General features: G+C 46.4%; 53 protein-coding genes (1 of these 53 running past the window's edge). 31 read left to right on the top strand and 22 right to left on the bottom strand.

Annotated features, from left to right (window positions below):
- A protein-coding gene (locus QUA47_RS13825) for an ester cyclase (RefSeq protein ID WP_333431156.1) crosses the window boundary here: on the top strand, positions 1-103 show its end. Its footprint begins 305 nt before the window's first position; only the last 103 of its 408 coding nucleotides appear in the window; its start codon lies off the left edge, out of view; its stop codon occupies positions 101-103.
- Positions 104-260: 157 nt separating this feature from the next.
- Here QUA47_RS13825 and QUA47_RS13820 read toward each other — a convergent pair whose 3' ends face one another.
- From QUA47_RS13820 to QUA47_RS13800, 5 genes are all read right to left on the bottom strand, one after another.
- Entirely contained in the window at positions 261-1,376 is a 1,116-nt protein-coding gene (locus QUA47_RS13820) for an SDR family NAD(P)-dependent oxidoreductase (RefSeq protein WP_333431155.1), read from the bottom strand.
- Positions 1,377-1,943: 567 nt separating this feature from the next.
- Entirely contained in the window at positions 1,944-2,981 is a 1,038-nt protein-coding gene (locus QUA47_RS13815) for a hemerythrin domain-containing protein (RefSeq protein WP_333287812.1), read from the bottom strand.
- 165 nt (positions 2,982-3,146) lie between these two features.
- A complete protein-coding gene (locus QUA47_RS13810; protein ID WP_190655907.1) occupies positions 3,147-3,386 on the bottom strand; it encodes a hypothetical protein in 240 nt (79 codons plus the stop codon).
- A gap of 242 nt (positions 3,387-3,628) precedes the next feature.
- Positions 3,629-4,168: a vitamin K epoxide reductase family protein gene (locus QUA47_RS13805; RefSeq protein WP_333431154.1), complete on the bottom strand. Its 540-nt coding sequence runs from the start codon at positions 4,166-4,168 to the stop codon at positions 3,629-3,631.
- A 553-nt stretch (positions 4,169-4,721) separates the two neighbouring features.
- Positions 4,722-4,988, bottom strand: a complete 267-nt coding sequence (locus QUA47_RS13800; protein WP_333431153.1) for a hypothetical protein — start codon at positions 4,986-4,988, stop codon at positions 4,722-4,724.
- A gap of 585 nt (positions 4,989-5,573) precedes the next feature.
- Here QUA47_RS13800 and phaA point away from each other — a divergent pair.
- The 13 genes from phaA (at position 5,574) to QUA47_RS13730 (ending at position 18,311) form a co-directional block, all read left to right on the top strand.
- Positions 5,574-6,764 carry an acetyl-CoA acetyltransferase PhaA gene (phaA, locus tag QUA47_RS13795; RefSeq protein ID WP_333431152.1) on the top strand — a complete coding sequence of 397 codons (1,191 nt, stop codon included), beginning with the start codon at positions 5,574-5,576 and terminating at the stop codon, positions 6,762-6,764.
- A 103-nt stretch (positions 6,765-6,867) separates the two neighbouring features.
- Entirely contained in the window at positions 6,868-7,590 is a 723-nt protein-coding gene (gene phaB / locus QUA47_RS13790) for an acetoacetyl-CoA reductase PhaB (protein ID WP_333431151.1), read from the top strand.
- A 67-nt stretch (positions 7,591-7,657) separates the two neighbouring features.
- Positions 7,658-8,512: an alpha/beta fold hydrolase gene (locus QUA47_RS13785; RefSeq protein WP_333431150.1), complete on the top strand. Its 855-nt coding sequence runs from the start codon at positions 7,658-7,660 to the stop codon at positions 8,510-8,512.
- Between the two features lie 290 nt (positions 8,513-8,802).
- Positions 8,803-9,846 (top strand): hemerythrin domain-containing protein, encoded by a 1,044-nt coding sequence (locus QUA47_RS13780; protein ID WP_333431149.1) that lies wholly within the window; start codon positions 8,803-8,805, stop codon positions 9,844-9,846.
- A 104-nt stretch (positions 9,847-9,950) separates the two neighbouring features.
- Complete coding sequence (locus QUA47_RS13775) at positions 9,951-10,346, top strand: hypothetical protein (protein ID WP_006634073.1); 396 nt, start codon at positions 9,951-9,953, stop codon at positions 10,344-10,346.
- 278 nt (positions 10,347-10,624) lie between these two features.
- Entirely contained in the window at positions 10,625-10,777 is a 153-nt protein-coding gene (locus QUA47_RS13765; RefSeq protein ID WP_333431169.1) for a hypothetical protein, read from the top strand.
- Positions 10,778-11,246: 469 nt separating this feature from the next.
- On the top strand, positions 11,247-11,528 hold the full coding sequence (locus tag QUA47_RS13760; protein WP_333431148.1) for a hypothetical protein: 282 nt from the start codon (positions 11,247-11,249) through the stop codon (positions 11,526-11,528).
- A gap of 185 nt (positions 11,529-11,713) precedes the next feature.
- Positions 11,714-12,034 carry a hypothetical protein gene (locus QUA47_RS13755; protein WP_333431147.1) on the top strand — a complete coding sequence of 107 codons (321 nt, stop codon included), beginning with the start codon at positions 11,714-11,716 and terminating at the stop codon, positions 12,032-12,034.
- 84 nt (positions 12,035-12,118) lie between these two features.
- A complete protein-coding gene (locus tag QUA47_RS13750) occupies positions 12,119-13,126 on the top strand; it encodes an SDR family oxidoreductase (RefSeq protein WP_333431146.1) in 1,008 nt (335 codons plus the stop codon).
- A gap of 452 nt (positions 13,127-13,578) precedes the next feature.
- Positions 13,579-14,346, top strand: coding sequence for a poly(R)-hydroxyalkanoic acid synthase subunit PhaE (locus tag QUA47_RS13745; protein WP_333431144.1), 768 nt, complete (start codon positions 13,579-13,581; stop codon positions 14,344-14,346).
- 10 nt (positions 14,347-14,356) lie between these two features.
- Positions 14,357-14,749, top strand: a complete 393-nt coding sequence (locus QUA47_RS13740; protein WP_333431143.1) for a hypothetical protein — start codon at positions 14,357-14,359, stop codon at positions 14,747-14,749.
- 28 nt (positions 14,750-14,777) lie between these two features.
- Positions 14,778-15,830, top strand: a complete 1,053-nt coding sequence (gene phaC / locus QUA47_RS13735; RefSeq protein ID WP_333431141.1) for a class III poly(R)-hydroxyalkanoic acid synthase subunit PhaC — start codon at positions 14,778-14,780, stop codon at positions 15,828-15,830.
- Between the two features lie 309 nt (positions 15,831-16,139).
- Positions 16,140-18,311, top strand: coding sequence for a P-loop NTPase fold protein (locus QUA47_RS13730; RefSeq protein ID WP_333431140.1), 2,172 nt, complete (start codon positions 16,140-16,142; stop codon positions 18,309-18,311).
- A 146-nt stretch (positions 18,312-18,457) separates the two neighbouring features.
- Here the strand turns inward: QUA47_RS13730 and QUA47_RS13725 are convergent, their stop codons facing one another.
- Both QUA47_RS13725 and QUA47_RS13720 read right to left on the bottom strand, forming a co-directional pair.
- The gene (locus tag QUA47_RS13725) at positions 18,458-19,939 is read right to left on the bottom strand and encodes an MFS transporter (protein WP_333431139.1); all 1,482 of its coding nucleotides are present in this window, start codon (positions 19,937-19,939) and stop codon (positions 18,458-18,460) included.
- 253 nt (positions 19,940-20,192) lie between these two features.
- On the bottom strand, positions 20,193-21,725 hold the full coding sequence (locus tag QUA47_RS13720) for an MFS transporter (RefSeq protein WP_333431138.1): 1,533 nt from the start codon (positions 21,723-21,725) through the stop codon (positions 20,193-20,195).
- An 828-nt stretch (positions 21,726-22,553) separates the two neighbouring features.
- On the opposite strand from QUA47_RS13720, the gene QUA47_RS13715 reads away from it, so the two are divergent.
- Together QUA47_RS13715 and QUA47_RS13710 are read left to right on the top strand one after the other, a co-directional pair.
- On the top strand, positions 22,554-23,087 hold the full coding sequence (locus tag QUA47_RS13715) for an HAD hydrolase-like protein (protein ID WP_333431137.1): 534 nt from the start codon (positions 22,554-22,556) through the stop codon (positions 23,085-23,087).
- 17 nt (positions 23,088-23,104) lie between these two features.
- Positions 23,105-23,350 carry a hypothetical protein gene (locus QUA47_RS13710; protein WP_333431136.1) on the top strand — a complete coding sequence of 82 codons (246 nt, stop codon included), beginning with the start codon at positions 23,105-23,107 and terminating at the stop codon, positions 23,348-23,350.
- Positions 23,351-23,581: 231 nt separating this feature from the next.
- Here the strand turns inward: QUA47_RS13710 and QUA47_RS13705 are convergent, their stop codons facing one another.
- From QUA47_RS13705 to QUA47_RS13695, 3 genes are all read right to left on the bottom strand, one after another.
- Positions 23,582-23,839, bottom strand: a complete 258-nt coding sequence (locus tag QUA47_RS13705) for a DnaJ C-terminal domain-containing protein (protein WP_333431135.1) — start codon at positions 23,837-23,839, stop codon at positions 23,582-23,584.
- A 624-nt stretch (positions 23,840-24,463) separates the two neighbouring features.
- Positions 24,464-25,498 carry a histidine kinase gene (locus tag QUA47_RS13700; RefSeq protein ID WP_333431134.1) on the bottom strand — a complete coding sequence of 345 codons (1,035 nt, stop codon included), beginning with the start codon at positions 25,496-25,498 and terminating at the stop codon, positions 24,464-24,466.
- 539 nt (positions 25,499-26,037) lie between these two features.
- Complete coding sequence (locus QUA47_RS13695; RefSeq protein ID WP_333431133.1) at positions 26,038-27,459, bottom strand: S-layer homology domain-containing protein; 1,422 nt, start codon at positions 27,457-27,459, stop codon at positions 26,038-26,040.
- 69 nt (positions 27,460-27,528) lie between these two features.
- Between QUA47_RS13695 and QUA47_RS13690 the strand changes: the two genes are divergently transcribed.
- The 4 genes from QUA47_RS13690 to QUA47_RS13675 all read left to right on the top strand — a co-directional run bounded on the left by QUA47_RS13690 (position 27,529) and on the right by QUA47_RS13675 (position 33,219).
- Positions 27,529-28,083, top strand: a complete 555-nt coding sequence (locus tag QUA47_RS13690) for a hypothetical protein (protein ID WP_333431132.1) — start codon at positions 27,529-27,531, stop codon at positions 28,081-28,083.
- 480 nt (positions 28,084-28,563) lie between these two features.
- Entirely contained in the window at positions 28,564-29,046 is a 483-nt protein-coding gene (locus QUA47_RS13685) for a BON domain-containing protein (RefSeq protein ID WP_333213726.1), read from the top strand.
- 398 nt (positions 29,047-29,444) lie between these two features.
- A complete protein-coding gene (locus QUA47_RS13680) occupies positions 29,445-30,665 on the top strand; it encodes a histidine kinase (RefSeq protein ID WP_333407467.1) in 1,221 nt (406 codons plus the stop codon).
- Between the two features lie 1,492 nt (positions 30,666-32,157).
- Positions 32,158-33,219: a pentapeptide repeat-containing protein gene (locus QUA47_RS13675; RefSeq protein WP_190655884.1), complete on the top strand. Its 1,062-nt coding sequence runs from the start codon at positions 32,158-32,160 to the stop codon at positions 33,217-33,219.
- A gap of 172 nt (positions 33,220-33,391) precedes the next feature.
- Here QUA47_RS13675 and QUA47_RS13670 read toward each other — a convergent pair whose 3' ends face one another.
- Together QUA47_RS13670 and QUA47_RS13665 are read right to left on the bottom strand one after the other, a co-directional pair.
- Positions 33,392-38,668, bottom strand: a complete 5,277-nt coding sequence (locus QUA47_RS13670; RefSeq protein ID WP_333431131.1) for an ATP-binding protein — start codon at positions 38,666-38,668, stop codon at positions 33,392-33,394.
- Positions 38,669-38,737: 69 nt separating this feature from the next.
- Complete coding sequence (locus QUA47_RS13665) at positions 38,738-38,887, bottom strand: hypothetical protein (RefSeq protein ID WP_333213734.1); 150 nt, start codon at positions 38,885-38,887, stop codon at positions 38,738-38,740.
- Between the two features lie 322 nt (positions 38,888-39,209).
- On the opposite strand from QUA47_RS13665, the gene speD reads away from it, so the two are divergent.
- The gene (speD, locus tag QUA47_RS13660; protein WP_006633984.1) at positions 39,210-39,632 is read left to right on the top strand and encodes an adenosylmethionine decarboxylase; all 423 of its coding nucleotides are present in this window, start codon (positions 39,210-39,212) and stop codon (positions 39,630-39,632) included.
- Positions 39,633-39,716: 84 nt separating this feature from the next.
- Here the strand turns inward: speD and QUA47_RS13655 are convergent, their stop codons facing one another.
- Complete coding sequence (locus QUA47_RS13655) at positions 39,717-40,313, bottom strand: hypothetical protein (RefSeq protein ID WP_333287845.1); 597 nt, start codon at positions 40,311-40,313, stop codon at positions 39,717-39,719.
- 148 nt (positions 40,314-40,461) lie between these two features.
- Here QUA47_RS13655 and queF point away from each other — a divergent pair, with 148 nt between their 5' ends.
- A complete protein-coding gene (queF, locus tag QUA47_RS13650; protein ID WP_006633986.1) occupies positions 40,462-40,881 on the top strand; it encodes a preQ(1) synthase in 420 nt (139 codons plus the stop codon).
- 451 nt (positions 40,882-41,332) lie between these two features.
- Here queF and QUA47_RS13645 read toward each other — a convergent pair whose 3' ends face one another.
- From QUA47_RS13645 to QUA47_RS13630, 4 genes are all read right to left on the bottom strand, one after another.
- On the bottom strand, positions 41,333-42,745 hold the full coding sequence (locus tag QUA47_RS13645) for a cytochrome c biogenesis protein (RefSeq protein ID WP_333431130.1): 1,413 nt from the start codon (positions 42,743-42,745) through the stop codon (positions 41,333-41,335).
- A gap of 277 nt (positions 42,746-43,022) precedes the next feature.
- Positions 43,023-43,754: a cytochrome c biogenesis protein CcdA gene (locus tag QUA47_RS13640; RefSeq protein WP_445251798.1), complete on the bottom strand. Its 732-nt coding sequence runs from the start codon at positions 43,752-43,754 to the stop codon at positions 43,023-43,025.
- Positions 43,755-44,131: 377 nt separating this feature from the next.
- The gene (locus QUA47_RS13635; protein WP_333431129.1) at positions 44,132-44,275 is read right to left on the bottom strand and encodes a hypothetical protein; all 144 of its coding nucleotides are present in this window, start codon (positions 44,273-44,275) and stop codon (positions 44,132-44,134) included.
- A 113-nt stretch (positions 44,276-44,388) separates the two neighbouring features.
- A complete protein-coding gene (locus tag QUA47_RS13630) occupies positions 44,389-45,105 on the bottom strand; it encodes a pentapeptide repeat-containing protein (protein WP_333287848.1) in 717 nt (238 codons plus the stop codon).
- A 551-nt stretch (positions 45,106-45,656) separates the two neighbouring features.
- Here QUA47_RS13630 and QUA47_RS13625 point away from each other — a divergent pair.
- Positions 45,657-46,409 carry a tetratricopeptide repeat protein gene (locus tag QUA47_RS13625; protein ID WP_333407472.1) on the top strand — a complete coding sequence of 251 codons (753 nt, stop codon included), beginning with the start codon at positions 45,657-45,659 and terminating at the stop codon, positions 46,407-46,409.
- 109 nt (positions 46,410-46,518) lie between these two features.
- On the opposite strand, the gene QUA47_RS13620 is transcribed toward QUA47_RS13625, so the two are convergent.
- On the bottom strand, positions 46,519-47,856 hold the full coding sequence (locus QUA47_RS13620; RefSeq protein ID WP_333431128.1) for a peptidylprolyl isomerase: 1,338 nt from the start codon (positions 47,854-47,856) through the stop codon (positions 46,519-46,521).
- Between the two features lie 122 nt (positions 47,857-47,978).
- On the opposite strand from QUA47_RS13620, the gene QUA47_RS13615 reads away from it, so the two are divergent.
- The 6 genes from QUA47_RS13615 to QUA47_RS13590 all read left to right on the top strand — a co-directional run bounded on the left by QUA47_RS13615 (position 47,979) and on the right by QUA47_RS13590 (position 53,552).
- On the top strand, positions 47,979-48,527 hold the full coding sequence (locus QUA47_RS13615; RefSeq protein ID WP_445243811.1) for a peroxiredoxin: 549 nt from the start codon (positions 47,979-47,981) through the stop codon (positions 48,525-48,527).
- 99 nt (positions 48,528-48,626) lie between these two features.
- Positions 48,627-48,995: a hypothetical protein gene (locus QUA47_RS13610; protein WP_333431127.1), complete on the top strand. Its 369-nt coding sequence runs from the start codon at positions 48,627-48,629 to the stop codon at positions 48,993-48,995.
- Between the two features lie 682 nt (positions 48,996-49,677).
- Positions 49,678-49,827, top strand: coding sequence for a hypothetical protein (locus QUA47_RS13605; RefSeq protein WP_333431126.1), 150 nt, complete (start codon positions 49,678-49,680; stop codon positions 49,825-49,827).
- 381 nt (positions 49,828-50,208) lie between these two features.
- Positions 50,209-50,670, top strand: a complete 462-nt coding sequence (locus QUA47_RS13600) for an MHYT domain-containing protein (protein ID WP_333431125.1) — start codon at positions 50,209-50,211, stop codon at positions 50,668-50,670.
- Positions 50,671-50,674: 4 nt separating this feature from the next.
- Positions 50,675-52,303, top strand: a complete 1,629-nt coding sequence (locus QUA47_RS13595) for a SpoIIE family protein phosphatase (protein WP_333431124.1) — start codon at positions 50,675-50,677, stop codon at positions 52,301-52,303.
- Between the two features lie 754 nt (positions 52,304-53,057).
- The gene (locus QUA47_RS13590; protein WP_333431123.1) at positions 53,058-53,552 is read left to right on the top strand and encodes a bestrophin family ion channel; all 495 of its coding nucleotides are present in this window, start codon (positions 53,058-53,060) and stop codon (positions 53,550-53,552) included.
- 202 nt (positions 53,553-53,754) lie between these two features.
- Here the strand turns inward: QUA47_RS13590 and QUA47_RS13585 are convergent, their stop codons facing one another.
- Entirely contained in the window at positions 53,755-54,093 is a 339-nt protein-coding gene (locus tag QUA47_RS13585) for a phosphate-starvation-inducible PsiE family protein (RefSeq protein ID WP_333431122.1), read from the bottom strand.
- A 570-nt stretch (positions 54,094-54,663) separates the two neighbouring features.
- On the opposite strand from QUA47_RS13585, the gene QUA47_RS13580 reads away from it, so the two are divergent.
- Positions 54,664-55,266: a superoxide dismutase gene (locus QUA47_RS13580; RefSeq protein ID WP_333285911.1), complete on the top strand. Its 603-nt coding sequence runs from the start codon at positions 54,664-54,666 to the stop codon at positions 55,264-55,266.
- Positions 55,267-55,519: 253 nt separating this feature from the next.
- Positions 55,520-55,813, top strand: coding sequence for an ATP-dependent Clp protease adapter ClpS (gene clpS / locus QUA47_RS13575; protein ID WP_006633998.1), 294 nt, complete (start codon positions 55,520-55,522; stop codon positions 55,811-55,813).
- 89 nt (positions 55,814-55,902) lie between these two features.
- On the opposite strand, the gene QUA47_RS13570 is transcribed toward clpS, so the two are convergent.
- Genes QUA47_RS13570 through QUA47_RS13560 form a run of 3 tightly spaced genes read right to left on the bottom strand, consistent with a single transcriptional unit; the run spans position 55,903 to position 57,554 of the window.
- Entirely contained in the window at positions 55,903-56,151 is a 249-nt protein-coding gene (locus QUA47_RS13570) for a hypothetical protein (protein WP_333431121.1), read from the bottom strand.
- Positions 56,152-56,180: 29 nt separating this feature from the next.
- A complete protein-coding gene (locus QUA47_RS13565) occupies positions 56,181-56,384 on the bottom strand; it encodes a hypothetical protein (protein WP_333285907.1) in 204 nt (67 codons plus the stop codon).
- A 51-nt stretch (positions 56,385-56,435) separates the two neighbouring features.
- Positions 56,436-57,554 (bottom strand): tocopherol cyclase family protein, encoded by a 1,119-nt coding sequence (locus tag QUA47_RS13560; RefSeq protein WP_333431120.1) that lies wholly within the window; start codon positions 57,552-57,554, stop codon positions 56,436-56,438.
- Positions 57,555-57,671 lie beyond the last annotated feature (117 nt).

Here is a 57,671-nt window from a genome sequence, read left to right as displayed (position 1 = left end):
GGCGATGGAATGGTTCACTCTGCTTGATGGGAAGATTCAGCGCCGTTGGGGTGCTCGTGATGCTGCATCCCAAGCCCGCCAACTCGGTATGAACCTTGGATAATGAACTTCATCTAATACTGTTTATGGTAACGATCGCGAAAACAAGCAGTCAAAGCGATGCAGAAGCTGGCAGTATTCGGTGGAACAGGGATTATTGGGCGTGGCATCACTGAATATCTTGATACTCAGGATGATTGGCAAGGCATTGGCGTTGCCCGTCACCCATCCTCACCGTCGGACAAAGACGATCCGTAGGTCGATCGCTCAGCAATTCGATCGCCATCCGGTTGCTCTTGGCTCCCCATCTCATTATTTTGCCGTGCGGCTTTGTCACTCAAAAAAGTTAACAGCGAAGGCGATAAAGATGAGTGGCTGTCTTTTCCAAAAGCGCGTTCAGTACCAATGCCACCTGTTCCAGGTAACAACCGATTTAACCAACCGATCGCAGTGGTAGAAAGCCCTGGAAAAAGAGCATAGAGTCTGGCACTAAACCAAGTCCAAAGTGGCACAATTACCTCTGCATCACCCCGTCGAAATCCCGCAATCGTCTCACGAGCAACCTTTTCGGCACTCGTCGAGATTAAAGGCAAGGAATCAGCAATGCTGAACCAGGTAAACTCCTTGCGGTGCTGACCTTTGAACATAGCGTGGTCTATCACGCCCGTGCGGATGAAACCGGGACATACCGTTGTGACAGCAATCCCGTCCTTTGCCAGTTCTGTCCGCATCCCTTCCGACAAACCGGTTAAGGCAAATTTGCTGGCGCAATACGCCAACATATGCGGAGAAACTACCTTGCCGCCGATGGAAGAGATATTAACGATGCGTCCAGCCTGTCGTTGACGCATTTCCGGGAAAACCGCATAAGTAGTGTATAGCGGTGCCCAGAAATGCAGCTTCATCAAATCGTCATAGTCCTCGATCGTCAATACGTCCATTGGCCCCACAAGGTCGGTGCCTGCGTTGTTAATGAGGATGTCGATCTGACCGAAGCGATCGCGCACCTGCTGCACCATCTGGTCAACCTGGGAGCGATCGGTGACATCACAGGGAACAGTCAGCACCTCTCCACCGCACTGCTCCAGCTCGACACGCGCCCTTTCGAGTTCTGCGCGATCGCGGGCACAAATTGCCAAACGCGCTCCTTGCTGCACCAACTGGCGTGCCATAACCAAACCAAGTCCGCGAGAACCACCCGTAAGCAGCACCGTCTTGCCTGTGAGATCGTATTGACGTTCGCGCCACGATCGCACCACCCAAAGCACGACGAGCAAAGCGCCCACGCCAACTGCCAAAAGAATAAGAGGATTCTGATAATCTATATAGAAATTCATGATTAAAACTCAAATGCTGATGTATTGTGAAGCGCAGTCTACCTTATTACCTGAACCTGATCTAGCAATCCTAAATCATTTGTGAATTTCTTACTCCCTTCCCTTACTAAGGGGAGGGTTGGGGTGGGGTAAAAAATTTACGACTCCTGCAAGGATTGCTATACTAAAACCTTAAACTTCTGCTCTCCTCTGACTAAGAGGTTGTCATATTTGAGCTAATGCTGTGTCTAATATAGCAATCCTAAATCATTTGTGAATTTCTTACTCCCTCCCCTTGGTAAGGGGAGGGCTGGGGTGGGGTAAAAAATTTATGGCTAAAATTAGCAATACCTATCTACCTCTTCGCTTTAAGTTGTTAGCCATACTTTTTTATTCTAAACAGAAGCTGCCCTCAAGGGAGAACTTCTGTTTAGAAGCTGCTGTTATGGCGATCGCCACCTACTAGAGTGCGGGAGCTAAAAAGCTATTCTCTTATTGCACAATCAGTTCCCCCCTCAATAAAAAGCCATCGAGCTACTTACCGGCGAATGCTTTGTCTTGTAATGAGAGGGTTGGCTGTTATTGCAATTAGGTTGCCATTTCTTGCTGAATCCTGCTCTTGGCAGCTTTAAACTCGGTTGCCATTTGCTCTTTTTGCTCGTCGCTGCAATTGTTGTCAATCGCCGAGAACATGGTAGATTCTTCTTGGCGAATGTGGTCGCCAACCGCCTCCATCAGGTCTTTAATTTTCGATCTAAACTCGTCGGCATTAGTGGGGTCCATAGCCTTAATTTCATCGAGCATCTGCTTCATTTGCGCTTGCTCATCGTACAGTTCTTGAGTGTTGTCATCACCGTAGAACGAGCGAACTTTGGGATAGACGACTTCTTCTTCAGCTTGAGCGTGTACCAACAAATCTTTGTAGAGTTGTCCGAAATACTCTTGGAGCTTTTGAGGATCTTTAGTAGCTCCGATTTCGGTGAAGATAGTATTCGTCTTGTTGTGATCCAGCCGGATGAGGGTCTGGATGTTCATATCTTGTTTGTCACTGTTTTGGGTGGCTATGCTGCCAAATACACCCGACAATGCAGCAACTCCATCTTGCACCCGGGCCCAGAGTCCCTGGTCGGCGTCTTTACCAGTCATTTCGCGGACACCCACCAATTCGAGCATTCCTTTGAGTTGTTCTTGGTGAGCGCGACTTTCAAAATTGACGGTATTCAAAGGGCCAATTGCCACTTCAATATCAGCTCCCACCTTCTGAGCGGCTTTGTGAATAATGATTCCACTCATGGCTTGAGCATGCTTCATCAGTTCGTGGTGAAGGAGTTTCTGATAATACGTAAACTCCTCGCCTGACATCATCTTCTCAAACTGCGGAATAAATATCTTGGTCGCAGCACTAGGTTCAGCTTGAATGCCGTATTGAACGATCACCGTCTCTATAATGCCCAGGTTTTTCTGGTCATCTTCAAGCATATTCTGGAGACGCTTGCGAACATCGTCATCAGGGCAGGCATCTATTAGCTTTTGATCGTTGGAGATAATTAAATTTTGAAAGGCTTTCAAGTCTGCCAATCTTTCGCCGATCGCAGCCCGTTTTGTATCGTCTAACGTTGTAACCATGTTTAGTTATCCTCGGTTAAATAATCTGATTGATACTGTTGTTATCCTGTTTACCAGGCGATTTTTGCTCGGCTTTATTTGCAAATAAGGCAGTGTCTCGACCAGGTTATCTGCTGAGCTACCTTTCACCTGCATCACAAATTTGCGCGATTTTCAAGAATCTGTTTAACGGGAGTCAGTCCCTTGATTTGGACTTCCAACAACCTTGGGAGCCGCTCCAGGAGCTTCAGGTTCACTACCGGGACTAACGTCAGTACCGGACTGTTGGCCGGTCATGCGATATCTCTCATCAAGTGGAGTTTCACCCTCTTCTGTGGTCGGTATACTTGTTTGGGTTCCAGGATTATCTTGAGGGTCATATTTTGCATCATCTTGCCGAGTATCTGGAGGATTCTGTGATGTCATGATTTGCACTTGTTTTTGACCTTACTCTACAAGGCTATCATTCAGTTTCAAGTAGGTGTTCTATCCTTAGACATGACTCGTTCTACCACTAATTCTAGAGGAAGTCTTGATGGAGAAAAATTGGACAAAATATGTATGTTGCACAAAATATGTATGGGCAATCATTCTCCATCGGGCTTAACATTTGCTGTACGCCCAACACCGCTGTAGAAAATCATCCGTACTTTTCCCCGCTGTATCGATTACCGTGTGTTGCCCTGTGCTTCGGTGTCCCGATCGCGGCGTCCCAGCAGGGTGCCAACAGCGGTAAGAACCTCCGGCACTGCGAGTACAATGGAGGCGATCGAGCAAACCGTCGCAACTTGGCAGTATTCACAAAACGCCTTGTTCTCGCTCCATTCCTCACGAGCTAACTCGACATTGGTCACTCCGTCCAAGACGAGCTTGATACCCATTGCAATGGGTAGCAAAGGGTTGCGCCTAGCGCGGTCTAGACCACCAGCAGCAGCTACCCAAGCAGTGAGGGCATAATTAGCCACCATTATTGGCCGGTCGGGTGAGTTGAATTTGTTGTAAGCGTAATTAGAAGCATCAACGCGGTCTGCATCGAAAAGCTTTTGTCCTGGCGGATCGGGTAGGTGATTAACGATCCCAGTCTGGTAGAGTGTGACGGCTTGTCCCATCGAACCCCCAAGCATAGATAAGCCGATAATCCATCGCCGACGGGTCATGTGAGGGTTCTTTCCTTGACGCAGCTCCTCACTCAGTTGTTTTGCGTCCATAAAGCGCAATCCTCAATAATAATAATGTATGCGTTAACGGTCAAATCAGCGATACACGAAGCGGTTCACCAAAAACGAATAGGATACGCACTAGGAACCCAATTCAACGACGCGATCGTCCTGCGCTGAGAGTGTATAGATTTCCAATCATTTTATGGATTCAGTTTGATGCGTACCACTTACCTAAGAGGTACTTTAAATAAAGCGCTGTATTTCAAGCTCTTGTATACAAAAGCTTGAACTCGGTTAATATTAATAAGTCCTTTCTTTAGGTAGACCCTCAGACCAAGTAATAGCATTAAAGTTTAAGAGAGGGCTTTTTAGTGAATTAAACCTTTTTATGGGGAAAACGAATAAGAAATTTTTTCTGAGTAAAAACGGTTTCATCTTTAAAAAGCTCCCCAAGAGGTTATCTTAGGGAGCTTTGTTAGTCCTTCTAGCAGGTTTGTAAAGTCGATGGTTTCCTAATTACTTTCCCAACACCCGGTAAAAGATCAGAAATCACTCTCTAGGTAAAGTCATGCGACTCTAATCCTCAGTAGGCTTTTGTAATTTACGACCTGCCAAGCATTTTGAAATAGCTTTCCCAAAATTGCTTCTGGGCTTCGATTGACTGACGAGCTACCATAGCCTGAAATTCCAGAGAACTCGTGACCACCTGTTCCTGAAATTTCAGCGTGTTAGCGACACTATCGCGGACGTTGGGCATATTGGAACTTGGCATATGTGGCATCATGGATGTCCAGCTAGTAAAAATCCCTGTCTGCAATTCGCTTAACTGTCTTAGGTATTGTTGGAGGTTACTATTCCAATCCATCATGTTTCTCCTTTGATTGGGGTATTAAATACTGATTGTCTTGTCTGCAAACAATCAAGTTGATAATCAATTATAGCCTGTATAGTCTGCAAGGGATAATAACCATGTTTTTTAAGCGCACTTGTAAATAAGATTTGTATGATAAGCAAGCTGTAATCACTACCTAACAAGCCTTACAGCTTGTCAAAAAATACATTTCAACGCCTATGCAACCTGGGCAATAAGGTTGAGTTAGTTCCATCAAAGCCTAACTACTGATGATTGTGCCGATTTTCGATTTTCGATTTTCGATTTTCGATGGGGAGGAGAAGATGCTTCCGGATTCAGGCGTGGGGATAATCCAAAATCCCCAAATCCTGAAATCAGTAATCCAAAATCTGCAAGATCCCGGCTTCATCTCCGGAGCTTTAGTCAAAGGAACAATGCAAAATCTAAAATCCCAAATCCCAAAGTGTTTGGCTTGAGATTGAGCTTGGAGAAATGACGAAAACTTCCTGATACTACTACTGACGGAATCCGCTTCCACAAGCATCCCGCTTGAACTTGGTAGCGCTTAATAACGCGAGAATTAAAAGATAGTGAGGATGTATGCAAGAAGCCTATATTGTCTCAGCATTACGCACGCCGCTCGGTCGGTTTGGAGGTGTCTTTACGGACTTTTCCCCAGTGGATTTAGGGGCACACGCCATGCGAGCCGCCTTGGAGCAAGCCGGAGTATCGGGTGACGCTTTAGACCTGTACATTTTTGGCAACGTACTTAGGGCAGGTCACGGACAGTTATTGCCCCGTCAGGCAGCTTTCAAAGCCGGAATACCGGATACAGTGAACGGGTATGCCGTAGACATGGTGTGTTCGTCGGGAATGATGAGCGTGATGAACGCCGTCACAGCTATCCGCGCTCAAGAAGCCGAAATCGTACTGGCGGGCGGCATGGAAGCTATGTCTCAGACTGGATTTTTCTTATCCCACCGAGCCAGATGGGGGTACAAATTACTGCTAGGTTCGCCAGAGCAACTCACGGATATTTTGCTCCACGACGGACTCACCGACGCCACCACCTCCGAAACAATGGGAGAGCAAGCTGAACGGCTGGCAGCAGCTTACCAGATCACGCGCCCTGAGTTGGACGAAGTTGCCTTCTATTCACAAGCTAGGGCAGCGATTGCAACCGAGCAAGGTTTCTTCAAGAAGGAGATCGTACCCATTGAGATCAAAGGGAAGAAAGGTCCGCAAATCGTGGATAAAGATGAGGGAATCCGCCCCGAAACCACGTTAGAGAGCCTTGCCAAACTCAAGCCTGCTTTTGGAGAAAATGGAGTATTCACTGCGGGCAACAGCAGTCAGATATCGGATGGAGCAGCAGCGCTAGTCTTAGCAAGCAAAACGGCCGTGGAACACTACGGACTTAAACCAATAGCACGGGTAATTGGAGGAGCGTCGATAGGTGGGGAAGCTTGGCGATTCCCCGAAGTTCCCATCCTGGCAGTCAACAAGCTTTTAGACAAGCTCAAGATGAGAATCTACGATTTCGATGTGTTCGAGAACAATGAGGCGTTCGCTTTAAGCAGCGTGCTGTTCAACCGGACGCTGGGCGTTCCTTACGAAAAGCTCAACGTCTATGGGGGAGCGATCGCTTTGGGGCATCCCATCGGGGCTTCTGGGGCGCGAATCATCGTCACGCTGCTCAACGCCTTGCAGGAGCGAAATGGGCAGCTAGGACTGGCATCTGTGTGTCATGGCACTGGCGGCGGTACTGCGATCGCAATTGAGCGGCTTTGACAAGGAAAAAGGCGAAAGGAATAGGGAAAAATTGTTTTCTTGTTCCTTTTGCCTTTCTCCTTTCACCTTTTTCTTTTTCCTCCATACAGTGGAAGAGTGGCTTATGACATCTTTGGGACTGGAAGATAAAGTCGTTTTAGTAACGGGCGGTAATCGAGGGATAGGAGCGGCGATCGTTAGTCTGTTGCAGGAGTTGGGAACTCAGGTAGCTTACACCTACCGCAGCAGTAGTGAGGATCAGCATGGGGCTTTGGCAATCCAAGCCGATGTGACTGACAAGGCAGCGATGGAGGCAGTGGCACAACAGGTTGAACAAAAACTAGGGTCAATTTACGGGATTGTGGCGAATGCTGGGATTACCCGAGACAACTTCTTTCCCAAACTAGCGATAGAAGACTGGGACGCGGTAATCGACACAAACTTAAAGGGAGTCTACAACACACTGATGCCCGTTATCCCCAAGATGTACGAGCGGGGAGAAGGCTCTGTTGTCTGCATCAGCTCGATTTCGGGTGAGCGGGGAAACCTCGGTCAAACTAACTACGCCGCATCCAAGGCGGCTGTAATTGGTTTAACCAAGTCCCTAGCTAGAGAGGCAGCTCGGTACGGGGTACGGGTCAACGCTGTGTCACCGGGATTTATTGAGACTGATATGGTTAAGTCGGTTCCAGACAAAGTGAAAGAGCGTATTGTGTCTGAGATTCCGCTGCGTCGCTTCGGCAAGCCTGAAGAGGTTGCTTGGGCAATTGCGTTCCTGCTCTCGCCGATCGCCAGCAGCTATGTCACGGGCGAAGTTCTCCGAGTCAACGGTGCTCATCACACTTGACGGCAATGGCGATCGGCACAGGGTTGAAAATTCAGAGTAATAAAATTAGATAAAATTGGAGCCAAGCATGAAAACAGCGATTGAAGAGCGGCGAATCAATGTCCGCGGTTTAACCACCCGCTACTTTTCGGCGGGTAATGATGGCTTACCGTTAGTGCTGTTACATGGAGATAGTGCCAGCGCTCTTGATTGGTCTTGGGTGCTTCCCAAACTCGCAGCTACGCATCAGGTGTACGCGCCAGATTTTCCAGGTTTTGGCGAGAGTGCTAAACCCAACCGCGAGTATTCACTAGAGTTTTTCAAACAGTTCCTAAGCGATTTTCTGGACGCGCTTGGAATTGAGCGGGCGGTGCTAGTGGGCAACTCGCTAGGTGGGCAGGTTTCCCTGCGCTTTGCGCTGTCCCATCCGGAACAAGTGGCGGCTTTGGTACTGGTAGACAGTTCCGGGCTAGGTAACGCGGTCACTCCGGCTTTGTCCCAGTTAACTGTGCCTTTGTACGGGGAGACTGCGATCGCCTGGTGCCAAACGCCTCTTGGCGCGAAGCAGCGGTCTTTGTTACGGACCTCGCTGCTTTTTGCCCACCCCTCAAAGGTTCCCGATGTGTGGCTGGAGGAGCAGGAGCGAATGGCGCAAATGCCTGGTTTTCTTAAAGCCACCGTGTCCTCGCTGCGTGCCCAGCTTAATGTATTTGGACAGCACCAGGTATTGCTCGACTCTCTACCGCAGTTGCAGATGCCCACTCTTGTCGTTTGGGGTAATGATGACCTGGTTTTGCCCAAAAGCCACGGTCAAGATGCCGTCAGTCGCCTAAAGCAAGGACAACTCGCGTTGATACCCGACTGCGGTCACCTACCCCATGTCGAGCGTCCCGAACTCTTTACTGAGGAGTTAAGTAAGTTTCTCGCTGGAGTTGGGTTTTAGCAGCCCCGCAATGTTTGAGCGGGAACTCAAGACCTCACTTTCGGATGGTATTCTTCCGCCCCTTGTCGGAAGTAGCCAACTATACAACCTTAATTGATGGCCTATTTCTGAACCGAGCGAGAACTCATCCAGAGGGAACAATTTCTGGGATGCCCGGACGCAACTGCGCTCGTGTTTTCCAAAAGCAGCAACATCCACTGCGACAGAGATTAGCTGATGTTGGAAATTCTCTCAAATCTACGGCAAAGTCTGTCTCCAATATCCAGTAAAGCAGTAAAGGAGCAATGAAAATGGTATCGACTATTGATGACACCAAGCGCCTTGCGATCGCCACAAAGCTGGCAGATATGAAAGCGCTACAAAATCTGCTGATTAGCAACGAGGAGAAATTCATTCAGGATTGTACTGATGATGAGATTCGCAAGCGGCTACAGGATATGCTCGAAGACGATCGCAAAAACCTGGGCATTCTCGATACTGCGATCGTTCAGTACGGTGTCCAGAGCGAGCTTAAGGAAACAACCCAGAAGCTCGTAGAGCAAGTTGAGAAACTAATCGAAGGCTCAGAGCTAACTTTGTTTGAAAAAGTATTTGAGCAAGAATTGCTCAAGCACAAGCAGACGATGACTGGGCTGCTAATTCACAAAGCTGCTCAAGTTGTTGGTGCGGATATTGAAGCTGCGATCGCTCCTTTAAATGCAGTTAACTTTGAAAACTGCGCTCATCAAGAGCAACTCAAAGGAATTCTGGAAATTCTAGGCGTTCGCGAATTGACAGGACAAGAGCCATACCAAGGATTGTGGGGACGGGTTCAAGATGCTGTCGCCGCCTTATCAGGCGTGGCGGGTAGTGTGATAACGCGCACCGATGATGAGATGAGTATCCGCGACCTCCTCCGCATGGATCATACTAAAGCCGATACCTTATTCGCGGAAATTTTAGGTGCTGACGAACCTCAAAAAATTGCAGAGTATTTTGGACAACTCTACAAAGATATAAAAGTTCACGGTACAGCCGAAGAACAAGTTCTCTACCCGGCAATTCGTCCGTATTACGAACACACGCAGGAAATATACGAGCAAACCGATGACGTGATGGAGATGTTAGATGAAATTAAGCCTTTAGAGCCAGCTTCATCTGAGTTTAAAGCCAAAATTGAGCAGTTAAGAACTGCGACGAGAAATCACATAAATCAAGAAGAAAAAGATATATTCACCCTAATCAGAGACAACTTCAGCCACGAGCAGCAGAAGCAAATGGCTACCGAGTTCAAAACCGTTAAAAGCCAACTACAAGAGCAAATGGCTGATTCCACTAGCGTAACAGCAAACTAATCAAAGACGAAGTGAAGAGCTAAGCAAAACTTAGCTAAGTTTTGACATTTCTAACCCTCAAGTGAAACTTTTCATCAAAAATCATTTTGGGACTTTGTGTAATTATGAACAATCCAATGACGTGGAAGTACATATTTCAACTCAAGGCTGCGATCAATTGGATCGAATCTCTGGCTTTGTTGTTTGCCGACCGATGGATTCGCGAGTTTCTTGGTGAGAAACCCCTCACCAATCCTGAGTATTTACAACTGTTTGTCGTGTTGGTATTTGTTATCGGAATTGGCTATTGGTGGGTCAGTCAGGACATCTCCCGCAATCGCGAAATTGTAAAACTTGGAATTTACGCGCAATGTTCCGTCTTCGTTGTGCTAGCTTATCAAACTTTGGTAGGCAATGTTCACCCATTTTATCTAATCCCGGGTGTGATTGACCTTATCTTTGCCATTCTCTTCGGCCTGTTTCTCTACTCCTATGCTCGGACTAAACCGACTTTTGAGTGACCATATATAACCCTTAACAAGAAACTTTGTATTGGATCTTAGAGAGGAGTGAATGTTAGAGACAAACCTTTAGCTTCGTTTGGTAAAGATAAGCCTATTAAGTTTTGAAATTCGGTTATAAGCTTTTTGTAATTGGTGTCGGGTCTGGAGGATTTCCCACTTCCTAACCGGCGGCTAGTTATGGTGTTCGTGTCGCGATCGCAGAACAGGATTCACTAGGCGGTACTTGTGTCCTCCGAGGCTGTATTCCTGAAAAACTGGCCTTGCATAATAGACGGATGAACTGTATTCACGCTTCTATCCAACAACGCGCGGCAAAAATGGCGATCGGCGCGGCAAACACAACTACTTTTGGCGTGACTGTGGTAAACAATTTATTTAATTCTATTCTACTAAATGATATCGAACCTCCATTAAAAAGCAATGCTTGATAATGTATGTCAACGGCAATGGTTTTCGGCTGAAGGGGTAAGAAAAGAGCTAGGAGGTAGAGCGGATAAGGGTTCCGCCCTTATAACTCGCTGATAAAAGCGGCTTTTATGGGGGGATTTACTGGTTAATTCTGCGGTGCATTGGTGATATTGTTCCAAGTTTTTTACCCAGTTTTCTCCACCTAAGCCCACCCCAAATGTACTGCGTCTTCGATAGATTCTCCCGGCTTCTTTGGGACGACAGACATATTTTTGTCCCTGATGTCTGTTGATTTCATCCCCTTGCAGGGTTGACTTTAAATAAGCTAGAGACATCACCAAAATCATTGAGTTCAATCGGTTTCCTCTTAATCCAGTGCCTTCTAGATTATAGCCCCCACTTTTACAGTCTCGGAACATTGTTGACACTATCCTCTACGCGGCTTGTCACCCAACCCGTGACATTATCGCTGGAGGGGCAGGGCGGGCGATGGATCTAATTCAGCGGCTCTCACCCCAATTAATGGATACCTTGCTGCTGCAATTCGGAGCGGGCTTTAAGCTGCAGAAAACCAGCGAACCGAAGTCCGAAGATGCTCCAGATAATTTATTTGAGCCGATCGCAGGCTTCGATCGCGTTGAGGGAGATTTTAGCAAGCAATCACGGGCGAATAGCTATTCCACCTGGCTGGAAACCCATCCCACGGCAAAGTGGGGTGCGATCGCCGTTACAGCGCTGGGAGCCTTCGGGTTCGCCCTGCTGGCAGTGTAAGCCTTCAATTTGAATAGACTTATTGCAGAAGTGGGAACTTCTTAACAGGGAACAGGAAACAGAAGTGCCTATCCCAAACATTTGCAACAGCTCTAATCTTTCTTGAGGGGAAAAGGCTCATTCATAAGACAAACTCAATCCCGAACAAGCGAGCCCGGGGTTGCCGGCGCGCCAGCTTGGACGAGATGGCGACCACTTCTTATCCTGTTTGGCATAACTCTCTCGATCGGCTGAGTGTAGGCTACGGGATTAATGCCATTAATAAAGATTGGGCAACACCCCTTCTCCAAACCGATGAGGGACAAAAACAGCTATCGCCTGAAAATCGGGCGGTTGCCGTTACCGAGGACTTGCTAAAACTGGGGCGTAAGGCGTTTTACTCGGAAACCTTTGGGAATGAAGTCTTTCAAAAGGATGCGGTTGGTGCTCTTGATAGCCCAATTAACCCTGTTACCCTTCAGAATTCTTCAACAAAATTGACCCCACGCCCGGTGAACCCGGTTTAAACCAAACTATCAGGATGTCCGGTTAAAAGAATCACCAAGAATCGGATCACTGATAAATAAAACTGATTTAGAGGATGAAAAATAATGCAATTGAAGCCAATCAATCAGCAAGTTGTTGCCGTCGTTGGAGCTTCCAGCGGCATCGGACGCGACACCGCTCTTCAGTTTGCCAAGCGAGGGGCCAAGTTAGTTGTCTCCGCTCGCAGTGAGTCGAAGCTAGCCTCCCTAGTGGATGAGATTCGGGGCTTCGGTGGTGAGGTAACGGCTGTAGTTGCCGATGTGTCGGTGTTCGAGCAGGTCAAAGCGATCGCAGACCGTACCGTCGAAGTGTATGGGCGACTCGATACGTGGGTGCACGTCCCTGCTGTCGGCATTTTTGCCACATTCGACAACACCACACCCGAAGAGTTTAAGCGCGTTATTGATGTGACCTTAATGGGGCAGGTATACGGTGCAATGGCGGCGCTACCCCATCTCAAGCGTGAGGGACGGGGGGCGCTGATCCACATCTCTTCAATGGAAGGTGTGCGAAGTCTCCCTTACCAAAGTGCATACTCCGCCGCCAAGCACGGCATTGAGGGATTCATCGAAGCTATGCGCCTGGAGTTGCAACATGAGAACATACCTGTCAGCGTGACGAGCGTGAAACCAGCGGTCATTAATACACCCTTCTGGAACAATGGGCTCACCAAGCTAGGCGTAAAGCCAGGAGGGATACCGCCCTACTACGACCCCAGGTTGGTAGCTGACGCCATCCTCTACGTTGCTGAACACCCAACTCGTGACTTCTTGGTTGGGGATTCGGCTAGAGCTCTAGCTGCGTTACAGCGGCTTTCACCCGAAGTGGCAGATGCCTTGTTGCTGCTCATCGGCTTCCAGGCTCAACGCAGCAACGAGCCGAAGTCTCCAGACGATCGGAACAACCTTTACGAGCCTGTCCTAAACGATACCAGAGTTGATGGAGACTATGGCAATTTAGTGATACCGAGCGTTACTGACTGGCTGGCTAAGAATCCCGCTCTCCAGTGGGGTGCGGCTGGTGTGATGGCTTTAGCTTTGCTGGCAACACAAGGCTTCAACAAGGAAGAGTGAATTGAGGATGAAATCAGCAACGCCCGTACATCAACAAATGTGAGTTAGAAAGTGTTGCCTCATCAAATAGTTAGGTAGATTTGAACGTTTCTGGGAGGGTAGCTAATCAAAAATTAGCTTGATCTGTTTTATACTCAGGGTTTTATTGATGGACGAGGGAACTAACTTATCGATCTGCCATCTACAGCACTGTTGTAGAAGTGGTAGATCGATGGTATCCCTCATCTAAAACTTATTAAAACTGTGGTCACTTTCAACTAATGCCATTTCAAGCGCGAGTATTTGTTTGTTAGCAGTGTGGCTAGAGTTGTAATAGAGGCTTGAACGGGGCTATTAATTTAGCTTTAGTCTCACAAGAAAAAGTAAGGATGCGTCGTTCTGAATAGACGCCTGGCCAGTAGAAGGAGCCGACTCCCTACCCTGAAGCAAGAAGTAATTTTTAAGTGTACAAGATGTCGATCTTGTCCCTTTCATATCAATATTATGTAGCAGATGTAAATATGTGGGAAAGCTGGTTCGATTTCATCAAGTCTGCAACAACTCCCGCAACACCTGCTGCGGTCAAGGCTACTCAAAATCAAGCCGAGTTGTGGGAGATTTACCTGAAGGGGCTGCAAAAGTTGACTCAGCTTTGGGCAGAATCACTACAGCAGTCACTAGAGAGCGGAACCGGAGGAGTAGGGGGTTACGCTGAAGCATTGATTGAGCTCAGCAGCCTCTACTGGAATATGTATGAAAAGACATTTGGTAGCGTTCTGCAAAGCCCAAACTTGGGGTACGCTCGTGAGTTCAACAACAAACTGCTTAAAAGTTTTGATGCCGGGATCAACTTTTCTAAGGCAAATTTTGACTATCAGATATTGCTACTTGATGTCTGGCTGAAAGCTTCTGAGGAGCTGATGCGAGAGTTAGCCTCTTCTGAAGAAAAGGGCGAAACGGTTCAGAACTGGCAGCAGTTACTCCAAGTTTGGAGTAGCGTATTTGACGGAGTATTTCTACAAAGGTTCCGTGCAGAAGATGCTCTTGAAGTTAGAGGAAATTTTTTGAACTCCGCCATGATATACAGGCTTTACCAGCAACAGCTCACGGAAGTGTTTCTGAAGATGTATGACCTGCCAACTAGGAGTGAAGGAGACGAGATTCACCACAGCATTTACGAGCTGCGTAAGGAAGTTAAAAGCCTTAAAAAAACCTTGGCAGAATCTCAGCTAAAAAGTTGAAGTATAAACTATGAAAAATTCGATGGCGTGGAAGTACGTATTTTTGGGCAAGGCTGTAATAAATGGGGCTGAATCTGTCGGGTTACTGTTTGGCGACCAATGGATTCGCCAGTTGCTTAATCTGAAACCTCTCGCCAATCCCGAGTATTTACATATGTTTATTGTGTTGATATTCATTTTCGGGATTGGCTATTGGTGGGTGGGTAACGACCTTTCCCGCCAGGATATCGTGAAACTTGGAATCTGCGCCCAATCCTCAGTTCTCCCCGTGCTGGCTTATCACACGGCGATCGGCAATCTTCACCCACTCTATTTAGTTCCGGGTGCGATCGACCTTGTGTTTTCGATTCTCTTCGGCCTGTTTCTCTACTCCTACAATGAGGCTAAGCCAGCTCTGGAGTGACTATTCGCAAGGAATTCAGAATATCAATATGGTAACGAGAGAGCTAACCCAAAAACTGGTCAAGAGCGTCGAGATTTTCACCCGCCTGCGGGAGGAAGATATTCAAGTCGGGGTGACTCCCAAGGAAGAAGTTTACCGGGAAGATAAGGTACTGCTGTACCACTTCTCGCCGAAAGTTGAGCATTCGCTGAATATTCCCATCCTCATCGTTTACGCCCTGGTTAATCGTCCCTACATAGTCGATTTACAGGAGGGGCGATCGCTCGTTGCGAATTTGCTAGAGCTTGGTTTGGATGTTTACCTGATTGACTGGGGCTATCCGAGTCGCGGCGATCGCTGGTTAACTCTTGACGACTACATTAATGGCTATATCAACAACTGTGTGGATGTGGTACGCGATCGTCACAACTTAGAACAAATCAACCTGTTAGGCATTTGTCAGGGGGGAACCTTCAGCCTTTGCTACAGTTCCCTTTACCCAGAGAAGGTAAAAAACCTGATTACTATGGTCACCCCCGTCGATTTTCACATCAATGAGGGACTCCTCAATGTTTGGGGTGGAAGCACTCTGGGGTCAAAGGCTGTAGATATCGATTTAATCGTGGATACTCTAGGGAACATTCCCGGCGACTTCCTGAATTGGGAGTTCTTGATGCTGAAGCCTTTTCAGTTAGGAGTTCAGAAGTATATTGACCTTCTGGACAACATCGATTGTGAAAGCAAACTAATCAATTTTCTCCGGATGGAAAAGTGGATTTTTGATAGTCCCGACCAAGCTGGAGAGGCTTACCGACAGTTCATGAAGGATTTCTATCAGGGAAACAAACTGATTCAAGGTCAGGTCGAGATTGGCAACAAGCGAGTGGATCTGGGAAACATCCGCATCCCGATTTTGAACATTTACGCCGAGCAAGATCATCTCGTTCCTCCAGCCTCTTCCTTAGCTCTTAAGACATACATTGCTAGCGAAGACTACACCTTGCGCTCCTTCCCAGTGGGGCACATCGGGATGTACGTCAGCAGTAAAGTGCAGCGAGACCTTCCTCCAACTATTGTCGATTGGCTTAAGATGCGGGCGTAGAAAATGGATGCTGGTGTTCTGCCTCACCACGATGCTTCGTTTGCTGCGATCGCCCACTTAGGCGCGTGTAAACGAATGCTTCATTTTGGCAACCCTGTCCCTTCTACACAACCTAGCTTAACGTTAATATCCATCTAACAGTAGACAAGAAAAGAGCTTCCTTGATGGTACTCTATGAGCATCTATAAAGATAAGCAATCGCATAATTAGGACGTAATTTAACACCCCAAACTCAGCACGCCAGTGGGGTGTTAATTAACACGAACGTTGAACGGCAAGATTACCTTAGCTAACAAGTAGAGAGACTGTATGGCTCAAAAAAAGAACGATTCAGAGATCTTGCCGGAGGATTTTAGTGACCCATCCGCGGATAACGCCTTAATCGAGCCGAAACAAGACCGATTAGGATATGCACCCTTCGCCAAACATCTTGCAGACAGTATTTGCCAAATGAACTTTCCTGAAGGGTTCGTTATAGCGGTTTACGGTTCCTCAGGTTTTGGCAAATCGACACTATTGAACTTTTTAACGTACTATCTCAAGCAAAAGCCAGAGACCGAGCAACCTATTATTGTCCCTTTTAATCCCTGGTTATTTTCTGGGGGCGAAGACATCACAAGGCGCTTTATTGGTCAATTACAGACTGTTTTGAGCCAATTTAAAGCTATCCCCAAAGGCTTCCTAGGTCGAATAACCAATCTGGCTAAAGCAGTTTCTGAAATTCCTATTCCTTACGCTCAAGCTAGTAAGGCACTTGTAAAATTATTTGACGATAAAGAAAAGGAGACTTCCGACTTAAAAGAAGAAGTCGAAGATACATTAGAAAAGCAGCATCCGCGAATCGTAGTAACCATTGACGATATTGACCGACTCTCCGCTGAAGAGATTAGTCAATTATTTTATCTTATTAAATCAATTCCAAACTTTACTAATGTTGTCTATTTGCTCGTTTTCGATCAAGAAGTTGTCATCAAAACCCTCGCAGACAAACAACCTTTACCTGGAGACACCTACCTCAATCAGATTGTTCAAGCTTCTTTTGAGTTACCTCTTCCAGATAAAACCTCACTCCGCAAGCTACTTTTTGAAAAACTCAATGGCATACTAGCTGATGTACCAAAGCCACTACTCAATCAAAATCGCTGGGGCAATGTTTATTTACAAGGGATAGACCACTTTATTACCAACCCTCGCGACATTACTCGTCTGACTAACATCTTAACCGTGACATACCCAGCGGTCAAAAGTGAAGTGAATCCTGTCGATCTTATTGCTATGGAGTCCCTGCAAGCCTTTCGCCCAACGATCTATGACATAATCCGCAAAAATCCTAAATTCTTTGCGGGAAATGTCGAGGCGGAGGGTTCTCTACTTCCGACTTTGGACGAGCTCAAAGATTTTCATTATTCGTGGCTGGCTCAGTTTGAAGATGAAGATAAAGAACCAATCAAACGGCTGCTATTGCACCTTTTTCCTAAATTACAAGGTGTTTGGTATAATACCTATCCCCCTGCCCAGGACGAGTCAATATGGGCCAAGCAATTACGTATTTGCAGCTTAGATATATTTCCCAACTACTTCGGTTTAGTCTTAACACAAGATGAATTCTCGGATGCTGAGATTAAAACAATTTTTGCGTTGGCAAAAGATGCAAAAGCATTTGGGAATAATCTTGTAGAACTCGTTCATCAAAAACGCTCTGATGGCACGACGCAAGTTCGGGCATTTCTTGAACGGCTGGAGGATTACCCTGAAAAAGAAATTCCTACCGATTGCATTCCTTCAATTGTGAAAGCTTTGTTTGATGTCGGCGACCAGCTTTTGCCTCCGGAAGACGAACCGCATGGAATGTTTGATTTTGGCAATGACATTAGAATTGAACGCCTGATCTCACAACTGTTGCATCGGATTGACGAACAAGCACGGTTTGAAACCTTGAAAGAGGCAATATCAAACGGTAACGCCTTATCCATAATTGTGCGCGAAGTAGCAGCTTTGGGTCAGGAACAAGGTAAATATGGAGCAGAGGAATATATCCCTGCAGAGGAATGGCTCCAGAGTGTAGAACACCTTAAAGAACTTGAAGAAATAGCCTTGAAGCGGCTGCGAGATGCTGCCCAACAAAACTCCCTACTGCAATCCCCAAAGCTATCTGAAAATTTACACTATTGGCAAAGTTGGGCAGGAGGAGAGGAAGTCAAGCAATGGGTTGAAAAGATTATTGATAATGAGGAAGGGCTAGTTAATTTCTTGGAGAAGTTGCTGCAAAAAGATTTTAGTGAGGATGGGTCGAACGAAACTCAAAAAACTGGCTACAAACTTGACCTTAACTGGCTCGAACCCTATCTCGAACCATCCCCTATCGTTGAGCGAATGAGGAGTCTCGGTGAAACGAGCGAGTTAACAGAAGCTCGGAAAAATGCGATCGCCCAATTTATCCAAGAATATGAGATGCACCAGCAGGGACAAGGCTCGGATTAGGCAAGGATTTAGGCGGTCGAATAGCAGTGCTAGAGCCTCGATCCGGTAATCAAAATGGTGTGGAGGGTATGACGCAACTGACTGGCGACGAACGTTAGAAACTCATCGTTCAGGGAAGCAACCAGGGCTAGGCCATAAATTTATTGCTATTCCTTTGCTTCAATCAGCTTGGTTGGCTGCCTGACTGGGAATAGGGCGCGAATTAGCTGACTCACAGGCACAGAGCGCTGCTCGTGAACAAACACCAAGGGCAGCAGGGCCAACACCCGCAGGACGGCTGAGAGAGCAAACGCCATTGGCAAACCACCAAAATGAGCCAGACTCGCGACATAGCTACCCACAGTGATTCCGATCGCCCCAGTGATTCCAGGAACCGCCGCCGCAATAGCAAAATAAATCGACTGATTGCGTAGCGGTGTCACCGACATCATCAGATTGCCACTGCACAGGTCAATCGCTGCCCAAGTCCCCCCGGCCACTATATGCAACAAGGGGAACCACACCCAAAGGAAAAATGGAGTAGTTCCAGCTTCTAGCCACAGTAGAGGCGTCAAAGCCACCAAGACTCCCACAGTTATCATCACGGGGCGATTACCAATCCGGTCAGCCAGTCTGCCCCAGAACATCAGCATCAGCAAGTTAGCACCAGCTCCCAAGCTGTTATAGAGCGTTACCACACTGACATCTAGGTGGAGATCCCCCAGTAAGTAGAGGTTAAAGAAGGGAGCGCTCATGTTAACCGCAAAGCTCCAGAAGCCTGCGTAAAGAAGAAACCTCAAAAAATTGGCATCCTTGAAGAAGCTAAAAACTGTCTCCCAAGGTGACAGGTGGTCTGTATCCGAATCGGTGACCTGTAAAAGCTTTGGATTCACATCAGTCATCCAGAAGTGAAAGCCCAGACTGATTATCCCCAGCACGATTCCCAGAACCAACACCGCACCGAAGCCAGAGAGCGAGCCACCGGGCCACTTCGATACTGCTAGACCCAGAAGCGGCACAGCGATGAGATTGGTTAAGGTCACAACACTATTGCGAAAGCCAAAATACCGCCCCCGCAATCGGTCGGGTACTAACACAGCCATCCAGCTAAAAAAGGAAGCACGGCCCAAAGCTTCCATGATATTAGTCACCCAGATAATTGCCAGTGTCAACAGCACCAACTGGTCTCCACCCATACGAGATGAGCTGACCAACCAAATCCCTGGCACAACCAGCAACCACAGCAGCCGCGACGAGCCAAAAATCAACAGGGAATACCAATTGCGGCTGTTCATGCGGTCTCCCAGATAGGCTCCCAGCGGTTGCAGCAAATTGGTTAGCTGAGGAATTGAGGCGAGCAGACCAATTTCCACTGTACTGGCACCGAGATCCAGCAAGAAATTACTAAGCAAGGCGCCGCCAATGATACTGGAAAAGACTGTGGCGAAGCCTCCTTCGGTAGTTAATGCCTTGAGGCTTGTCCGAATATCTCGCTTGGAAATTTTTTGAGGCGGGTTTGGAGGAAATACCGTCTCTGATAATGCCCTATTCTCTTGTTCGACTTTTAATACTAAATCTTTCTCGGTGTGTTGAAAATCTTCAACTATTACTCCTTGGAAGTTTAGTAATCCTGTCAGTAGAGGATTCATGAGGGTTCTTGGTAATATCCGCTACATTAACATATGATAAGCAGAAAACCAATGCTCATTTCATTTTTTGCCACATCCCCACTAGGATAGATCTGTTTAAAAGCTTTTGTATAAGCAGTTATACTTAATTATAGTTAAATTTTCAGAAATGGTACCAGGCGGCTCTTGTCCCCGCAGTAGTTCATTGCAATGAACTATGAATAAAAATCCCTCCCCGTTCAGGGGGAGGGTTCGTCAATTCGCCATCTCAAGACTAAGTGGATGAGCTTGCAGGTGGACCTTCATCCTCAAGTTCTTCTATTAATGGTAATGCTTTCAAAGTGGTGCGTCCTGCTTGAATAGCCGCTGCTTGACGCTTGAGTGTTGGGATCAGGACTCGCATTAGCTCACTCACACGCACAGAGCGCTGCTCGTGAACCAACACCAATGGCAGGAGGGCAAACACCCGCAGGACGGCTGAGAGAGCAAACACCGTTGGCAAGCCTCCAAAATCAGTCAGAGTCGCGACATAGCCACCAACGGTGATTCCGATCGCCCCAGTGATTCCAGGAACCGCCGCCGCAACAGCAAAATAAATCGACTGATTGCGTAGCGGCGTCACCGACATCATCAGATTGCCACTGCACAGGTCAATCGCTGCCCAAGTCGCGCCGCCCACTATATGCAAGAAGGGGAACCAAGCCCAAAGGAAAAATGGAGTAGTTCCAGCTTCTAGCCACAGCAGAGGCGTCAGAGCCACCAAGATTCCGACAGTTATCATCAGCGGGCGATTGCCAATCCGGTCAGCCAATTTGCCCCAGAACATTAGCATCAGTAAGTTAGCGCCAGCTCCCAAGCTGTTATAGAGCGTTACCACGCTGACATCTAGGTTGAGGTCCCCCAGCAAGTAGAGGTTAAAGAAGGGAGCGCTGATGTTAACCGCAAAGCTCCACAAGCCAGAGTAAAGCAGAAACCTCAAAAAATTGGCATCCTTGAAGAAGCTAAAAACTTTCTTCAAGGGCGAGCCGTGGTCTGTATCCGAATCGGCGGCGTGTACTAGCTGCGGGTTGACATCGGTTATCGAGAACTGAAAGATCAGACTGAGTATTGCGAACACAACTCCCACAACCAAGACCACACCGAAGCCAGAGAGCGAACCACCCGGCCACTTCGATACCGCTAGACCCAGCACCGGCACGCCTATGAGATTGGTTAAGGTCACCACACTATTGCGAAAGCCAAAATACCGCCCCCGCAATCGGTCTGGTACTAACACAGCCATCCAGCTAAGAAAGGAAGCACGGCCCAAAGCTTCCATGAAATTACTCAGGCAGATAATTGCCAATGTCAACAGCACCAACTGGCGCGGCTGCATACGAGATGAGCTGACCAACCAAATCCCAGGCACAATCAGCAACCACGGCAGCCGCGACGAGCCGAAAATCACCAGGGAATACCAGTGGCGGCTCTTGATGCGGTCTCCCAGATAGGCTCCCAGCGGTTGCAGCAAATTGGTTACCTGCGGAATTGAGGCGAGCAGACCAATTTCCACTGTACTGGCACCGAGATCCAGCAAGAAATTACTAAGCAACGCACCGCCAATAATACTGTAAAACACCGTAGCAAACGCACCTTCGGTAGTTAATGCCTTGAGGCTTTTCCGAATATCTCGCTTGGGAATTTTAAGATGCGGGTTTGTAGTAACTACTGTCTCTGATAATGCCTTATTGTCTGGGATTTCCTCAATGGCCAGAGGGACCAGAGGACTCGTTTCTACTAAAATGCTATCTTCGTGGGGAGTGAGCATATTATCTAGGCAATATTTAAAGAGTTAATCGGAACTACATTACTGCTTTGCTCTGAGTGCCTTTCTAAAGACAAATGTCCTAAAAAATGCTTTATTTAAATCCTGTAATGGCAACCCCTTACCTGCTGAGCGTTAATTAGTAAACGCCATAAAGTATTTCAGAAATATAACCACAACCTGTCCCAAATAGTCAGGTTTTCTTGACAGAATTCATATAAAAATACTCTCTATTCTAGTATAGTATAACTTTAACAATTTGACAAGAATGTTTATAAATAATAACAATTGTTGTTTGTAAACAAATTTTAAGCTTTTAGTTACAATATTTACTTAAATTATTTTAGAGTTAATCATTAAAGGTTATTTCTCAAGATAGATTTCTTTCTAAACTCTAAGGAGGATGCAGATATGCTACCTCTAAGGTATCTGCAGTTAGAAGTTGAGTTCGTAGATTTCAACTCGACCAAACTTTCCTAGAGTGACTTCATCTTCAAGCGGAAGAATTTTTAATGAGGATTTTAAGGAGTAGGCTCGATTGAAGCCAATAAATTACAGGTGGTTGCCGTTGTTGGGCTTGGAGGGGCATCGGACTTGAGGTAATCATCAACTTGGTTTCAGGAAGGAGGGGCAAAAGGAAGGGGTTGTCTCTGCTAGCAGTGAAGTGGGGCTAAATTCTTTGGTGGGCGAGATTTGTATCTCAGGCGGTGAGGCAACCCCTTTCGTTTCAAGATAGGTCGATCGCCCTAGCAGTACATTCCATTAGCTAGAGGAGAGGAAATGGATCGCAGCTTAGGATGTTTAATAAAACAGGGAATTTTCTAGGGAACGATGAGCTTATTACTAATAGATATGGATGGTACGCTCCGTGAACCGCTCAGCGGAAAACAATACTTCCAACATCCCAAAGATCAACGCATTATTGAAGGTGCCCAGATTGCCATTGGCGCTTACAAAGACGATTGGATTATTGCCGGCATCACCAACCAAGGTGGAGTTGCCGCAGGTCATAAGTCTATGCAAGAGTGCATCCAGGAACAGCAATACACACTTGAGTTATTCCCAGAGTTGAGAGAAATCTACTTCTGCCCAGACTTTGAGGGTAAAAAGTGTTTCCGCGTCACCGATCACAATGTTTATAACCACAGCCAAACTAAGTGGTCTGGACAGTACCGCAAACCGCGATCGGGTATGTTGCAACTAGCAATGGTCAGACACAAACACACCCCGCAAAATTCGCTGTATGTGGGCGATCGCCCCGAAGATGAACAAGCGGCGCAACGAGCAGGTATACCCTTTCAATGGGCATGGGACTGGATCGAGCAACATCAAGAGGCGATCGTCCCCAACCTTACAGAAGTATAGTAATCGATAGGATAGTCATGGAACGAGAGATTACAGATAGCAACCGCATTACCTGGGTATGTATTCAAGCCTATTCTGGGATTTCCCACAATGCAGAAAACCAGGATGCGGCTCAGGTTAAAGGACAAGAAGATAGGTACTGGGTAGTCTGTACGCCTAGTGGTGGCGCAAAGTCAGTGCGGCTCAAGCTTCAGGGCGAATGGGAAAAATCCTACTCTGATGAGATGTTGCTCAATGAAATTCAAGCACAGCAGGGGGTATGACCACAGCAAAATCAAGTGGTCTGGACAATACCGCAAACCGCGATCGGGTATGCTGCAACTAGCAATGTCCGAGACAAACACACCCCGCAAAATTCGCTCTATGTGGGCGCAAAAAAAGTAGTCATTGTAAGACTATTTTTGCATCCTAGAATAAGTGCCAAGGAGCGCAGATAAAATAATTTCCAGCCGTAAGCATGAGAACCCTTTCTCTACTTGGCGAAAGTATTTTAGTTACACGCTAGCTTGAGCACTCGATGAACTCTGGATGCCGTCAGGCGTTGGTACTTTTATTTGAGAACCCAATACAGATTCATCAGGTCTAATCGGAATTTCACTGATAATATCATCACCTTGAAACCGGAAAAATGGATGGGGCAGTAGCTCGATAGTCAGGTATAAATCTCCCCGAGCTTGCGAGAAGGGACTGGGACGACGCTTACCTTTGACACGGATGCGGCTTCCGGGTTTAGGCCCTGGTGGAATTCGCACATTAATCGTTAATAGGCGTGGTTGTGTCAGGGGAGAGTATGACTCCGGGTCTACCAGTTACGTGCCGTATTTTTAACAGTTTTTGCAGACCGCCAGCACTATATTGTTTTAACCATCTATTTACAGTAATTCTCTTTACACCTCGCAGGTTCACTACATCTGTAAAGCTTTGGTTATATCCAGCCTTTAACCAATCTCGGTGTCTAAATTTGTGGTCGATTAATTATAGTTCACGGGCCTGCGACAAAAGTATTTTTAACTCCTCTGGGGTTAAATCACTTTTTTCTTGGTAGTTTACGTGCATAAAATATTTCTCAAACTCTCAGCGTCCTTGTAGTATTATTTTGGGGAACAGAAATTAAAATTCATTTATTTACCTAATTTTTTTTCTGCCGACCTACTTAGATGTATATAGCCATCCTAAATCATTTGTGAATTTCTTACTCCCTCCCCTTGATAAGGGGAGGGTTGGGGTGGGGTCAAAAATTTACGACTCCTGCAAGGATTGCTATATACAGCGAGCCGGATGCTCGCATTCCTTCCTCTAAAAGTAAAATTCACTGAACAAACACAGCAACAACCCGGTTTATCAAAGAAACCGGGTTGCTAAACACAGAGCTTGGTTTAAATCTGTTCTTCCCCTTGATTAAAATGCTGAATTCCTTGATTTTCCTCTAGGCTACCAATAGCCTCTTTGGGAATATTGAGGATGCCTGTAAACGAATTTTGGCTTACTTTCAAAGCTTGTTCCTTATTTTTGTAATCCGCTAGTTCGCGCTGTAAATTGTCAATTTTCTGTTGAAAGCCAGCGGATTGTCGGAGCATTTGTTGTTCTGAAAAATCCAGCAATTGAATTAAATTAGCAACTTGATGTTCCAGTAATTGGGTTTCGGCAAAATCGTTATTAGTAACACAATTTTTCGGACTTCCTGAATACTCAAAAACACTTTGTTTGTCGGGGATGGACAATGCTGTTTTTACACTAAGTGCCAAATCTTTAAACATTTCAGCCGTGCTTGGGGGAATTTTAACTTTCAGGAACATCACTACCGCAAACAAACTTCCTGACGGCAGAAGTCCCCCAAATCCCAAGACAGACTTGACTTGGTAGGGGATAATTAAGGAATTTTGCTCAGGAATAAAGGGGCTGCCTTTTGCTTCTGATACGTGAAAAATATTTAATACTGCGGGTTCTAATTGCAGGAACCTTTCTCGCTCAATTCCGAGGAATGTAGGAATATCTAAACCAAACTGCCGGATTATTTCCGAAATCGCCGGCATTTGAGCCACTAATTTGGTGCTAACTAATGGAATAGCTGTATGTTCTGCTGCTGTGTGCCGAGAATTCCACTGCGGTTGTGTGCCGGCTGCTGCTAGCAGAGTCCAACATTTCATGTCGGCAACGGGGGAATTGCCCTTCATCAAGCGGCGGGCGGATTGTTGCAATGAGTCTTCTAATTCCCCGTAGGGATGAGTTTTGAACAAACGCACTAAGGCACAGGTATTTTCTCCAGTTTGCGAATCGCAAAAATGTCGGTAAATATAGTTAACAATCTTCTGGCTGCTGGCTTCCATACTAGCAGTATTTCTACCTAAGTGGCGCAGGACTAAGCTGCATTTAGCCATGTCTTGCGGGGTAAATAAGGTAATATCGTACATTAAAAAATGCTCTCCAAGAGCTCAAACACTCTTGTTCATTTATCGTTAAGGCCGCTACGGCATCCGGAATCCTACTGAGAGTTTTGAACAAAGTGTTAGTTAAAATATTTATAAAATTGGCCCGCCAAATGCAGCAGTTGTATGGCTGGATACAGAAATTAAGATTAAAGAAAAAAAATCTATCCCCTAGGATAGGCCACAAGGACAGAAAAGCCGATGTTTAATTTGTAAAAGGGTTTTTTACGAAAACTCCCCCAGAGGAGTTAAAGAAACGGGGTTTTTCACCGGATATGCCTCGCGTTTTACATGGCATTTTCGTAGATAAAAGTCGGTTTCTGGGTAAGCCATATTCACCGAAATCCTAGAAACTCAAGCTGCAATTTTTGTGGCGGGCGATCGCAGGCCGAGGTATCAAAAATTGGTACAATTTCGTCAGTCTTGGACGCAGAAACCGGGTTTGCTTACAGAGAAAAAACCCGGTTTCTGGGGTATTGGTAAGTAGATGCTGTGTTCAAAACTTTTAACCACCCCAAACAACTCTACTCAGCAGGTTGAGACTTTGCTTCCAGGGCATCTTTAGCAGACAATCCCTGATCTTGAACGCCAAAATACCACAAACTAGCAGCAGCTTCGGCACGAGTCACTGATTTCTTCGGCTGAAACAGAGTAGTAAAACCAAAAACGCGGCGAATATTCGCCAAATCTCCATTGTTAAAATCAGCTAAAACTGCCCGCGATGCCTGGGAATCAATCTTAGAAGCATCTTGAAAACCCCACTTTTCTTTCACTCCGTCAATGTTAGCTGTGGGCAAAACTTGACGAGTATCTAAAGGTACTTTCCAAAGAATCATTGTTTCGCGAGTTAAAGGGGCATCCGGGCGAAATTTCACATCTTTAGTTTCTCCCGAAAGCGAACTCGGAATTACACCGGCTTCTGCTAAACCTTGAATTGCTGAAAAATCCGGGTCAGTTTTGGGTATGTCAGAAAATGCTGGTTCGCTAGAGTCTACTGCTAATCTAATTTGTTTGGCTTGACGGCTAGCATAAATCTGATTGTTAGCTGCTACTAACCAGCGGGCGTATTCGCGGCGAGTGACAATTTTGTTGGGTTTGGGCAAAGTGCTGGCTGTTTCTAAATTAGCACTTTCTGTCGTTAGCGAAGCCCTCGGAGAGGATCGCACTTTCAACGCTTCCAACTGACTTAAATCTGCCACATACTGCCGCAACTGTTGAGGAATTTCGGTGTCTAGTTGGCTAACTTGTGCTGATTTTGGCGAGGCGGATGGCGTTGGAGTAGTTCCCTCTGAATTAGATGGAGTTGGTGAAGCGGTTGGAGATGCGCTAGACTCGGAATTGTTAGGTTGGGGACTGGCGGCAATCTCGGGGCTTTCTTTGCTGTAGTCGATCGCAAATTCTGTAGAACCTCCTACTTTCTGAGTAGGAGAAAGCGACACAGTTACCCGTAAATTATCTCGCGTTGCTACCAAAGAACCTTGTCCCTCGGCGGTGGGGCGGCTGACTATTTCCCAGTTGCGACGCCCAAACTCTGTCGAGTAAAAGTTCTGAACCGAATTAACAGGATCTGTGCTTTCCCAGCGCAGCCGCACATTTTTTTGCGACGGATCGGTTGGCCCGCCAACTTCGATTAACTCAGCATTAGGATAGAGTGGAATCTCTGTCGGGAAATCGGGAGGAAGTTTGGCGCTAGAGTTTGTCTCAATTGCTGTTGCCGGTGGCGGGGAAGAGAAAACCACTGGATTTTGTTTTAATTTCGGATCGGCGGCTAAAGATTCTTCGAGGGCCTTGCTGTTGGGGCTGTTGGCACAAGCTGTGACAGCAGCCAGCAGACACACAGCCAGCCAAGTATTTACAGCAGCGAGTATATTGGTTTTATTGGTTTTAGTGATTTTAGATCGTCCTTGAGAGTTGCCTCGCCGTTGAGTAAATATAATATTCAGCATAAATCGCCCCTTTGCAGATATATTTCTAGGCTAGCGCAGATCGATCGGGCCTATATAATTTTTACCCAAATGAAATTTCTGTATTTACTTCTAGTTACTGCTACATTACTTTCATACCCTGTCAAGTTTGCCCGTCCCGCTGCATCTCAACCAGCCCCGCTGCGGGCAGAAATTCAGACGCCAGAGTGGCAGCCATTTTGCTCGGCGATGGGTCAGTTTGCGATCGATATGCCGGGAACTCCTAAAATTAATTCAGAAATTTTTTCAAATCAACTTATTGCTCATACATACCGATCGAACTTAAAAAACAAAGAATCTTATTTGCTTCAATACTTTGATTTAGATTTTCGAGTGAGGAACAATAATATCAATAATATCAGAATTACTTTAAATAATGCCGTTGATTTTTTCGTCGTGGCAGCGAATGCTAAAGTCTTGCAAGTGCGGGATATTTCCCTCGGAGGCTATCCGGGAAAAGAATTTGAGTTTCAGCCGCTTTCCCCCACTGAACCTGTAGGTTTCGGTCAAGTTTTTTTGGTGGAGACCCGCGTTTACGGCCTGGTTGCCACTACCCCAGAACCAGAAAATGCTCAAAAATTTCTCGACTCTTTTCGTTTGTTTTGAAGCAGGAAATTTTACACTGATTAGTGTACGGTATTTAACGGATTTCCGGGATGGATATTGAGTGAACCCGGAAAATTGAAAAATTAGTTGGGAGTAGCGCTCAAATTTATTAATAAAACTTACGCCTTTAAACTTGCTGTATAGGAAAATATTAGCTTTAGTAACTAAAAACTTCGGAATCAACCGGATTTCTGAAAAAGAGTGCGTACCCGACTAATTAAGTTGAATTAGCTCTAAGACCTTATTTTATTTTTTGTACTCTATCTAACGACATAGATAAATTTTACACCCGTGGAGCGATGTAGATACTTGCTGAAGTTTATATATTTGATGTAAGGATTTTTAAATCCTATAAAAAACCAACGCAGAAAGCAGAAACAAAGACAGAAACCAAGATTCTGTCTTGCTTAATCTGGCTCCTAAATCTGGCTCAACGAAGTCAGACTCATCGAAAGCTTACCCGGACGGTATTAACCTATTATGAACAAACTAACACCAATTCTCCTCAGCGGCCTCCTATTATTTGGAGCTGCTGCTTGCAGCGAAGGGGCTAAAACTAGCTCTGATGCTCCTAATTCAGCCACAGAAAATACCAGTAGCCCGCCCCCAGCCGATACAGTTCAAAAAACTCAGGGTGACGCCACTAGCGAGATTCGCAAAAACCAAGCAAATTCTGATATCAGGGCCAGAGAACAGCGCAACAATGTGACGGGCGGCGATGCAATAAGAGCCGATGGCGACCTGCAAAGTGAAGTGCGCTCCAAGTTAGAAGTAAACATCACTAAAGGTGCGCTAACTGTTGAGGCAAAAGATGGCCTTGTCACCGTAGGCGGCACAGTTCCCAATCAAACTGATTTAGCTAAAATTGAGCCGCTAGCTAAAGAGATTAAGGGTGTCAAAGAGGTGAATGTTACGGCTGTTGTCGCCCCCGCTGCATCGGCATCGCCTAGCAGCAATCAATAAATTAAAAAGAAGAAGTCCGAGGGAAACAAGGAAGAACGATGTAGTGATGTAGGAGAGAAGTCTGAGGGAAGAGGGTAAAGTTGGGCATTCTAAGATTGCTTTGGGAGCGGAGCGCAACGCTTAGGTGACTCTCTAGAGAGAGCGGGGTTTTAAGTTAAAGGGTGTAAATTGAATTTAAAATTAACGCACTCGAAAATCGCGCAATACCTGCAACTACCCCTTCCCAATTTCCGATTTTTCAGCCCGGATAATTAGTGGGAAACCAACCTGAAGAGAGAGCTGGAAGTTATTCCCAGCGACCGATGAAAATTGTTGGAAAAAAATGAATAAATGTGATTGATGGCAGAGCATAAATTCTGTGGTTGTGTAAAAGTAGTATATTCTCAAGGAGAAAAAAAATGGCTTTAGGTCAACACAAGCGAGCTGTAGGAGCATTTTCTAATTACCGAGATACGGAACTAGCCCTGATGGAGCTGCAAAGTACCGGGTTTCCGATGAATAAAGTTTCGGTAGTTGGGGAAAATCTCGATAGCAGCGAAATTGCGGGCGCTAGCACTGGTACTGGTAAGGGTACCGACGACAAAGCGGGCGGCGGCGCAAAAGCAGGCGCGACAGCGGGAGTCGTGACAGGCGGTTTGATTGGGTTGCTCGGAAGCATTGGAGCGCTGGCGATTCCGGGAGTTGGCCCGGTGATGGCGGGGGGCGCGATCGCAACTCTGCTGGCAGATACTGTTGTCGGAGGCGCGATTGGGGCAGCAGCAGGCGGTTTGGTAGGCGGTTTGGTCGGTTTGGGAGTCCCCGAAGCAAAAGCTAAAGGTTATAACGATCGCGTCTCGCGCGGAGAATATTTGGTATTCGTAGAAGGAACAGATGCCGAACTCGCCACAGCCGAAGGAATTATGAGCGTGCGGGGCATTCAGGATTGGGGCATTTACGATGTGCCGGCAGAGACCGGCCGCAGAGCTTCGGGCAGCCAGAAGCGCGCCGTGGGAGTATTTTCAACCCGCCGCGAGACGGAACACGCACTGGGAGAACTTAGAACTGCCGGTTTCGACATGAATCGGGTTTCGGTCATCGCTAAGGATGCTGACTCGAAAGGGGAGATCGCAGGCATTGACGTGCACGACAGCACAGACAACAAATCCGATGAAGGAGCCACAAAAGGCGCCCTCACAGGTGGCACTTTGGGCGGTTTGACAGGCTTGTTGGTAGGTCTGGGTCTAGTTGCCATTCCGGGAATCGGGCCGATTATGCTGGCAGGAGCCTCAGCTACGGCGATCGCCACTACACTAGCCGGTACGGCTTTGGGTGCAGCAGCAGGCGGCTTGATCGGAGCTTTAGTCGGTATGGGAATTCCCGAAGAGGAAGCTAGAGCATACAACGATCGCGTGGCAAGGGGAGATTACTTGGTACTGGTTGACGGCAGCGAAGCAGAAGTCGCTAGAGCTGAAACCATTTTGAGCCGCGGAGGCATTCAGCATTGGAACACCTACGACTATACTCCCAGCGTCGATAACGCTCGGGCTGATTACGGCGCTCCCGGCACTCCGGGCGCTGATACTACCGCTGGTATTTACGATCCCACTCATGGCACTACCGGCGGCCGCCCTCTGATTTAATACTTCCGAGTTTGTTTGGGTATTGTTTCTACTTCCTGCCGGGTAGTCGCACTCGCGCACTCGGATTGTCGAAACTGATCCAAGCAACATCGGCGAGCTAGGAGTTTTGGACTTCCTCGGTAAAATTATCTCAAAAGTCGGCTTTTTCTCTGAAAGTCGGCTTTTGTCGTGGAAAGTGGAAACATTAAAAAACGCGACCTGTCACCACTTGAATTTTGATGGGTGCCCCCGACCGTGAGCTGGGCTTTGCGCCGGAGGATCGCTCGGCTCCCTTAATTTTTATACCCTCAATCCGCAGTGTTTTTTTACTCTGTAACACTCACTACAGCTCGATTGCAAACCCCGCAGTATTATCAAATTAGATGACATAAATTACAGCAGATATTGCCCAGTTTGTCAAAGAGCGACTATCTTTAATTATGGGGTGGCTAATTTCACCAACTTATACAGGTGAAGTACCCAGTCCCGCGCGCCCAGAAATGCCTGGGGTGGTCGGCAAATATTAGAATAATAATATTGTCGGAGCCTTGGGGCAAGACTTAGGCCGGTCATTAGTTGGCTGTAGCAGCCGAATTGCCGTTGGCAAGACCTGCTACAGGAATACAGTTTTTCTGGGAATGCCTCAGCGAAACATTTGAGAAGCCCAGGAACAGCTTTTATGTCCGGGAGCGCGTCTGGTGTCGGGTGTTCTGTTAATTAGAACCGCAAGCGCTCATGGATCGAGTAAAGATTGATAGCAAGCACAGCAGCGCGGGAGCACAATGGCTCGCGGCTCATTTTTTCGCGAAATCTCAGGCTCAGCGCAGCGTATTGTTTGCTTTGCCTGCGACTCGTTCAGCACTCCGAGGGAAACAGCCTTCCTGTTGGATTTCACTGGCGCGCAGCACAGTGGGGGGAGGTGAAACTAGCTGAGCTGACCGGGATCTGCTTTCATGGGCGATCGAAGATAGAAGGCACTTATGTAGAAGGCATTTGGGGTTGAAGCTCCGAGATCTTGTTTCTTGATTGCACTAATAAATTCGATCGCCTGTACCAGCAATTTTTCCGGTCAGAATGCGGCGCGGATGCCGCCAGCAATACTCCCAATATTCGATCGACCTTGACAAGATCGATCGACAACTTCTCGGTATTTTGCTACATGGTTAGCAGTTAATAGTTAGTGATTAGCAGTTAGTATAAATACAACTAACAATTAACAACTAACATCAACCGCCAACTAATTACTAGCCAAATAAGACTTACAGGGCTTACACGCGGCGAGAAACTAGGTTTCTTCATGACTGCCGCGCTGAAAACACCCAGATTATTTACGAGAAACCGGGTTTTTCGTGAGTTATAACTAGGTGAGCAGGGTGATGCTAGGAATCAACCAGTTTTGACAATTGTTAATATGGCAGTATAGGTTGAAAAAACTTACGGCCAAACACGATAGTACAAATTTTCAGACAACAGAGAACATCGAGAAATTAAGGAAACTCACTCAACTTTTTTTATGAATTTCACTGAAATTTTAAGTGCCGATGAACTTTTAATTAGACATAGAAACGGGGAACGAGATTTTCGAGGGGCTAACCTCATTGAAGCTCATTTGAGTGAAGCTAATCTCAGTCGAACAAATTTGAGCAGCGCTAATTTGAAAGGCGCCAACTTAATTAAAAGCAAACTGATTGCAGCTAATTTAAACGGCGCCGACTTGAGCGGGGCTAATTTGTCTAAGGCGAAATTAATTGAAGCTAACCTCGGGAGTTCTAGTTTAACTGGAACTGTGGCGCTCGGAGCAGATTTTAGCGGGGCCAATCTCAGCGGAGCAATATTGTCTCAGGCTGACTTGAGCAAAGCTGTAATGACGGGAGCGAGTTTAGTAGGAGCTTGTTTGCTAAGCGGCTCAAAACTAACTGAGGCTAATTTGAGCGGGGCGACGCTGAGCCGAGCAATTATGAGCGGGGTTGACTTAAGCAGAGCAAATCTGACGAGAGCGATTCTCAGCGAGGTAGATTTGACCGGGGCAAACCTGAGCGGAGCAACTTTAACTCGGGCTCATCTCAATCGCGGAAATCTCAGCGGCGTCAATTTGGTTGGGGCTTCTTTGAGCGAAGCAAGTCTGCGGGAGGCATCTATTTGCGCTGCTAATTTGAGCGGTGCTGACTTGAGCGGTGCTGACTTGCAATCGGTCAATCTAAATGGCTCTAATTTGAGCGGTGCCGACTTGCAGGGAGCTAATTTGAGTAAAGCTAATTTAAATGGTTTGATTCTGCACAATGCTGATTTGAGGGCTGCGAATTTGAACAAAGCTTCTTTGCGGGGAGCTAACTTGAGCGGTGCGAATTTGGCAGGTGCTAGCTTGCTGGAAGCGGATTTGCGGGGGGCGAATTTGAGTCACGCCAATTTGTCGGGAGCGGGTTTGCTGCTAAGTTCTCTGACAGGGGCGAATTTGACAGGAACTAATTTGTCCGAGGCTAATTTGATTGGGGCGAGCTTGAATGTTGATAATTTGAATGAAGCAGCTTTGGGCGGGGCGATTTTGCCGAATGGAGCTACTCACAGCCGGGATTGATAAGTTGATTAAGGGAAAATAGTTTTGAGTTTTAAGTTAAATAATCTTTAATTTAAAACTCAAAACTTTTGACAAGAAAGAATTCAGGAGTCAGGAGTCAGAATTCAGTTATCGGTTGTGGGGGGCGGGTTTAATAGATTGTCTGCGATCGACAATCTATTAAAATTCGGACTCAGCGATGCAGTCTCAGAGGCAATTTCAGCATTGCTTTGACTAACTCATTCGCTTCCACAGGTTTTGCAACATGATGTTGAAACCCAGCAGCAAGAGCTTGTTTCTGATTAAAGTCTCCAGCATAAGCAGTCAGGGCGATCGCCGGAATTTGCCCGCCCTGCTCTGGTGGTAGAGTTCTAACTTGCCGCACTAGCATATAGCCATCCATCTGTGGCATTCCGATGTCGCACAGGAGGATATCGAAGGGTGTGGTTGAGAGCAGTTGCAGCGCCTCGATCGCAGACCCAACGGCAGTCACTTTGGCTCCGGCTTGTTCCGCTACAAACGCCACAAACTCGCGTGAATCGCGTTCATCATCCACAACCAGCACGCGCCGATTGGCCAGAGCGAGCTCGTCAGATCGAGCTTCAGCCCCAGCAGCAACTTCTTCAACCGGATTCGCGGTATGCAAGAGGGGAAGTTCAACGGTGAAGGTGGCTCCCTGTCCTTCACCCCTACTCTCAACCCAAATTCTGCCGCCGTGCAGTTCCACAATTTGACGCGCGATCGCCAGCCCCAATCCCAAACCCCCAAATTTACGAGTTGTGGCTCCATCCTCTTGCCGAAAATGCTCAAACACATAAGGCAGAAACTCAGGATTGATGCCTTTTCCAGTATCGGTGACAAGAATCTGGGCATGAGTTCTAGTTTGGGTTAACCTAACGGTAATTTGCCCGCCTTGAGGCGTGAATTTCACTGCATTAGATAAAAGATTCCAGATTACTTGCTGCAAACGCCCGGAATCGCCAATTACCATTCCGACGCCCGGTGAAAAGGTTGTTTGAATTTGCAGTGACTTAGCTTCGGCGGCTAGTCGAACGGTTTCTAAAGCGGCCGAAATCACCATATTCAAGTCAACGGACATCCGATTCAAACTCAGTTTGCCGCTCAGAATGCGGGAGATGTCGAGCAAGTCATCAATCAGTTGTGACTGGAGTCGCGCGTTGCGTTCGATCGTGGCAAGGGCGCTAGCCGTTTTTGCCGCATCAAGTTTGCTGTGCTGCAACAGCTTCGACCAGCCGAGAATGGGATTGAGCGGCGATCGCAACTCGTGAGACAGTACCGCCAAAAACTCATCTTTGATGCGGTTGGCAGTTTCGGCGGCTTCCCGTGCGGTTTGTTCTCGTTGTAGGATTTGTTCTCGTTCGGCTTCGATGCGCTTGCGATCGGTTACGTTTCTGAAGTAGACAGTGATTCCGTCTACGGCAGGATAGGCTTGGACTTCGTACCAGCGGTTGTGGTCAGGATAGAACGAGATAAACGAAGAAGCAACCCGCTCGCTGGCGGTTTGGCGATAGGCTCGCTCGAATTCCATGCCGACGGTGCCTGGATATTCTTCCCAGATCACCTTTCCCAGCAGATCGCCTGGAGTGCGATCCAGTATGACTTCTGCCTGCGGATTCACGTAGGTAAACCGCCAATCTCGGTCGAGCGCGAAGAATCCGTCGGTAATACTCTCCAAGATATTCCGGCTCTGCTCCTCGCTTGCCTGCAAAGCTTTCTCGGCTTGTTTGCGCTCGGCTTCGATACGCTTGCGATCGCTAATATCTTTGAACACGACGGCAACTTTTCGCGCTCCTAGCTGCCCGGTGCGGCAGGCATAAACGTCGAACCAACGGTTCATTGCTTCAGAGCCATTCTCCAACCGAACAGCTTCACCTGTCAGGGCGACTTGAGCGTAAATCTTAATCCAGTGGTCTTCAAAATCGGGGACTAACTGACGCACGGTTCTACCAACGGCTTGTCGAAGTCCCGTTTGTTGCTCGAACGCCGGATTGGTTTCTAAGAAGCGGTAATCGATCGGCGTGTCACTGGCATCAAACAGCATTTCAATGATGCAAAAGCCTTCATCGATCGACTCAAACAGCGTTCGATAGCGTTCCTCGGATTGGCGCAGGGCTGCTTCCGCTTGAATTCGATCGGTGACATTCCTGAAATAAACGGTGATTCCCTGTGCCGCAGGGTAGGTGCGGAGTTCGTACCAACGATCGTGGTCGGGATAAAACGCCGTAATTGATGCAGGCACGCGATCGCGCATTGCGCTCCAATAGATCGGCTCAAACTCGCTGCCAATCAGTCCTGGGTATTCTTCCCATAAATTCTTGCCAATCAAATCACCCGGAGTGCGATCGAGCAGTTTTTCGGCGAATTGATTGGCGTAGGTGAACCGCCAGGTCTCATCCAGGGCCAAGAATGCTTCAGCAATACTCTCCAGAATATTCCGGCTCTGCTCCTCGCTTTCACGCAAGGCTGCTTCCGCCCGTTGGCGATCGTTTTCGACCTGCACGCGATCGGTGATATCAACGGCAGCGCCGTAAATCACTTGTTCTTCTGGGTACGGCTGGGCATTCCAGAGAAACCAGCGGTACGAGCCATCTTTGTGCCGGTAACGGTTTTCAAACGTAAAGGTTTCGTTACCGGAGAACAGATTGTCGGCTTCTGCAAGGGAGGTTCCCAGGTCGTCCGGGTGGACAAACTCACTCCAGGGGCGGGATGTCATTTCGTCTGGTGTCCAGCCGAGGATTCGTTCAAAGGTTGGGCTTACCCAGTGGAAATACCCGTTTATGCCCGTAATCACTTGCAAATCTGAACCGACGGCAAGAAACCGTTCCCGTTCCTGCTCAATTTTTTTGCGATCGTTGATATCCCGAAAGAAAAAAGACAGCCCCGTCGGGGAAGGATAAACGTGAACCTCAACCCACAAATCAAACGGGGTATAATATTCCTCAAAGTCCACCGCGATTTGCTCGCTGAGCGATCGGCGATACTGGATTTCAAACTGATTGCCGATCGTGCCTGGGAAGGCTTCCCACATCGTTTTGCCCAGAATTGCTTCTAAAGGAGTTCGCGACAGTCGTTGTGCCGCTTCGTTGGCATAGGTAATGCGAAAGTCGAGATCCATTGCCATAAACCCATCGGTCACGCGCCCCAGAATGGTTCGCTCTCGCACAGTTGCTTCCTGTCGCAGCCGTGCCAGCTTCAAACTTGCTTCTACCCTTGCTAGCAGTTCGCGCCCCGAGAACGGTTTAATCAGATAGTCGTCGGCTCCAGCTTCGAGTCCTTCGATGCGAGATTCTTCGCCTGCGCGGGCTGATAATAGAATGATGGGAATGTCTTGGGTTGCGGGATTAGAACGCAGCGATCGCAACAACTCAAACCCATCCATCCCCGGCATCATCACATCCGTTAATACCAAATCAGGGGGATTTTTCTTTAGAGCGGTCAAAGCGGCAACGCCATCGGCGACGGTTTGAACAATATAAGAACCGCTCAGGAGTCGTCGAATATAATCGCGCATATCAGCGTTATCATCTACCAATAAAATTTTCGCTGGAGCGGCCCGATCGGCTGGTGCCTGATTTAAGTTAGTAGGATTATTGTCTAATTCAAAATCCAAAATCGGCAATCTAAAATCGCCTTCTGGCAACCAGCGTTGAGCTTCTTCAACATAGGGCATCGCGCCTAACGCCGTTGATGCTAACGTGCGACTGGCACCAATGCGCTCCGGCGGCAGATGTGCTGTTCCGGTGGGAATCGTCACCGTAAAGCAACTTCCCTCCCCAAAAGTGCTGCTGACATCAAGCTTTCCACTGTGTAGTTTCACGAGTTCTTGCACTAGCGATAGCCCAATGCCAGAGCCTTCAAAACTCCGCCCTTGCGAGTTTTTGATTCGATGAAATCGCTCAAATAAATGCGGTAGTTCTTCGGAGGGAATACCGACTCCTGTATCTGCAACTGATAATTCAACCCCATTTTCGACGCACTGCAATCGAACAGTAATGGTTCCTGCTAAGGTAAACTTAAAGGCATTTGATAATAGATTGAGAACGATTTTTTCCCACATTTCGCGATCGACATAAATCGCTTCCGGCAAGGGTGGACAGTCAACAATTAGCGACATTCGGGCCCGTTCAATCAGCGAGCGAAAAGTGCTGGCAAGTTCTGCCGTATAGGTTGCCAAATCTACAGGTTCATAAGCTGCCTCCACTCGACCTGCTTCGATGCGCGAGAAATCGAGCAAGCTATTGACGAGTTTGAGCAACCGGATTCCGTTCCGCTGCACCAGTAGTAATTGTTCGCGTTCTTGAGGTGGAATTGTTCCATCCAGATTCGCGATCGTGTCTTCTAAGGGAGCCAGCATTAAGGTCAGGGGCGTGCGGAATTCGTGCGAAACATTGCTAAAAAACGTGGTTTTAGCACGGTCTAACTCAGCTAATGCTTCGGCACGTTTACGCTCTTCTTCGTAAGCGTGGGCGTTGGCGATGGCTGTTGTCACCTGGCCTGCCATCAAGTCAAAAAAACCTTTGTAATCATCATCAAACGTTCTAAGCGGACTCACTCCAGCAATCAGAAACCCGAAGGTTTCTCCCGATCGAGTTAGTGGTAGAACAACCGCTTGATGAGGAGATTGGGACCACGCGCCGCCCGGTAAAAGTCCAAATTGCCCCTCCAAATCTTCAATGATTCTGCTTTCGCCCGTCTCCATGACTTGCTTCAATTGCCACTGGCACTTTTGGGCGGATGTAAGCTCGATCGCCTCACAAGAGGCAAGGGTTCCGGCTGCTAACCTTGTTGTACCCGCGAGTCGTGCGATCTCGCTTTCGCCATCGAGTAGATAAAACAGCGCAAACGGGATGTCATAGGCGTTATTGGTCAATACGGTGGCGGAAATTTGGCAAGCTGCTTCTACCGTCTTGGCAGTGACTGTTTCTGCGGCTAATTCGCGCAACGTTGCCAAGCGGCGATCGCTCAACACGCGCTGAGTGTCCTCGCTACAGGCGCAGAAAACGCCCCCCACTGGAACATCATCATTCGCCACCGGACTGTAGGAAAAGGTAAAGTAGGTTTCCTCTGTATACCCGTTGCGCTCCATTACCAGAAGCAATTCTTGATTCCACGTCGATTGTCCCTGGTTCAAAACGGCTTCTGCTTGCGGCCCTAGCGTGTCCCAGATTTCAGCCCATACCCGTGAGGCAGGCTGACCTAGTGCTTGCGGATGTCGCTTGCCGAGGATAGGAATGTAAGCATCGTTATAAAACTTGGTCATCTGCTGTCCCCACCAGACGAACATGGGGTAGCGAGAGCCTAAGATGATCCGAATCGCGGTTTTCAAGCTTTGAGGCCAGGTTTCGACAGCCCCCAGCGGCGTTTGCGACCAGTTGTGCGATCGCATCAGCATCGCCATCTCGCTATTGCCTGCAAAAATCTGTTCAACGAGTTGAGACTGCCGGATCATGCGCTTGTCCTTCCATTGGGCCCACACAAACGGGCAACGATCTTCATTATCTAGGCTGACCGGGCGGGTTTAGGTAGGTGAGGCCAGAAACCCAGCGGCGATCGCCGGTTGCTGGTTAACTTGTCCAGCATAGGCTGCCAGAGCGATGGCCGGAATCTGCCCGCCGGGCGATCGCCCTTGGAGTTGGCGAATTTTACGCATGAGAGCAGAGCCGTCCATCTGTGACCTTTGGATATCATATCAATTCGGCCACAGCCGGAACGAGCGAGCTTTGGTTTTTTTACCCAATGGAAACCAGAGATCGCTTGAATCAAAAAAGGTGGTTTGAGGAGAACAAGGCAGCACTGAAATAATACGAATTCCATTAGTGAGTGGCATCTCCCTGTGAGACAGTTTGACCCCACCATAAAGCTAGCGCTTGGTGGTGGGTATTTCTCCTAATCTTCATTTTTCTTTGTGAAACATACTTGCAAAATTTTTGACATCGTGCTAACGTTAAAAGGTTTGAGACTTAACATCAATAGAGGTAAAACCCCGCAGAATGAAACAATTGGGAACCCATCTGGTCGCTGATGCTTGGCAGTCTCCTGGAGACTTGCTTAACGATCCTGAACGTATCCGCCGCGCTATACTCGATGCGATCGAAGCCGGAGGAGCTACTCTCATCGATTTGTGCGTACACCAGTTTAGTCCTCACGGAGTGACAGCTACTGCTACTTTGGCAGAGTCTCATATAGCAATCCATACTTGGCCTGAACACGGTTATTTTGCTGCAGACTTATTTTTCTGCGGAGCCGGCGACCCTCACCGAGCCATGAAGGTGCTACAGACCGCTTTAGAAGCTAAACAGGTAAAACTCACTGAGTTCACGCGCGGTTTCGAGCCAGGGGTGGGAATCGTAGGTTCTGCTTGTGAAGAGCAGTATGCCCCTCGTTCAGTAGAAACGAGTGCCGCCAGAGGATGATGGCCAATTAGCGTAACTTTGAACAATTTATGCTAGGTTTTGTTTAAAATCCCACGGCTGGAGTCGTGGGATTCTTGTTGGAATTTACTTTTTCATTAATAAAGGGCGGACAACTAAATAACCTGCACCGAAAGCTGCAATCACAATCAGAAAAATCGCGATCGCCAACCACAATCCGCTTAAGTCTGAGGTTTTTTTGAGTTGAGGTCGGACACGGTAAGGAGTTTCCGGCACCTCTGTAAATAATTTTTCGGGAAGTGGCTGCGGTATCGAGGCGGGTGTTGGCTCCGGTTCCGGTAGTGGGAAAGGGAAAGCCACTGTCTGAGGTGGTTGAGGTACGGCAGAATTAGTCTGCGAGGTGGGAGGTGGTGGGGGCGGAGGTTGAACGCTGAAATTGAATTTGACTGACGGCATTTGAGGCATCCCTGTCTGGGTGACGCTCTGAGCCGAGTTGACTACTTGCTGTAACTGTTGGGATACTTGAACTACTGTTTCTACTTCTCGCCGCAGTTGTTGATTTTGTTGGACTAATTGCTGATTGTGGGTTTTGAGGGAGTCCACCATCGCTTGGGCTGCTTGCAGCTCTGCCGTGACTTCTCGATAGAGGGAAATTGGTACCGATGGAGAGTAACTATTTGAGTTTTCAGGGGAAGTATTGTCAGATAAGGTAGTATTTTGCATAATTATTGTAGATGGCGAGGGTGAACTTGTTTTAGTTTAGCCTGAGAGTATTTGCAATTAGATCGATCGCAACACAATTCGTCAAGATATTTGTTACATATATTGAACGTAAATTTAATTTAATGTTACAAGTTTTTAGTCAATCGCTATGAACAACTACGCACCGGAACAAACTATGTCGCAAAAGTCAAGCACCGAGGAAATGAAATACGGCGAACGCCAGATTTTGGAAGGCGAGTTAATTACTTTCCCGAATCCGCGAGTCGGGCGGCGCTACTCGATTAACATTACTTTGCCGGAGTTTACTTGCAAGTGCCCCTTTTCTGGCTATCCAGATTTTGCGACAATTCACGTTACTTATGTGCCCGACGAGCGGGTGGTAGAGTTAAAGGCGCTGAAACTGTACGTTAACAGTTATCGCGATCGCTACATTTCTCACGAAGAATCGATCAATCAAATTTTAGACGATTTTGTGGCGGCTTGCGCGCCGCTGGAAGCGACGATTAAGGGCGATTTTTCGCCGCGGGGGAACGTCCACACCGTGATTGAAGTGTCGCACCAGAAGTAGGGTGGGTATTAAGCTGTTGTGGCATTGAGATTTAATTGTGGGGTGGCCTCGAAGCCCACCCCACAATAGTTTTAAGAGATAGGATTGTTAATAACATTAGTAAGTAATGGTAGGGTGCGTCAGGGCAGCCCTCTCAAGCGAGTCAAAAAGTCGTTCAAACGCTTAAAATCTCGTAGTTGGTAGGGTGTACACTAAGTATCGGTTGAGTTTGTCGCCTACCGGAGAGTACCGATTGACCGGCGTTTCAGCATTTTGATTTTTAAACCAAAACTCCGTAGAGCAATTTTCATTACTTGAAATTTGAAAAATCAGAACGTGAAATAGCGGTTTTATGGTTGTTCTCAGCTTCACATTAACCACCTCGACATATCTGGCAACGCGCACGCTACAAACTCAACTAATCTTGTTGATATTTATCGTTGGTGTAAGGTGCGCCTAGCGCACCCTACGGTTAGCTTTGACTTGCAACAGAAGTCGGGGCGATCGCACTTTTTTCCTCTGCCGTTTTCGATTCGGCTAACTTGTCCAAAATCTCTACAACTTCTCTTTCAAAAGTCACCTGAGCGCGATTAGTGCGCCCGCCGACGTATAGTTTGCCGTCCTTTTCCAAAGCCCAAATCTGCGAGTGAGACAGATAGCTCATCAGCACGCTGAGCATCAGCAACCCGAAGCCAGTATAAACGATCGGAATGCCCGGATCGGCTTTAATTTGCAATCCCGTACTGCCTACAACTTCGTCAATTGTCAGCATCACTCCATTAACTTCTACCGCCGTGCCCGCGCGAACTGTAGTTAACAATTTGCCATCCGTACCGTACACTAACATCGTTCCTTGCAAGTCTTTTGCTAGCAGAGAAACTCCCGCACTCAAATCTGGTTTTGTTGGAATCCAAGCACCCCAAATGCGGCCTTGACCTTGGGTGTCTAGCTGAGCCATTGGCAATTGTAAAACCGGGCTTTTGTTGAGGCGAACTCGCAGGGCGGCTATTGCCCAATCTGCTTGATAAAATGTGACTCCCCGGTATCTGAGGGGCTCGTTAACGTGAATGGTTTTGCGATCAACTTCTTGGCCTGTTTTGTCCAAAACTGACAAGTCAGAGTAAAATTGGTCGATCGCACCGCTGGGACTATAATCAATCCAGAACCGATTAACTCGCATCGACCAATCCTTCGGTATTTGCGGCCCCGCCCAAGGCCCTGCATCCATGATATTCTGCACCTGAAATGTTTCGCCGCTGGGAACCATTTCTTGACCTAGAAATCCCGTCATCGCGCCCCACATCGACCCAGCTAAAATAATTAGCATACTGGCGTGAACAATAATCGGGCCGACTTTGCCAATTATTCCCTTGCGGGCATAAACTTTTTCGCCTTCTCGAAATATGCGGTAGTTTTTTTGCTGCAAAAGTGGTTCTAAGGAACTTAAAGCAACTGTTTCTAATTCCGCACTGAGAGCTAATTTTTCAAACTGCTTTGGTTCTTCATAAAATTTCCAGCGACGGGCAGCTTTTAATGCCGGAAATTGCCGCGTAAATGTACAAGCTGTTAAGCTGCTGCCGAACAAAATTAGGATGGACAAAAACCACCAAGTGCGGTATACGTGGTCAAGTCCTGCAATTAGCACAACTTTCCAAGTTAGGAAGCCGAACAAAGCGGGGTGTTCTGGATAGTTAGATTGGTAAAAGGGTACTGATTGGCCTTGTTCAATGACAGTGCCGGAAATGCTGAAAAATGCGATCGTCAGCAGCAAGATAATTGCCAGCCGCAAATCGGCTAGCACCGGCAAGATTTCTCGCTTGAAAAACCTTTGAGGGGCAGTCGCCCAGTTTGATAGTTTAGATAGAAATACTTCTTTTGATGTCATTGGTAATTATGAAGGAAGAAGGAAGAGGGAAGAGGGAAGAAGGAAGAAGGAAGAGGGAAGAGGGAAGAAGGAAGAAAGAGGAGGGAACAACAAAACATGAATAAAATAAAATATTATTATTTTTATCGAGCAAGTCTCAATCAATTTTGAATTCTTTTTCTTTTCTTTCTTCCTTCGTGTTCTTCGCGTCTTCGCGGTTCGTTAAAAAAACGTAATTCACGCCTTCAGTAGAGATTGCTATATCTTTAAATAAAGACTGTAGTCCTTACTACTAAACTTAAGCGGGAAGGATGCGGGAAAGCAGAGAGAAAACGCCAAATCCTACTAGCAAAACACCGCTAACAGGCGTAATCCAACTCGACCACCGACGTAATTCTAACAACTTTTTAATGCTAGCAGTAAAAGTACCTGCTATAATCAGCGGAGCCACGTAGCCAGCAGCGTAAAACAGCAGCAACACACCACCTAAAACTGTATCCCCCGTTTTGGAAACCCAAGCTAAGAGTGTAGCTAAAACCGGAGTGCTGCAGGGAGACGCTACTAAACCAAAAGTTAAGCCCAATAAGTACGATCGCACGCCCGCCGGCAAATCTTTCGGAACCCACCCCACAGCGTCGAAAGACGGCATTTGTAAGGGTAAAGCTTCGAGTAAATTCAGCCCCATTAGAATAGCAATAATGCTGACCAGAATCGGCAAACCCAGACCAATTTTGCCGTAAACTTGTCCGGCCAATGATGCTACAATACCTAAACCCGCAAGGGTGGTGGCTAATCCCAGGGAAAACCACGCAGACTGGGCTGCGGCTTGCAGGCGACTTTTTGCTTCGTATCCACCGATGTAGCCGATCGTGATCGGCAACATTGAAAGCATACAGGGCGTTAAGCTCGTTAGCAACCCTGCCAGAAAGATGACTCCGACGCTGACTAAACTGAGGTTTGTCAGTTGAGTATTTACTAAATTATTAGCAAATTGTGCGATTTCGTAAAGTTGGGTTTGCAGGGTTTCCATCAGTCGGTTTTAGATTTTAGATTTTAGATTTTAGATTGACTCTACAGTCGATCGATTTTAGATTTTAGATTGACTCTACAGATGAATCTGGGAGTTTCAACTAAATATATAATTTTTTTGCTCTCCACAGTCGATCGATTTTAGATTTTAGATTTTAGATTTTAGATTGACTCCACAGTCGATTTTAGATTTTAGAGAGCCTCTACAGATCAATCTGGGAGTTTAAACTAAATATCTAATATTTTTGCTGTTCACGACTGCTGTCGGGGGCTTGTATCCCGAGGCAGGTGACTTCAGGTTCGGGGCTGTTCTGGCTTTCTTGAAAATTGTAACAGATGCGCGCAGGTTCGGTTTGAGATTTAAGATTTTAGCGATATTTACTGGTTGGGAGTTAAAAGGTCGATCGCACCCTGGTTTAAATTGATATCTTGACAGCATCTCAACAAGCTGTTGGCAACGGGCGCAGCTTGGGAGTTAAAAGGTCGATCGCACCCTGGTTTAAATTGATATCTTGACAGCATCCTCAACAAGCTGTTGGCAACGGGCGCCGCCTATTGCACCAGATAATTCATTGACTGCGAAATCGGCGCAAAAGCCTGTCGTTGAAAGTATTCAAACAGACTTTAATTTAACTCTACTTTAAATTAAAGCCACTTTCTTCATTAATAGACCCGTCCGGCATTATTGCCCCTGCCAGCACCGCACCTCTGAGATTTGCTCCCGTTAAAATAGCGCCTTCTAAATTAGCATTGCTCAAATTTGTGACTTGTTTGGAACCTCGGAAAAAGAAGCTGTGCAAGTCAGCACCTGTTAAATTAGTGTCTGCCAAATTAGCATATTGCAAGTCAGCACCGTGCAGCGTCGCCTCCGTTAAATTAGCTTGGGTAAGATTGCTCCCCCAAAGTCGAGAATCTAAGACATTAGCATCTTGTAAATTGGCGCGGCTCAGATTGGCCAAAGTCAGATTAGCATCCCACAAGTTCGTGCCGTTGAAATTAGCTTCTGTCAAATTGGCTCGACTGAGATCCGTGCCTAAAATCTCAGCATTTGCTAAATTAGCGCCGGTGAGGTCGGCGTCAGAAAGATCCGCATTTTTTAAGTTAGCACCGGACAAATTAGCGCCGCTCAAATTAGCGCCGCTCAAATTAGCTTCTTGGAGATTAGCGCCCCGCAAATCTACAGTGTTCAAATCGCATTGCTTCCACAGAAAGCTGACGCACCAATTATCTTTTAATAGGTGACTCAAATCCTCCGCATTGGCGGCCATCACAGGAGGAGTTAAGTAGAGAGTGAACAGGACGATCGCCAACACCGCAGCGAAGAAAGTTTTCAGCCTCATAACTCTTTTCATTGACACTAATTTGCGCCATTAATTATTGATGTCTAATCAAAGCATAGCAAATAATTTGCAACTTCCCTCAGCAAGATTACTCAAAAATATTAGTGTAGTGAAAGGTTAATCAGGGTTGGCGCAGGCACAAACTTAATTCAGGTTGTGTTAGACCCCCTTTGAGCTAGAAACTCGGTTGATTCACAAATGCGTCGCTGCCAAACTAATATTTTTCCTAAAAACCTGGTATAAGATAACCGCAAGTTGGCTCGGGATTTGCCAGTGCAATATCGCTACAAAGTAATACTTGCTCCAGGCAGTTGCGATCGCTCCCCCAGGGGCATATCTGCAAACAATCCTGGTATAAACTGCTCAATATGGGAATCAAGAAACCGCTCCTCTAGCCTACAAGCCTTATATTTAAAGGGTTAGAGACGCAATTTGTGTTAATTGCGATCGGCATCACTAACTAAGGCTAACCCTCCTCACACAACTCCAGCCTCAGCATCACCCAATCTCATCAAACTTATCACGTTCCTGAGACTACGGATATCACTGTCCATAGCTCAACTATGAAAGAAAATAAGAGCATACAGTTGAACAGCACTTTTCCCATGCCTACTATCCCCCTTCTCCCAACCCAATTAGTTGTCACAACTATTTTCAATTCGATCGAATCTTTGGGATTCACTAATATTGCCGGCGTATTTTCGGGGGAGCAAGCTGAATCCCGACAAGAGGCAAATTTAAAAGTTAGTACCAAAAAGTTTTACACTCAGGGTTTAAAAAATCTCGAACAACAAGACTTGCACGGCGCTATTAAAAATTTCACTGCCACAATTAACATTAATCCGCAATTCGCCTCAGCTTACAACGATCGCGGTGTGGCCCGCTACAAATTAGGCTACAAACAATCTGCGCTGGAAGATTTAACTACAGCCATCAAACTCAATCCTTACCGAGCCAAGTATTACAGCAATCGGGGGTTTATGCTGACTCGTTTAAAACATTATACAGCGGCGATCGCAGATTACACCTCGGCACTGCTGCTCAACCCTAATGTAGCTCAATCTTACTTTAACCGAGGTGCTATCCGCCTGCAAATGGAGAATTCCCTGGCAGCACTAGCTGATTTTGAGTCAGCAATTCGCCTCGATAGCGATTTTGCTAAAGCTTACTTTAACCGAGGACTGACTAGATATAAATTGAGAGAGGTTGAGGGAGCATTTGAGGATTTTCAGAAGGCGGCAGGGCTTTTTAAGCTGCAGGGGAAAATGGATTCTTATCAAGAGGCAGTTTCTCAAATTACAAAGCTATGGTGTTAGTTGAATTTGGGAATAGGGAATAGGGAATAGGGAATTGGCAATTGATAATCAGGTAAGGTGCACCGAAGAGCACCCTACAGCTATAGTTATTGCCTCAGTCTTGTTAAAGTTAGCCAATACTCAAGGCCGCGTCTCTGGAAGGCAAGTTATCGGCAACGTAAGCAGAAGAAAAGTTAATTTCAAAAGCAGCATTTTGAACTGCTGCAGGAGTGGCATTTTGAACCACAGCCAAAGTAGCTCCTCCAAATTGAATGAGTGTGTTGCTGCCTGATTGGGTGAATGAGGTGTTGGATAAAGGGCTGGTCAAGCCAATACGATCGCCATCTCCCGGCCTAAAATCAAGAATTATATCGCTCGTCCCATCCAACTCCAGAATTTCACCCGTAACCCGAACAAAAGTATCTGCACCTGCGCCACCAGTGAGAGTATCGCTGTCAACATCGCCGATTAAAACATCGTTACCATCGCCGCCGATTAAAACATCGTTTCCTCTGCCGCCTCGCAAAAAGTCGTTACCAGCATCGCCATTGAGATTATCGTCGCCGAGATTTCCGTTGATAATATCGTTGCCAACACCGCCGCTAATGGAGTCGTTACCTTTGCCGCCTCTGAGAAAGTCGTCGCCTGCTTCGCCGGTGAGGGTATCGTTGCCTTGGCTGCCATTAATTGCATCATCCGTGGGTGCACCGAGGATGCGATCGTTTGCGCTACCTCCCACTACACCGTTAGAATTTTGCTGAGAGTCTTGGGAAGTGACTTGATAGTTGTTCGGGGTGTTGGCCAATCTGAGGGCTCGCAAAGGCAGATTTACAAAATTGGTACTGTTAATGAAATCGTTGAGTACATTAACATCGCTAATGATGCTAGAAACCCGGCTGGGGACGATTCCTCCAACGACTTTTGCAGTTGAAATGCGATCGCCCTGCTGCACCGCATTCACCGTTTCAAAACCTTGAATAACGTTGCCAAAAACAGCATAATCACCGTCCAAAAATGGCAAATTATCCAAAGCAAAATAAAACTGCGAAGAAGCCGAATCCAAAGCATTAGAACGAGCCATTGCCACAGCCCCGCGATTATGCCGCAACTGCGGCGTCTGGGTGACAATTTGGTTGTAAACAGGTTGCGCGGCTCCTTGCGGCTTAATTTCCAAAGGAATAAAACGCGCCTGATTGGTATCCGGGTCAATAAAATTACCCGTTCCCAATTGACTTGCCGGAATTGTCGTATCTCTGCTGCGCGGATCGCCTCCTTGCACCACAAAAGGATCTGGCTGGCGCACAACTCGGTGAAACATCACCCCGTCGTAAATGCCGCGTTCAACTAAGTCAACAAAATTTCCTCCAGTAATCGGGGCATTAGTGCCATCGACTTCGATCACAACGGGTTGACCGTTAATTACCTGGACTACTATAGCTTTGCCTGTTAACGGGAGTGCAGCGCTCATGGGTAAATTGCTATTTGAGTGAGTGATCTTGGGGTTTTAGAAGCAATCCGCGAATTGCCCCTACCCATTTAATCAGAAAACTGTAAACTTGTCTTAAGTACAGTTCTACTTCTAAATTCATGATGTCCCGTCGCAATTTTTTTAGCACTTTATTGGCAATTTGTCTAGTTTTTCTAAGTTTCAATTTTGCCACACCTGCATTTGCCCTCGGTGGCAAGCTTCCGACGGTGAATGAAGCCGCACCGGATTTTAGTTTGCCGACAAACAGTGGCGACGGACAAGTGTCCCTGTCCGATTATCGCGGTAAGTGGCTGGTAGTCTATTTTTATCCGAAAGACTTTACATCCGGTTGTACGATCGAAGCACGGAGATTTCAGGAAGACTTGCCGAAATACTTGGCAAAGAATACTCAAATTATCGGTATTAGCGCTGATGATGTCGATTCCCACGCGGAATTTTGCGATTCCGAAGGTTTGAAGTTTCCACTGTTAGCTGATACGGATGGTAAAGTGAGTAAAGCTTACGGTTCTTGGATTAGTTTTATCTCCGCGCGACACAGTTTTATTATTGACCCTGAAGGTATTTTGCGCGAAACTTTTGTGAAGATTAATCCGGCGATTCATTCTAAAGAAGTGTTGGCTCGTTTGGGGGAATTGCAGGCTAACGGGTAATGCGAGGTTTCACAGTACACGAAATACGAGAAACCGATCGCGTTCGCTTTCTCCATACCCGCAATCGCACCCTCTACAAGAACGTGCTGCGGATGAACATTGACCGCAACCTTAGGCTGGCCATTTTCAATCAACTACACTGATGGCAACGTCAGCATCAGTGGACAACATGAAGAAACCCCGATCGTCCGCGCCGGAGGGCTGGTGGAACTGCTAGACACGATCGATTTAGGACAGCCCATTGCCCTGGATGGAAATATCACTGATTTGATCGCTCGCACTCGCGATCGATCTCCAGCCAGGGGATGGCATTGTCCTCTACAGCGATGGCATTACAAAAGCCAAGAACATGGACATAGCCCGGTAGGGATTGGAGCGACTCTGTGCGATCGTGAGTCAAAATTGGCAACAATCCGCAGACGAAATCAAACAACCAGTGATTGCAGATGTCCGCAAATTTATAGATGAAAAAAACCAGTTTTATGCTATCTGTTTGCTGATCCTCAAGTAGCAAACATAGGGTGAGATTTAAGGATTTAATTAATCTTTATTTTGGCTATTGATAGAAATTTTTGGACAGTTCTATATTTTGGCGATCGCTAATTTATCTGGTCTGGATATTATAGCGATCGCTCTCGGTAATTTGCCAAGCCCGGTTTTTGATTAATATTCTCCAAACTTGCTCTCCACTTAGTCGAATTCCTGTTTTTTCTTCTAGATAGGTCGCTAACCTAGGCACCCGCACTCATGTTTGTTTAACTGTCATTTGAGTCTTTATTGACAATATCGTGAGATTATGGCGAAAATGTATTATCTAATTTTATGTGAGTATTGTTTGGGAAAATCCCCATCGCATTATTAACTAACAAATTATGCCAAAAGTTGTTTCGATACACTCCTATCGACGCGGTACAGGTAAATCTAAATTTACTGGTAACTTAGCAACTACGGTAGCCCTGCAATGTCATTGAGTCGGCGTAGTTGATACAGACGTACCCTCGTCTGGTATTCACAACCGGTTCTGCCTGGAGCCGGAGCAAACCTCTAAAACCCTGAACAATTATCTCTGGGCCAAAAGTTCGATCGCAGACGCTGTGCTGCCTATGATGTCAGTGTCAACATCGGTATAGATAGTCCAGGCAAGCTGTTTTTGATACACTCTAGTGTCAAAGCAGATGAAATTGCCAGAATTTTGAAGGACGGCTATGATGATGTCAAGCTGCTGAATGATGCGTTTCGTAGCTTGGTGAAAGCACTCAAGCTTGATTATTTATTTATTTATACCCATCCTGGCTTGTAGAAAAAGACGTTTCTCTCGATACCATCTCCCCTGTGCCGATCCTGATCTCAAGATTTTGGCTTGTATTTGTTTAATGTTGTCAAACCAGAGTACAATTTGGACGAGTGGATTGCCAGCGGTGACGGAATTAATGATTGGTAAGGCTAAACATCGCCCTTAAATTACAATTTTTATATTAGTGGAAAAAAAGGTTATACGATACCTCAAACCTACTGCCACGAAAGAGGCTAAATCTCAAGCAATCTTCAAAGCTGTCGTCACCGTCTAAATTTCTATGAGTTTCATCTATTAATGGTAATTAAATTCGATTTTTTTAGAGGCATTTTTTCCATCTTTCTTGCCACTTTTTCCTCCTCTATCACCTTATAATTAACTTGGATAATGACTACAAAAAAAGGTGAAAATATTCGCCTAGGTGGGTTAATTGGTGGTTCTTTGACAATGGGAATGGGCATCTGGGCAATCAACTTTATAGGAATGCTGGCTTATCACCTGCCAGTAGCGATCGCCTACGATTTACCTATTGTGGTCTTTTGGCTTGCCGTAGTCATTGCCTCTGGTATCACCTTCTACAGCTTGCATCGAGGTTTTGCACACAGGTTCTCGTTGTTAATTTCCGGTATTCTCATGGGCTCTGGCATTGAAAATATGCTTTATATTGGCATGGCGGCGATGCGAGTACCTGCCGAAATGCACCATAATTACTGGATTGTGGCACTGTCTTTCTTAGTTGCCGTTATTTCTAAATCTATAAGGAAGTCCGATGTACGACTTGACGAGATTCACTTTAAGGGACATGGCGGAATGCGGGTTGGCTCTACGCCATTTTGGCTTGGGGGTTGAAAGTATGGAAGAGGCGAGTAACAGAATTGTTAGGTATGTTTACGAAAATTTCTGTACTAAGCCAACAGGTGAGAAATCCTGCGCCCTAGTCCGTTTGTTCAAAACTCACCCTTATGAAGACTTAGAAGTCGAACTTGCCGAGTATGCCCGTAGTATGTTGGGCGACTATCCCCCTTTGCCTGCCATGAAGTGCATGACTGCACTGGCAACAGTAGGAGAAAAAACGGAATGGAACTCAAGACACACATCCGTTGGACATAAGGCTATTCCACTGGCAAGCGAATCTGTAGTCGATCAGCTACCGATGATCTCACAACTAATCAGACAGCTCGGCTTAGATATAAAAACAGTTATCAACCCTGACCCGAATCTTTTGGTAGAAATCGAGCAGAGGAAATACAACGTCTTCTATGTACCTGAAGCGATTGGCAGCCCCTACATTCCCGCTCAGGACTCCTTTGTGATTCCCTTCGGAATTAAGTCTGTTTTGGGGTTTGGTGGTCTATTACCTTCAGGCAATATGTTTGCAATTATCATGTTCTTGAAAGTCCAGATTCCTATTAGCACGGTTCAGATGTTCAGCACTCTGGCGCTGAACGTCAAGACAGCACTGCTGCCCTTCGATCGAGGAGCTGTCTTCGCTCAAAAAGATGAATCTACTACAGCCTCTAGGCAAATATTCACAAGAAACACTGAGCAGGAGCTAGCGCAGCTTAAATCCCAAGTAGCGACTTTGAGGCAGTTGCTTGATGTTTTTGACCAATCGATCTTGGTACAATCCGATCGACTCGAACAAGCCATAGAGGAACTGGCAGACTCGGCGCAAAAGTTAGATAGCCTCAACCAGAGACTCAAGGAAGACAATCTTCGCATGGGTGCGGAATTGGATATCGTGCGTCAAATGCAGCAAATGATTCTGCCAAACGCTGAGGAACTGGAAATTGAAGGACTCGATATTGCTGGATACATGGAGGCTGCCGATGAAGTCGGCGGCGACTACTATGATGTTTTAAACACCGATGGCGTTGTCACTCTGGGCATCGGCGATGTCACTGGACATGGACTTGAAAGTGGCATCTTGATGCTGATGGCGCAAACCGCCGTTCGCACCCTCAAGGAAATCCCCGAAGTAGACCCAGTTCGGTTCCTGGATGTGATCAACCGCACCCTTTACAAAAACGTCCAGCGCATGAATTCCGAGAAAAGTCTTACGCTAGCGATTTTAAATTACTCCCAAGGACGCATCAGCATCAGCGGTCAACACGAAGAAGTGCTCGTCGTGCGAAACGGTGGACAGCTAGAACGTATCGACACCATGGATTTGGGCTTTCCTATTGCTCTTGACGATGACATTGTTAAGTTCATCAGTCACATTTTCATTGAGCTACACACGGGAGATGGAGTAGTCCTCTATACTGATGGGATACCAGAAGCGAAAGATATTAACAAAGTGCAATATGGAGTCGAGAAACTCTGTGAAGTGATTAGCGAGAACTGGCACAAATCGGCGACCGAAATTAAAGAAGCCATTATTGGCGATTTGCGGCGGCATATTGGTAAGCAAAAGGTATTTGATGACATCACTTTGCTGGTTTTGAAGCGACAAAGCGATGCTTCAGATGCTCATCGATAACGGCAACTGGAAGTAGAGCTACAGTTCAAAAGCTCAAAACTGTTCGGAGTATTAATTAGTACGACAGCATTTAATATACTGCAAGACTTCTTGATAGATTTGACTGCTAACGCGATCGCCTCTTCTGCCATTTTATAGCTTTATATCAGCTACGAAAATTTTTAGATTAAATTCAGCGTAGGTTATTCCATCCTCACTATTATCATTTGTCCCTGTAATTAATACTTCTGAATCCTGCCACTTTTGCCTTGGTTCTTTGAATCTATCTCGAAACCATTTATTCAACTCCATAACGTAATCATTTAAGCGAGTTTTTTTGCTCTGAGTATTGGAAAATTTTTACCGTCAGGCGTAAATAATATCCCATTATAATTGAGGCAATTGGTATGAATTTTGACCGCAATAATTGCTTTAAGCTAGCTCTAGATTTAAAAAATTTCGTCATTCGGGATATCAAAAGCCAAGTGCTTTTAAGTATGGTAATGGCTGCGATTATTACTCTCATTTACACAAATGGATATCCAGGTAGGAGCCAACCAATTTTAACGGCATCGATCCCAGTAATTATTTTAGTATTACTATTAGTTTTTCAGACTAATAAAGCCTAAAAAAATTGGGAAGGCTGGCTAATTGCCGATCGGAGTATATTTACTAACCGTAATGTTTCCAAAAAAATGTGGATGACAATTTGCGAACAAACTTTAGCAAATCGTCAAGAAAAAGCAGCTCTTTGGCGCTTAATATCGGTTTTTTTATGGCAATAAAACAGCATTTAAGATACCCTGGACTTGACAATAAATTAAAAAAGTCGGTGCTTTATTTTGAACAATGTTTAGGGTTGCAATATGTCACTAATATGCTATTGAAAGTGACGCAACGGATTGGGGGATATCTAACTAAACAGTATACCCAAAAGCACATCGATAGTCTTCAATTTGCCTTTCTCAATCGCTTGCTGGATCAATTAGTAGAATGTCTGTCTCGCTGCGAACGCATTTTAGCTGCACCGATGCCAAAAGCTTATTCGATTCACCTACGGCATCTATTACTTTTATATTGTGTGGCACTGCCTTTTCAGATGGTGAAAGATTTGCAATGGTGGATAATTCCCGTTGTTGGGATAGTGTCTTTTGGGTTGTTTGGCGTTGAGGCGATCGGTTTAGAAATTGAAAATCCCTTTGGATATGATGCTAACGATTTTCCCCTGAATCGGCTTTGCAAAAAGTTGCACAACGATACCGAAGAATGAAGTGGTGCTCGAACAAAGCAAGACAGGATTGAAACATTAACAGGCAAAACGCATATTCAATGAGCAGATCCGTTGTGTAGGAGTTTGGCTGCACATAAAAAAGACAGGATTTTTTTTATAAGTAAGACTTATATCAAAGAAAACTTTTAGAGTCTCGACTTCTTTAAAAAGTCGGGACTCTGGGTCTTCTGTAATATAAAATCTAAAATCGATTGACTTCCAGAGGTTGTGAAACAGATTCATGGTCTGATAGATTTCTCTTTCTGCTAGCCATGCGACGTTCCGGGTCAATTCCCTCAAAGGTTGGCGGCAACCAAACTCGGACTACCAACAACACTCCCAAAACCAGCAAAAATGCGCCTGTTGATAATATTTGAACCCAGGGAGCTTCCAGCACTCCCCGCACTATCACTTCTCGCAAAACTGAGGCAATACAAACTTCCACAGCCACCCCTATCGAAACGCGCTGCTCTTGCAAGTAAATAATTAGCAGCCGAAATAATTCCACCAAAACCAATAAAAATAGAAGGTCGGCAGTCACTTACTGAAAATTTAAAGGAGGCAGCAGCGAGAAAAACATTTCTCGCAGTTCGAGTACCATGAAACAGAACAAACCAATACACAAAGAAATTACAATTAAATCTTGAACTGTTTCGAGAGCGCTGACTATTAGTTTTAGATTCAACCATTGCGGGGGGTGATTAATCTGGTTATTTGAACGGTTTTGCCTAGACGGCTCCTCCAATCTGTTTGACTTGTTTACAGCTTAAGTTAAAGTGAGCTTATCTTTGACCAAAAATCCGTTTAATTTATTTATAACCCTTATAAAAATTCCCTCTGTTGACAATTGCCCACAAACTTTTATTTACCGCGCTGGCGGGTTGACATTTTGCCAAAGCTTGTGGTAAATACGACCTCCGATTAGTAGATTTGACTGGTGAAAAGCAGAAGTCAAAATCCTAAAATGCTGCAACTGCTATAAAATAGGAAAATTGTAAAGAATTATTTACCACAGCTTGATAAACTCAAGCTAGCGACTCTCGGCTTTAATCATACAAAAGCCGGAAAGTCAACCGAAAAACCAAAAGTAATCCAGAGAGGATTGAACACAATGGCATTTGAACTCGCACCATTACCCTTCGCCGCTGACGCACTTGAACCAGCTCATATGTCGGCTGAGACGTTTTCGTTCCACCACGACAAGCACCACGCTGCTTACGTGACCAATCTGAATAAACTGATTGAAGGGACTGAAATGGCGAGCAAATCCCTTGAAGAAATTGTCAAGGAATCTGCTAAAGACCCATCCAAAGCAGGCATTTTTAACAATGCAGGTCAAGTTTGGAACCACAATTTTTTCTGGAATTCTCTCAAACCGGGCGGCGGCGGCACTCCCACAGGAGCTTTAGCTGACAAAATTAACGCCGACTTCGGCAGCTTCGACAAATTCAAAGAAGAATTCAAGACTGCTGCGACAACTCAGTTCGGTAGCGGCTGGGCTTGGCTGGTTGTGGACAACGGTACTTTGAAAGTTACCAAAACTGCTAACGCCGACACCCCGGTAGTACACGGCCAAACTCCGTTGCTGACTTTGGATGTGTGGGAACACGCTTATTATTTGGATTTCCAAAACCGCCGTCCCGACTACATTACTAATTTCTTGGATAATTTGGCTAACTGGGATTTCGCAGCAGCAAATTTGGCTGCGGCTTAGTAGCATCTGAGTTTGAGGACTAAAGTCCTTACTACACAACTTCATAGGTTCGTAGTGAGGACTTTAGTCTTTGTTGAGATGAGTATTAATTAACTTGAGTTTGACGGGCGCGGTGCAACGCAGGGTGGAGCGGTGAAAATAAACCTCGAAGCCGATCGAACTTCCAAATAGCGGTTAAAAATTTCATAAATTGGGTTATACTGTAATCGGTAACTCTTTTACGAATTTTGTAGTTTCAGTGGCTGTTCGCGCGATGACCTCTTCACCAACCATAGCACCCGTTCGATCGAGTCAAGTTACCCGCAAACCTTATCCCAACTATCGGGTAATAGTCCTCAACGACGATTTCAACACATTTCAGCACGTTGTGGAATGTTTGACGAAATACATTCCAGGAATGACGAGCGATCAAGCTTGGAAACTCGCCAACCAAATCCACCACGAAGGCCAGGCCACCGTCTGGGTTGGCCCGCAAGAGCAAGCAGAACTTTATCATATGCAATTGAGCCGTGCTGGACTGACAATGGCTCCGCTAGAGTCTACTTGAAAAGTGTCTAGAGGGCCCAAAGTTCGATCGTTTTTCGGTAATTAATGTGAAATTGATAGGATGTCCGGTGAGGCGACGGAGATTGGAATTTAAGAGGCGATCGTAATTTTGCCAATCCTTCCCGCCTCTGTATGTCCGGCTACCGTACAGCGCAGGTTGTAACTTCGCGATTTCATGGGTACAAACACCCATTCTGCCATAGCGCCCGGTTTAAGTTCCAATTCGTGAATCGTTCCTTTAATTTCCACCTTACCCGCTTCAACTTTTTGAGTCCAATTCGCATCAGCAAAGTTTTTGCCAGTGAAATAATGTTTCTGCGAACTGGGATTTTTTAGCACTAATTTATAGCGCTTGCCCGATTCAGATTCTAGCAGAGTGGGAAAAATTTGAGTTCCCCAGCTTCGTTAGCCAAACTAACAGTAATTTCGGTGACAGGTGGCCGAGACAAATCACCGGCAGCACTAGCAATGGTCGCCAGCATCAAGATTGTGCTCAAACATAAAATTACTCCCAAAATCACCTTGAGAGCTTGTTGTAACCGCTGGCTGCGGTAGAATTTGCTTAATTGCAAACCGAGTAAATTGATCGTGGCTGTTATGACTACTGACTACTGACTGCTGACTTAATTCGATCGCCAAACTTCATCCCAAGGCCCGCCCCCAACTTCCAACCCCGATAAAGAGCTTTGAGCCTCTAAGATAATTCTAGAACGCTGCTTGCCATTGTTTTCCACATTTCCCCCCAACAACTCTCGCAGTTGCAAGCGCAATTCGCCGTGCGTCGTATCCCGGCAGCAAAAAGCCATGCCTTTTTCTGTAGGAGTTCGCACATAAGTACCAGGACTGTTTGTAGTGCCAATCAACTCAACTTCAAATTGGCTGTTTCTAGCCTGCATTTTCCAGCTTCCCCAAGGTTCAATATTCCAACTAACTTGCGAATTCCAAGGCACAAATTCGTAAAATTTGCCTCGGTAATGCAGACCAACCATTGCTACCGATTCCATCCACCACAGCACGCCCCGCTTGCCGCCGCCAGCAGTTAAAGCTAAATCATTTTCGCCTTGAAAACAATTGCAATTAATCCAAAACCACTTTTGCGGAAAAGCACCGCCCCAGTTTTTTTCGCTGTAAGCGGGAGCATCTTTAAATTCGTAGCGTTGGCCGTTCCAATCAATCCAGCCCGTGGCTAAACCGTGAGCCATTAAAATTTGCCATCCCGGCTCAAATACGGGGAGAAAAGATAGCATTCCCGCCGTAGATTTCTGGATTTCCTCAGAGTTTCCCCAGCCATAAATAGGTTGAATTTCGTACTGCCAAAAACAGCGGCTGCCACTTCCCGGATCGTGCAGATAACCTTGATTTAAAGTAGCAGTAGCTTGATAGCCTTCTTCGACGCGGCTGTCGAATACTTGCGGCTCTAAATATTGGGGTTTAATTTGTAAATCTGTTTTGCCCCAATGTCCGAAACCTAAGCTTTCTCGGTGCGCCCAAAACTTATTTACATCGGGGAAAGTGCGGCACAAATAGCTATCTTCCGGGCCGAGAATTTGAGCTGCACCGCCACTGTAAGGTTGACCGCCTCTGGGGTCTTCGATGGAATACATGAATGCAAAGGATTGTCCGTGAATCGGTAGTGTTATTCGGTAGTACCAGCCTTCAAAAAAGCGCCGGGAACTGCCGTCCCAGTGGTATCCGCTGTGGGGAGTTTCAATATTTTTGAATTTTGAGAGTGAATTTGACATAAAATTACCAGTAGCATGACAGGGAATTCACGGATAACTGTTTCTTCCTTCTTCCTTCTTCCTTCTTCCTTCTTCCTTCTTCCTTCTTCCTTCTTCCTTCTTCCTTCTTCCTTCTTC

Source organism: Microcoleus sp. MON2_D5 (genome assembly GCF_036701905.1).
GTDB lineage: Bacteria > Cyanobacteriota > Cyanobacteriia > Cyanobacteriales > Microcoleaceae > Microcoleus.
The sequence above is the reverse complement of the archived record's forward strand: the minus strand, read 5'-3'. Positions and strand labels throughout refer to the sequence as shown.

Excerpts from the sequence above, each read along its gene's own strand:
- QUA47_RS13600 (WP_333431125.1), top strand. The coding sequence starts at position 50,209 with ATGACTACAAAAAAAGGTGAAAATATTCGCCTAGGTGGGTTAATTGGT.
- QUA47_RS13745 (WP_333431144.1), top strand. The coding sequence starts at position 13,579 with ATGTCGATCTTGTCCCTTTCATATCAATATTATGTAGCAGATGTAAAT.
- QUA47_RS13625 (WP_333407472.1), top strand. The coding sequence starts at position 45,657 with ATGAAAGAAAATAAGAGCATACAGTTGAACAGCACTTTTCCCATGCCT.
- QUA47_RS13785 (WP_333431150.1), top strand. The coding sequence starts at position 7,658 with ATGAAAACAGCGATTGAAGAGCGGCGAATCAATGTCCGCGGTTTAACC.
- QUA47_RS13740 (WP_333431143.1), top strand. The coding sequence starts at position 14,357 with ATGAAAAATTCGATGGCGTGGAAGTACGTATTTTTGGGCAAGGCTGTA.
- QUA47_RS13675 (WP_190655884.1), top strand. The coding sequence starts at position 32,158 with ATGAATTTCACTGAAATTTTAAGTGCCGATGAACTTTTAATTAGACAT.
- QUA47_RS13580 (WP_333285911.1), top strand. The coding sequence starts at position 54,664 with ATGGCATTTGAACTCGCACCATTACCCTTCGCCGCTGACGCACTTGAA.
- QUA47_RS13700 (WP_333431134.1), bottom strand. The coding sequence starts at position 25,498 with ATGTACGATATTACCTTATTTACCCCGCAAGACATGGCTAAATGCAGC.
- QUA47_RS13685 (WP_333213726.1), top strand. The coding sequence starts at position 28,564 with ATGAACAAACTAACACCAATTCTCCTCAGCGGCCTCCTATTATTTGGA.
- clpS (WP_006633998.1), top strand. The coding sequence starts at position 55,520 with ATGACCTCTTCACCAACCATAGCACCCGTTCGATCGAGTCAAGTTACC.
- QUA47_RS13590 (WP_333431123.1), top strand. The coding sequence starts at position 53,058 with ATGGCAATAAAACAGCATTTAAGATACCCTGGACTTGACAATAAATTA.
- QUA47_RS13620 (WP_333431128.1), bottom strand. The coding sequence starts at position 47,856 with ATGAGCGCTGCACTCCCGTTAACAGGCAAAGCTATAGTAGTCCAGGTA.
- QUA47_RS13645 (WP_333431130.1), bottom strand. The coding sequence starts at position 42,745 with ATGACATCAAAAGAAGTATTTCTATCTAAACTATCAAACTGGGCGACT.
- QUA47_RS13755 (WP_333431147.1), top strand. The coding sequence starts at position 11,714 with ATGGCGACCACTTCTTATCCTGTTTGGCATAACTCTCTCGATCGGCTG.
- QUA47_RS13780 (WP_333431149.1), top strand. The coding sequence starts at position 8,803 with ATGGTATCGACTATTGATGACACCAAGCGCCTTGCGATCGCCACAAAG.
- QUA47_RS13635 (WP_333431129.1), bottom strand. The coding sequence starts at position 44,275 with ATGCTGTCAAGATATCAATTTAAACCAGGGTGCGATCGACCTTTTAAC.
- QUA47_RS13695 (WP_333431133.1), bottom strand. The coding sequence starts at position 27,459 with ATGCTGAATATTATATTTACTCAACGGCGAGGCAACTCTCAAGGACGA.
- phaC (WP_333431141.1), top strand. The coding sequence starts at position 14,778 with ATGGTAACGAGAGAGCTAACCCAAAAACTGGTCAAGAGCGTCGAGATT.
- QUA47_RS13810 (WP_190655907.1), bottom strand. The coding sequence starts at position 3,386 with ATGACATCACAGAATCCTCCAGATACTCGGCAAGATGATGCAAAATAT.
- QUA47_RS13725 (WP_333431139.1), bottom strand. The coding sequence starts at position 19,939 with ATGAATCCTCTACTGACAGGATTACTAAACTTCCAAGGAGTAATAGTT.
- QUA47_RS13730 (WP_333431140.1), top strand. The coding sequence starts at position 16,140 with ATGGCTCAAAAAAAGAACGATTCAGAGATCTTGCCGGAGGATTTTAGT.
- QUA47_RS13665 (WP_333213734.1), bottom strand. The coding sequence starts at position 38,887 with ATGGACGGCTCTGCTCTCATGCGTAAAATTCGCCAACTCCAAGGGCGA.
- QUA47_RS13615 (WP_445243811.1), top strand. The coding sequence starts at position 47,979 with ATGTCCCGTCGCAATTTTTTTAGCACTTTATTGGCAATTTGTCTAGTT.
- QUA47_RS13820 (WP_333431155.1), bottom strand. The coding sequence starts at position 1,376 with ATGAATTTCTATATAGATTATCAGAATCCTCTTATTCTTTTGGCAGTT.
- QUA47_RS13715 (WP_333431137.1), top strand. The coding sequence starts at position 22,554 with ATGAGCTTATTACTAATAGATATGGATGGTACGCTCCGTGAACCGCTC.
- QUA47_RS13655 (WP_333287845.1), bottom strand. The coding sequence starts at position 40,313 with ATGCAAAATACTACCTTATCTGACAATACTTCCCCTGAAAACTCAAAT.
- QUA47_RS13710 (WP_333431136.1), top strand. The coding sequence starts at position 23,105 with ATGGAACGAGAGATTACAGATAGCAACCGCATTACCTGGGTATGTATT.
- QUA47_RS13595 (WP_333431124.1), top strand. The coding sequence starts at position 50,675 with ATGGAAGAGGCGAGTAACAGAATTGTTAGGTATGTTTACGAAAATTTC.
- QUA47_RS13805 (WP_333431154.1), bottom strand. The coding sequence starts at position 4,168 with ATGGACGCAAAACAACTGAGTGAGGAGCTGCGTCAAGGAAAGAACCCT.
- QUA47_RS13720 (WP_333431138.1), bottom strand. The coding sequence starts at position 21,725 with ATGCTCACTCCCCACGAAGATAGCATTTTAGTAGAAACGAGTCCTCTG.
- QUA47_RS13640 (WP_445251798.1), bottom strand. The coding sequence starts at position 43,754 with ATGGAAACCCTGCAAACCCAACTTTACGAAATCGCACAATTTGCTAAT.
- QUA47_RS13670 (WP_333431131.1), bottom strand. The coding sequence starts at position 38,668 with ATGATCCGGCAGTCTCAACTCGTTGAACAGATTTTTGCAGGCAATAGC.
- QUA47_RS13680 (WP_333407467.1), top strand. The coding sequence starts at position 29,445 with ATGGCTTTAGGTCAACACAAGCGAGCTGTAGGAGCATTTTCTAATTAC.
- QUA47_RS13775 (WP_006634073.1), top strand. The coding sequence starts at position 9,951 with ATGAACAATCCAATGACGTGGAAGTACATATTTCAACTCAAGGCTGCG.
- QUA47_RS13760 (WP_333431148.1), top strand. The coding sequence starts at position 11,247 with ATGGATCTAATTCAGCGGCTCTCACCCCAATTAATGGATACCTTGCTG.
- speD (WP_006633984.1), top strand. The coding sequence starts at position 39,210 with ATGAAACAATTGGGAACCCATCTGGTCGCTGATGCTTGGCAGTCTCCT.
- phaA (WP_333431152.1), top strand. The coding sequence starts at position 5,574 with ATGCAAGAAGCCTATATTGTCTCAGCATTACGCACGCCGCTCGGTCGG.
- phaB (WP_333431151.1), top strand. The coding sequence starts at position 6,868 with ATGACATCTTTGGGACTGGAAGATAAAGTCGTTTTAGTAACGGGCGGT.
- QUA47_RS13690 (WP_333431132.1), top strand. The coding sequence starts at position 27,529 with ATGAAATTTCTGTATTTACTTCTAGTTACTGCTACATTACTTTCATAC.
- QUA47_RS13560 (WP_333431120.1), bottom strand. The coding sequence starts at position 57,554 with ATGTCAAATTCACTCTCAAAATTCAAAAATATTGAAACTCCCCACAGC.
- QUA47_RS13765 (WP_333431169.1), top strand. The coding sequence starts at position 10,625 with ATGAACTGTATTCACGCTTCTATCCAACAACGCGCGGCAAAAATGGCG.
- QUA47_RS13815 (WP_333287812.1), bottom strand. The coding sequence starts at position 2,981 with ATGGTTACAACGTTAGACGATACAAAACGGGCTGCGATCGGCGAAAGA.
- QUA47_RS13750 (WP_333431146.1), top strand. The coding sequence starts at position 12,119 with ATGCAATTGAAGCCAATCAATCAGCAAGTTGTTGCCGTCGTTGGAGCT.
- QUA47_RS13630 (WP_333287848.1), bottom strand. The coding sequence starts at position 45,105 with ATGAAAAGAGTTATGAGGCTGAAAACTTTCTTCGCTGCGGTGTTGGCG.
- QUA47_RS13800 (WP_333431153.1), bottom strand. The coding sequence starts at position 4,988 with ATGATGGATTGGAATAGTAACCTCCAACAATACCTAAGACAGTTAAGC.
- queF (WP_006633986.1), top strand. The coding sequence starts at position 40,462 with ATGAACAACTACGCACCGGAACAAACTATGTCGCAAAAGTCAAGCACC.